Raw genomic sequence first — 55930 nt, forward strand, 5'->3', positions numbered from 1 at the left:
TGTAGCCTGGCTCGTTTCAGTACGTCATAAATCGTTGGGCGGCTGACGTGGAAGTGTTCTGCCAGCTGAACTACCTTCCACAACCGGGTTTGATATAGCCGCCAGATTTCCTGACGATCCAATAATGTTAAGCGAGTGCGTTTGTGTATGTTCATCTACAGTATTCTCCTGAATACTGTAAACAACGCTAGGAATTCTTACAATTCAGTGATTGCAGATCGGTGAGATTTTCCAATTCCTTCAGATCGGTTAATTGTTCACACCAGGAAAGATTCAGTGATTGCAGATCGGCCAAGTTTTCCAACACTGATAGATTTTGCAGCCAGTAGCAGTTGGACAAATCCAGCAACTTTAGCCAATGCAATTGTCCGAGCGAAGTTGGCAAATCGACAATGCGCAAACTGCTCAAATCGAGTTGTTTTGCGCTTGTCACCCGCGCCTGCTCGATCAGCCGTTCGGCTTCCTGGTACGATTTCTCATTGATGATGTTGATCTTGTTCATGTTTTATCAGTAGCTTTGATTGATCCGGCTAGCCAGTTGATTTCAGTTCTTGCTGGCACTAAAACCGAGAAAACGTAACCCAAAAACTATCCCAGTTGCGCCCGGTGATACTGTAAATGCTCACCCACAAACGTGCTGATAAAGTAATAACTGTGATCGTACCCTTGATGATAGCGCAGTGTCAGTTGCTGGCCGGCGGCGTCGCAGGCTTGTTCCAATGCCTCGGGGAAGAGTTGTGTGGTTAGGAATTGGTCGTTGAATCCTTGATCGACGAGCAGATTGGGGATGCGGTGTCCGGCTTGGAGCAGTGCGGTGGTGTCGTAGGGTTGCCAGTCTTGCGGGTTTTCGCCGAGGTAGTGGCTGAATGCTTTTTGTCCCCACGGGCAGCGTATCGGTGCACAGATCGGCGCGAATGCAGAGACCGAGTGGAATAGATCGGGGTAACGCAGTGCCAGAGTCAAAGCACCGTGTCCGCCCATCGAATGACCGAAGATGCCGATGCGGTTTGGGTCTGCGGGAAATTGTTCGATGATGATGTTGCGTAGTTCCTGCGTGATGTAGCTTTCCATGCGGTAATGCTTCGACCACGGCGTTTGTGTTGCGTCGAGATAAAACCCCGCACCGGCGCCGAAGTCCCACGCGTCGGTTTCGCCGGGGATGCCAGTTTGGCGCGGGCTGGTGTCCATCGTGACCAGCATTAAGCCGAGCTCGGCGGCATAGCGCTGCGCCCCGGCTTTGATCATGAAAGTTTCTTCGGTGCAGGTCAGTCCGGCGAGGAAAAACAGCACGGGAACGGCGTGGTCTTTGGCTTGCGGCGGTTGATAAACCGAGAAGCGCATCGGCAGGCCGATCACCGTGGATGGATGCTGATAATAGCCTTGGATGCCGCCAAAACAGTGGTGCAGGCTGCGGGTTTCGAGTGCCGTCACGATCAGTAAATCACCACGGAGCGGATCGATTCACCGGCTTTCATCAGGCGGAAGCCCTCGTTGATGTTGTCCAGTGTCAGCGTGTGCGTGATGAGCGAGTCGATGTCGATTTTGCCTTCCATGTACCAGTCGACGATTTTCGGCACATCGGTGCGGCCGCGTGCGCCGCCGAACGCGGAGCCTTCCCATTTGCGCCCGGTGACGAGCTGGAACGGCCGGGTGCTGATTTCCGCACCGGCTTCGGCGACACCGATGATGATGCTGCGTCCCCAGCCTTTGTGCGTGCATTCGAGCGCCTGGCGCATCACTTTGGTGCTGCCGATGCACTCAAAACTGTAATCCGCGCCGCCGTCGGTCAGTTGCACTACCGCGTCGACGATGTTCGGTACATCGTTCGGGTTGATGAAATGCGTCATGCCGAATTTGCGCGCCATCGCTTCGCGTTCGGGGTTGATGTCGATGCCGATGATTTTATCGGCACCGACCATGCGCGCGCCTTGAATGACGTTCAAACCGATGCCGCCCAAACCGAACACGGCGACATTCGCGCCTGCTTCGACTTTGGCGGTATAAATCACCGCGCCGATGCCAGTGGTGACACCGCAGCCGATGTAACACACTTTATCGAATGGCGCATCTTCGCGGATTTTCGCCAGTGCGATTTCGGGAACGACGGTGTAATTGGAGAAAGTCGATGTGCCCATGTAATGGAACAGCGGCTTGCCGTCGATGGAAAAACGCGAGGTACTGTCGGGCATCAAGCCCTTGCCTTGGGTGCTGCGGATGGCCTGGCACAGATTGGTTTTTTTCGACAGGCAGAATTTACATTCGCGGCATTCCGGTGTGTACAGCGGAATGACGTGGTCGCCTTTGCGCAGCGATTTGACGTTAGGGCCGACATCGACTACCACGCCCGCGCCTTCATGACCGAGAATGGCCGGAAATAAACCTTCCGGATCGGCGCCGGACAAGGTGTAATAATCGGTGTGGCAAATGCCGGTGGCTTTGATTTCGACCAGTACTTCGCCGGATTTGGGGCCGGTCAGGTCGATTTCTTCAATCGTCAACGGTTGACCGGCTTTCCAGGCGACAGCGGCTTTTGTTTTCATGGGAATTATCCTTGTTGTGTATTGATAGTACGCAGATGCGCCAGCAGACCCTGGCTGGCTTCCTCGACCATATCCAGCACCAGCTCAAATCCTTGTTGTCCGCCGAAATACGGGTCGGGCACTTCGGTGTCCGCCTCGGCGCTGGGCGCATATTGCATGAATAATTGGATCTTGTTGACATGCTGCCGCGGGCTGCGTTGCAGCAGTAACGTGAGATTTTCCTTGTCCATCGCCAGAATATAGTCGAATTCCTCGAAATCGCTGGACTCCACCGCGCGGGCGCGTAGTTCGTGCATTTTGTATCCACGCTGTAATGCCGTGCTTTGCGCGCGATGATCCGGCGGGTCGCCGATGTGGTAGGCGTGAGTTCCGGCGGAATCCACGTGAATCAGATGATCAACCCCGGCAGCTTTGACATGGTGCCGGAATACCGCATCCGCCGTTGGCGAGCGGCAAATATTGCCCATACAGACAAATAATACTTTTATTTTTTTATCCTTGTTCATAACCCATCAATTCAAATCAGATTGCAAAAGCAGCAAGTCCAAACGGAATCGTTTGAAAAATGCAGCGCAGAGATTAACACGACACCGCGCAAAACGAAATTCGGCTGCGTTGCGAAGCGCGGAAATACGCTCACAGTCTGCTGTAGTTGATTTTACCCGGAATCGTTTGAAAAATGCAGCGCAGAGATTAACACGACACCGCGCAAAACGAAATTCGGCTGCGTTGCGAAGCGCGGAAATACGCTCACAGTCTGCTGTAGTTGATTTTACCGGGTGAAGTGGGGTTGCGAAACCGGACGCGGAATGAAATGCTCCGGCACTGCCGTGCGGAGGCGTTATTTCAGATGATGAAATTAACTGCCCGTTTGCTGTTTTGGGGTTCTTGAGGTTTTTACGCTGATGGTACTGAACAGTTTGTTCTTATTGAATAACTGGTAGAAAGTGGGTTCGTTGGCTTTTTCCAGCAATCTGGAGATCTCTTGATGCGTCAGATTGCGGTTGATTTGCAGCAGCAGGGCGGTAAGGCCCGAAACGTGCGCTGTCGCGAGGGAGTTACCGGACACAAAATCGTACGTTCCCTTGGGCAGCGTCGTCAGTATTTCTTGCCCTGGTGCGGAGATGGTGAGGGCATCACTATCATGGGACGATGGCGTGATGGTGTTATGCGTGCTGCGAACTGCGATAACGCCCGGTTGCTGTGCTGGGAACCCGGACTTGCTATCGTTTCTATCTGCTTGCGAAGCGATGATGATCATGCCTTTTTGCACGGCTTTCTCGATTAATCTGGCCAACAGCGGATCATGTGGTCCGGTTAAGCTGAGATTGAGCACATCGACTTTCATTTGTATGGCGGTATTGAGCGCGAGCGCCAAGGTAAAGCTATTGCAAGCCGCCTCGAAACTACCGGTTTTTATTTCCCAGCAGGCTTTCAATCCGATCACGTGGCTATCCGGCGCGATACCGACGATGCCCTGTCCATTGTTCGGTTTGGCCGCAATGACACCCGCTATGGCGGTGCCATGCAGATCGTTGAGCGATTCCGGAGATTTCCGGGTGACAAAATCTTTAGTTTGCTGAATTTGGCCTTGCAAATCGGGATGCGTCGCGTCGATTCCGGTATCGATAATGGCGATGGTTATATTTTTGCCGGTTGCGTGATTGTGTATTTCGGCCAGATTCATCGACTGGATATTGAATTGTAGGCGGTAATAAGGATCGCTGTAACTATTCGCCATGACCTTAAAAGTGCTCATCGTTTGAACATTATCAACACGGTCATCTTCGCTTAAGGCCTTGATGATTGCGTCCACGGATTGGTCTTCGTCAATCAGATAGACGACACAATGCTCACCGATTTCCCGGATTGGCCACTGCGACAGGATTGTCAGTTTGTAATCCGCTTCAATACTGGAGGCGACTCTTTTTCCCCAAGTTGAACTGCTGTATTCGCCTCGGCGGCGATAGGATTGGTTTGCTACGCCAACCGGGATGCGGTCGATGTGTTTGTCGGTGTAGGTGACTAAGATAATCCGGTCGGCTTGCGTGCTATCGAAAAGCTGAGGATCAACAAAAAATTCCTGTTCGGCACTGGCGGGTAAAACAACCAGCATCGCCATGAGTAACGAAAAGAAAAATGCATGGATGCGCACGCGCTTAGTTTGCATTAGCGTATATCCTGACCGGCTGGTTGCAATCCTTGAACCAGTTCGGCAAAAATGACCTGGGTATTGTTACGTAAATAGGCGATGGCATCGTCGACTTCTTGCGGGCGCGTGTGCCGGTTACCGATTTGAATTTCATAAATGCCATTTTCCGAAGGCCCTTGAACGATACGGCCCGAGACGCTGTGCAAGATGGCTCCGATTTGTTTGGAATCCGGTTGATCTGCAAAGACGATGCGTACCCGATTGTGTGCCGGTGTATTTTCCGGTGCGGTGGCGAGTGTTCTGTATTCCGCTGTCACAGCAGTTTGCTCTGCCGGTAAATGCAACATGAACGGCATGGCCAGCAATAATAAACTCGCTGCCAAGGCGGTATGTTTTACAAAGCCGAGGGGCTGGCTGGAAGGAAATTTGGATGCTTCGCTGGGCTGGTTATGCTGAGTAAAAGGGCGGATGATAGATTGACGCTCAATGCGCTTTCTCAGTTGTGCGAAAGCAGCCTGCGAAACTTGCCGCAGAAGATCTGTTTGTTGCATTTCTTCAAATAGTTGCTGTTGCTGTTGCAGCTCAATTCTGCAGGCTATGCACGTCCTTACGTGATTTCTCACTCGATCTTTCTCAACAGCGTCCAAGGAGTGATTAACATACCAGGGGAGGAGATTCCATACTTTCTGGTGCTCGTTTTTACCCATGACATTGATCATTGTAGAGGACATCGTTTAACTCCTGCCTTTAAGCTCTGGAAGTAATTTCGCTAAAATTTTTCGTGCATGAAACATTCTGGTTTTTACTGTATTCTCAGGGCATTGCATGATTTCTGCAATTTCATTGTAATGCAGCCCTTGATAATAGGTCATCTCTACCACAGCGCGCTGTTCCGGGGATAAATTATCAAAGCCTGCTTCCAGCCAGTTACTGATCTCCAGCTGCGAAACCCACTGCGCTGCGGGATTGGGAAAGTAATCCAGTTCATCGTTGAATTCAACGGACCGGTCTTCTCTGATCAAGCTTTGTTCGATACTTTTTAATGCTTTGAAATACGCAATGCCGAGAATCCAGGTGGACGGGCGGCATGTTTGATCGTAGGTCGATGCTTTTTCCCACACCACATACATCACGTCATTAATAATTTCTTCAATGTAATCATGCCGCCGGGTAATGTGGAAAATGAACTGGTACAAGCGGTCAAAATAACGTTGATACAGCTGTTCAAAAGCTTTTCCATTACCGCCCGCAGTTTCGGCGATCAGATTCCGTTCCTTAACTTGCTGTTCGTTCGAGTTAAAAGATTTTCTTACTTTAGACTCGGGCAATTCACTCATGGTGTTTCATAATCGCTATGACTACTGATTAAGTCTCGGTAAATTTGCCCTGTTTATTCCGTGTGGCGGCTTAAAAGTTCATTGCGGCAGAAATAAAAATCAAAATCCGACGGTGATAGAGAATAAAACACGGTTATCAACCACATGCGGCCGGAATTGCCAGCCTGCAATATGTTCTTTTTCAGCGCCTAAATCCAATCCGGAATAGTAGCGGACATCGACACCGATATTCGGAGAAAAATGCCAAGTCACGCCGGAAGTCCAATACAGATAATCATAGTGCAGCACTTTCTTCTGTTGGCTGTAGCCGAATGTGCCTGACATTTCGATGGAGCTGGTGATCGGGTAGCGTCCAGTAATTTCATAATTGAATGACATATGGTTTTGCTGGTAGCCGTTCTCGGAGAAACTAAAGTTGGCTGATAGCAAATCGCGGAAATGTGTATGCAAGTAAAATTCATTGTAATCAACATTCTGACCGAAGATTTTGCCCGTGAAAATATAACGGGTCCACTCCGCATTAAAGCGCCAATCGTCCGATAGCTGATAGGCCCAACCGGCATAGGGTTTGAATTCAGCATCGGAACGCGCGGCGAATCCCTGATCGGCAAAATTGACCGTTGAAGCAAAAGTGCCGAGATAAAGCCCCGATTTAAACCCGTAGTCGATATTGAGCTGCGCGGCGGGTTTTCCATCGCTTTTGGAGTAACCGCGCCAAATATAATCGGTAGTGCCGGTTACGCTGGCGCTTAGCTGAGCATAAGCGCTGATCGGGTAACCCAGAATGAACAGCAATCCTAGCAGTCGATGGTTTTTTATTTTCATGGATTATGGACGCGAATGATTAAACCATCGATTGTTTTAAAGTGATTCAGTGCCGGGTAACGAGAAAGGGAGTTTAGTGGATAAATTAAAATTCAAAATGGATTTCCAGTAGGAAATTTTAACATCATGGCGTAGTAATCTTTGCGATCTATAAATTCATGCGCAGTTCAAGCAATTGATTGTTAATGAATTAATTGCATATTATTGTGTGTCTATAAGCACACTTAAACCCATGGAGCAAAAAATCTTTATCAACGTTGAACCTTTTTCTGCTCTGCCGGAATAAACGCACAGAAGAAAAATTATTTTAAGTAGGTCACCTCGTTAGGAGATTTAAAGATTGAAAATACTTTACGGAACACCGGCGCTTATAAGGTTTGATTTGATCACTGCATCAAATGCCTATGAGCAAGGAATGGGAGGTACAGGTTAACTTTTATGAAAATATCTGCTTTGTGAAGTGTGCGTTATTTCAATTGAGCTCGATTCTGCTCTCAGGTTATACAGTATAAAAAAATATTTTAAAAATTGACTCAGATAATTCCTACAGTTTGCCGTTATATATAAAAAATTGAGACGTAAGATTCCTGTGTTTTTTTCAGAAGAATCCGTAATCCCAAAATATTAAGCTGGGATGAGTCAAATTTTTCAGCTATCAATGAATTAATTTATATTGGAAAAGTGGAAGGAGTACTGACATGTCATTAAAAAATTCAATTAAGGGGTTTAAAGCTTATTTAGGCGATAAAGAATCGCTGCTGGATACGAACTACAGAAGAATTGCGGATATGATCGAATTGCATTGGGGATACAAAGAATTTTATCAGCTCATCCAGAAATTGCTGGTTGTTGAAAAAGACCAGAACAGACAAGGATTTCCATTGGAAGTGTTACAGGAAATCTATGCCTTGCAGGAGTTGCACCAAAAAGAATTTCCTGCGCTCAAGATTTTAATCGATGATGGTTCCGCTTCACGGGCCAGAAACAAGAGCTCGTTGCTGGTATAGGCATCTGCAAAAATGAGAATAACAAAGACGGGGCTGTTGTAAATACTCAATCTATTGCGCTGCGCTTAACGCCAGTAGGTTGCAAAAGTGCGGCGCCCCGTCTCAGGCTGTTACCGGTGAATATTCACTTCGGTTCCCTCCGTTCCCGCGCTGACCCTGTCAAACAACTCCAGTAGCTCGCTGTTACGCATGCGGATACACCCGATTGATCCTGGTTTACCCATTTCCACGCTATCCGGTGTGCCGTGAATGTAAATATAGCGGCGCATGGTATCGACCGTACCGAAACGGTTAAAACCGGGCTCACAGCCGCACAACCATAAAATACGCGTCAGAATCCAATCCCTTCTGGGGAATTGCGCGGCAAACTCCGGCGAATAGATTTCCCCGGTCGGGCGGCGCTTGATAAAGACCGTGTTGACCGGCTGACCAGCACCGATCTTGGCGCGGATGATGTGTTTCCCGAGCGGTGTGCAAAAACTGCCATTTTCCTGACCGGTGCCGTTTTTGGCCGACGAAATCCGGTACTGTCGGATAACTTTCCCGTCGTCATCCAATAGATCCAGTTGCTGAGTTGCAATCGTAATGTCAATTTTCATGGTTGCTCCGCTCGGTTGCTTTGCGTCTTTGCGCAAAAAACTGTTTCAATAACATGCTGGCTTCCGCTGCCATCATGCCGGCTTCCACCTGTAAATGATGGTTTAGTCGCGTTTCCGCCGGAAGATCGATGACGCTGCCGCACGCGCCGGTTTTCGGATCGGTTGCTGCATACACCAGACGTTGAATGCGCGCGTGAAAAATCGCGCCGATGCACATTACGCACGGCTCCAATGTCACGTACAAGGTGCAATCCAGCAAACGGTAATTGCCCAGATGCACCCCGGCTGCGCGCATCGCCATGATCTCGGCATGCGCGGTGGGGTCGGCGGCGGAAATCGGGCGGTTATAGCCGCGCCCGATGATGACGCCATCGCGCACCACCACTGCGCCGACCGGCACTTCGCCGCAATCCTGCGCCTGTTGCGCCAGCTCCAATGCGGTTTGCATGAAATCAGCATCGGTGGCGGCTTTCCAATCAGCCTCGGCTTCGTGCGCGATGACTGGCATTGTATGATCCTTTCTCTTCACAGTTTTTATGCTACATTGCATCCCGTTTTGATCGAATATGCTGTTTTCCCGGTTGCATCACCATCAATTTTACTTTTAACCACTATCTATGATCGCCCAAGCACAAGCGCAACTTCATACTATCCGTGATCTTTTACGTTTTGCCGTCAGTCAGTTTAACAAAGCTGGCCTGCATTTTGGCCACGGTTCCGCCACGGCTTACGACGAAGCGGCGTATCTTATTCTGAAAACCCTCTATTTGCCACTGGATCAGCTGGAACCGTTTCTGGATGCGCGCGTCACGGATAGCGAATGCAAACAGGTGCTGGAAATCATCGAGCGCCGCGTTAAAGACCGCATTCCTGCGGCTTACCTGACGCACGAAGCGTGGCTTGGCGATTTCAGTTTTTATGTCGACGAACGCGTCATCATCCCGCGCTCGTTCATCGCCGAATTGCTGCAAACCCAACTGGCGCCGTGGATCGCTGAGCCCGAGCACGTCACTGCGGCGCTCGATCTCTGTACCGGCTCCGGCTGTCTGGCCATCCTGATGGCGCATGCTTTTGAGAACGCGCACATCGACGCCGCCGACATCTCCCCGCGAGCGCTCGCCGTGGCGCAGAAGAATGTGCAGGATTACGGACTGGAGCACAGAATCGGCCTGGTCGAATCCGATCTGTTCTCAGCGTTGCAAGGGAAACGCTACGACTTGATCATCAGCAATCCGCCGTACGTCAACGCTGAATCGATGCAATGCTTACCGCAGGAATACCGCCATGAACCGGAAAACGCGCTGGCCAGCGGCGAAGACGGCCTGGACGCAACCCGGCAAATCCTGCAACAAGCCGTGCGGCATTTAACCGATGACGGCATTCTGATCGTTGAAATCGGCCATAACCGTGCCGAATTGGAACAAGCCTATCCGAATTTACGGTTTACCTGGCTGGAAACCAGCGGCGGGGATGAATTTGTGTTTTTGTTGCAGCGAGAAGAGTTGCCAAATGAGTAACTAATGATCGATGCCACCTGTGGTGCGCCATATTGCTTCATTTTGGAATATAACTGAAATTATGTTGAAGGATAACTGATGGAATGGTATCAATTTATATCTGCCGCTGGGCTTGGTGCTATTGGTATTAAACTAATCGATATACTTTGGTTGCAACGAGTTTTACAGCAGGCTGAAAAGAAAAAATGGATTCGAGAACAACGCCTGCGTGTTTATTCCAATGTGGCAAAAGAAGTTCTTTCTTTAGGTAAAGCATCAAATACTAGAGAAGATCCTTTCGCCGGTTATGCATTGGCAGCAGAAGCTATGTTATTGACAGATGATTTAGAATTATCAAGACAAATAGAATTATTTTTTACAAAAGTTTCCAATTTGTATGCAGAAGGCTTGAAGCAACCTGACGATCCAACCTGCAAACCTGAACATGAGTTGGAAGGTGCCTATAATTTAGTTAGAAAGGAATCCCGTGAACTAGTTGAAGCATTGAGGAAATCAATTAATAATACATAAGCATAAGATTGGAATGAGATTGCAAACTTCAACAAACTTTTTGTTGTTGATTCGGCAAACTCGGGATAATAAACATCAATCCATTGATTAAGCGCGTGCCAACAAATGCACCTCATCCAGCAATTCACCAAGGCTAGCTTCAGCGATCTTTAAATCATAAGTGGTTTGCAGGTTGAGCCAGTATTGTGGCGATTGATCCAGGGCGCGCCCGATCAGTAAAGCCAGTTCTGCCGTGACCGGGCGGGTTCCTTTGACGATATGCGAGATGCGCATCGCTGAGACGCCAATGGCACGAGCAAATTCAGCCTGGGAAATATTCAGTTCCGTTAAGGTTTCGCTCAGATATTCGCCCGGATGAATGGCGGGTAATCCTTGTTTGATCATGATCATTTTCCTTAATGGTAATCTACAATTTCAACATCAAATGCATCGCCATTTTCAAAGCGGAAACATACGCGCCATTGATCGTTGATGCGAATACTCCATTGTCCGGTGCGATCGTGTGCCAATGTTTCAAGCCTATTAGACGGCGGCAAGCGTAAATCTTCGATTCGTGTCGCCGCATTCAGTTGCATTAAACGCATTGCTGCACGCTTAAAAATTTCCGGTGGAATCCGGCGCGATTTTCCAGTGGAATAAAATTGCTCGGTTTCTGTGGAGGCAAAGCTTCGAATCATACGCAAAACAATAAACAGATAGTTTATGTCTGTCAAGCGTGTAGATCGAAGCTACCCAATCAAACTCAACAACCGCCGCGTTTCTTTCTCGTCCAATTCCAGCCATTGCCCGCGTTTGATCCGTGGCGGCAGGTTGACTGGGCCGAAGCGGACGCGCATCAGGCGGCTGACCGTTAATCCAATGGCTTCAAACATGCGCCGTACTTCGCGGTTCTTGCCTTCTTTCAGGATGACGCGGTACCAATGATTCGACCCTTCGCCGCCTTGGTCGGCTAGGTAGGTGAATGCCGCTTCGCCATCGTCCAATGTCACGCCGGTGGTGAGTTGTTGCATTTGTTCTTCGGTCAATTCGCCGAGTATGCGCACGGCGTATTCGCGTTCCATCTCGAAACGCGGGTGCATGAGCCGGTTGGCCAATGTGCCATCGTTGGTGAAAATTAGCAGTCCGCTGGTGTTGAAATCCAACCGGCCGATGGCAGTCCATTTGGACGAGCGCAGATGCGGCAGCTTGTCGAAAACCGAAGGGCGGCCTTCCGGGTCGTGACGGCTGACGATTTCGCCTTCGGGTTTGTGATACAGCAGCACTTTGGGCAAATCCGCTTCGGCATGAACGCGAATCACGCGCCGGCCGATACGGATCACGTCACCCGGCCCGGCGCGGTCGCCGAGTGTGGCGGTTTTGTCGTTCACGCTGACTGCGCCGGTCGCAATCAGCTCTTCCATTTCCCGCCGTGAACCCAATCCCTTTTGCGCCAGCAGCTTTTGCAGCTTGAAGGTGGCCGATGGCGGTTCGTCACGAGCTGTGACCGGCTTCTGGCGCGGCGCGTGTTCAGCGGGCGGTCTTTTTTTCGTTGCCGGTCTGAGCGGTCTCTTAACTTTCATGGATAGTTGGCCTGCGATGTGTGCTGACAGTGAAATGAGTAATAATGCGCGCAAGGGCGGATTTTAAACTATTCCGGCGGCAATCATGCTTGTTCTTTGAATTCATGGGGAAGCATCGCCACATCCGGCGATAATTTGCCTATCAAAGGCTGTGAGATTGTTTGCCGCAAGTGTATGGCACCCCTGCGGCTTTCTATCGATATCCTGCTGTTCTCTATGCCCGCTGCTTTGCAGTGCGATAACAGATACTCTTAAAAGGGAAATTTTATTCCCGGCGGTAATCCCATTCCACTGGTCAGCGCTGCCATTTTTTCCTGCGTTGTGGTTTCGACTTTGCGAACGGCGTCGTTGAAAGCCGCGGCGACCAGATCTTCCAGCATTTCTTTGTCGTCACCGATCAAGCTACTGTCAATGTGGACGCGTTTGACATCATGACGACAGGTCATCGTGACTTTTACCATGCCAGCGCCGGATTGGCCTTCGACTTCAATGCTGGCGAGATTTTCCTGCATTTGGCGCATGTTTTCCTGCATCATTTGCGCTTGCTTCATCATGTTTCCGATATTGCCTCTCATTTCTTTTGTCTCCTTTATTTTTCAATGGGTTTAATGGAAGGAACGATCAGTTTTGCGTCAAACTGCTCAATCAATTCTTGTACGATCGGATCCCTTTCAATGGCTGCAATGGCATTGGTCTGCTTCTCTTCTTCTTCGCGTTGTTGCAGTGCCACCGGTGTTAATCCGGTGATGCTGCCGACGGAAAAATTCAAGGTAATGGGCTTGCCAAAATAGCTATTCAGCGCTGCTTGGATTTTATCCTGATATTTTTTTTCCAGCAGGTGCTTATGCACATCCGGTACGCATAATTCTATTTTCTCCCCGGTGATGATTTTGGCTTCGCTGTGATGCGCCAGCATTTTTGCCATGCCGGTCAGCTTCAATTGCTGGCTTAGCTGCGGCCAATCCAGCAGGGGAGCGGTGGTGTTTTCTGGCGGGATAGTTTGTTCAGGCGCCGCTTGCGGTTTTTTCTCCGCTATTACGGACGGCTTGCTGCTCACAGGTGCGGCCTGCGGGCTCTGGCGATTTGTTGCCAGATCATCCGGCATGAACGTTAGCATGCGTAACAGTGTCATGGTAAAACCGGCATATTCATCGGGAGCCAGACTCAGATCGCGGCGCCCGTGCAATGCGATCTGATAGAACAATTGCACATCATCGGGCGCTAAGGATTTTGCCAATGCAACGATACGCGCGTATTCCGGAGTATCTTCGCTGATCGCCTGCGGCACGGTTTGCGCCAGTGCGATGCGATGCAATAACGCGGCCAGATCCTGCAAAGCGGAATCGAAGGGAAGGCACTGCGCTTCCATTTCATCGGCCAGCGACAAGAGCTTCACGCCATCTCGCCGCGCTAAAGCTTCGAGCAGATCGAACAAGTAGCCTTGATCGATGATGCCGAGCATATCCCGCACACCGGCTTCCTCGATTTTGCCCTCGCCGAATGCGATGGCCTGATCCAACAGGCTGAGCGCATCGCGCATGCTGCCTTGCGCGGCGCGCGCGACCAGCTGCAACGAAGGGGTGTCGCAGGGAATGTTTTCCTGCGCCAAGATATGCTTGAGGTGCCCGGCAATTTGCGTTTGCGGAATTTGTTTCAGATTGAACTGCAAACAACGAGACAAGACCGTGATGGGGATTTTCTGCGGATCGGTGGTCGCCAGCACGAATTTGACATGCGCCGGAGGTTCTTCCAATGTTTTTAACATGGCATTGAACGCCGATTTGGACAGCATGTGTACTTCGTCGATGATGTAAATCTTATAACGCGCGCCGGTGGGCGCATACAGCGCATTTTCCAGCAGTTCGCGCATGTTATCGACTTGCGTGTTGGACGCCGCATCCAATTCGATCAAATCGATAAAGCTTCCCGCGTCGATTTGCAAACATGCCGCGCAGGTGCCGCAAGGTGTGGCGGTCACGCCGGTTTCACAGTTGAGCGACTTGGCTAGAATACGGGCGATGGTAGTTTTGCCGACACCGCGCGTGCCGGTCAGTAAATACGCATGGTGTAAACGGTTTTGCTCAAGCGCATTGGTCAATGCTCTGACCACATGCTCTTGTCCAGTCAATTCGGAAAAATTTCTCGGGCGCCACTTACGCGCAAGGACTTGTGTTTGGGACACGTTTTTGATTGGAAAAGCGAATTAGATCCTGTTAAACCAGTAAAAATCCGGAAAGGCAGATCCCAGTTCGTGTTGGGTGGCGAGCCCGACCCCCGGCACTCGCAATAAATAGCTGTGGCTGCTTCCTTCCGGACCTGACCAGATTGACTACCTTGCAATGCGGGGAGGCCCGCCATAAAACTCAATGTGGCGGAAGTATACCAGTTGATGATGGATTACTCCAATTTCAATCACAGCCGAAGTGAGCATTTGCCGTTAAAAGGAAATAAATTCAAACTCAAATTTGATCTGGCCGTTATGTTATTTTTCCCCGGAAATAGCAAAATGTTCCATCATCGCGATCTACTCGACGACTTGAATAAACCGTTACCGCTGAAGGACAAAATGATCAGCGCGCATCGCTCTGTTCAGAATAAATTTCCGTTTATTTCACGGATTGCAATCGCGCTGTACGATTCCGATACGCGAGTGCTGAAAACGTATCTGAATAGCAGCGACGGAGAAAACCCCTTGCTACACTATCAAACGTCATTGGATAACGCGCCGTCGTTAAAGGAAATCCTTGCTCAAGGTCTGCCGCGGGTGGTCAATAACCTGGTGACTTTTGAGAACGGCACGCACGAGCATACGCAGCGTATTGGCCGCTCCGGCTATGCCGCAAGCTATACCATGCCGATTTTTCATGGTGGCGAGTTTGTCGGATTTTTGTTTTTTAATTCGCATGAGGCGGAAGTATTCACCGAGAATGTATTGAGCATTCTCGATATCTACGGACATCTGATTGCGCTGATGATCGTCAATGAACTGGCCACGTTGAAGGTCATGAACGCCGCGCTGAAAACGACCAGCGGCATTACGCATTTCCGCGATCCCGAAACGGGCAGCCATTTGGATCGCATGTCGCGTTACAGCCGGATCATCGCCGAAGCGCTCGCCAGTCAATACGATCTGGACGATGCGTATATCGAACAAGTTTTCATGTTTTCACCGCTGCACGATATCGGCAAGATCGCCATACCTGACAGTATCCTGCTGAAACCAGGGCCGTTGAATGCGGAAGAACGGGTGATCATGAATACGCATTCACAAAAGGGCAGGGAAATGATCGACGATATCGTGATGAACTTTGGCTTCGGCAATATCAATCATATTGACGTGCTGCGCAATATCGCTGAATTTCACCATGAAGCGGTGAATGGCAGCGGCTATCCTGCCGGTAAACGCAATGATGAGATTCCGCTGGAAGCGCGTATTGTCGCAGTCGCCGACGTGTTCGACGCGTTGACTTCGCACCGCCCGTATAAGGAAGCCTGGAGCAACGAGAAAGCATTCGCCATGTTGCAACAGCTTGCCGGTGAAAAATTGGATATCGATTGCGTGAATGCGTTGATTGAAAACCGGCAGAGAGTGGAATCGATTCAACAACAATTTAAGGAAGATATCTACGGTTAGCGGCACTTGACCGTAGCACCGGAACCAACCGGATTTTTCCCGCAAAATCCAACCAATACGTATCGTTTAAATCCGCTAAAATCAGCAGTTTTATGAGAAGCTCATCAGTAGAGCGATGACTGCCGGTAATTTTTCTCCTATTCTGATCAAACCCAGTGACGCCAGCGCATGGATGAGTTGTATCCGGCGTGTCTGGCTGGATAAACATCAACCCGTTGCAGCGGAGCTCGATGGATTTAATCGGCTGCTCAGCGATCTTGGTCTGGAACATGAGGCCGCTATGCTGGCCAAGCTGGGAGATCAGTATGCTGTCAGCAAAGCGGTTTCCCTTGAGCATACGCAAGACTTGATGCAACAAGGTGTGCCGGTGATCTATCAGGGCCGTTTGCTGGATGAGCAGCAGGGGCTGGTGGGTTATCCCGATTTCCTGATCTGGCATGAAAGCGGGCACTATCAGCCCGCGGATGCGAAGCTTTCCTTGAGTGAAAATAAAAAATCGATTCAGATTCAGCTGGGAATCTATCGCCGTTTACTGGCCAACGATTTACCGGCGATGGTTTTTTTGGGCAATGGCCGTGTTGCGCAATTGGGCGATGAAATCGAGCCATTGGTCGATGAATTTATTACCAGCATGAGAGCACTACTGGATTTGCCGCAACCGCCCGCAGTCCGCTATAGCCATAGTAAATGCCGTATTTGTCCGCACGAAGCGGTTTGTCGCCCGGAATTTGAAGCCAGAGAGGATATTTCGCTGTTGTACGGCGTGCACGGCAAAGCTGCGGATCATTTGGCGCAAGCTGGAATTGCAACAATCTCGCAGCTTGCCAGGGAGTCGGCCGAATCCCTGCCGGATGTGCCGCATCTCAAGGGCAGTAAACGCAAGCACCGCGCTATTTTGCAGGCCCGCTCGATGTTGAACGGTGAGGTATTTCAACTGGATAAAGCCGTTTTACCGCAAGGTACTTGGGTGCATTTCGATATCGAAGACAATCCATTAACTCCGAATCGCGAGCGTCATGTTTATCTGTGGGGATTCCTGGTGCCACCGTATGACCGGGAAAGCTTTGAATACGTCTGGACCAATGATGAGGCCAGCGATTATTCAGGCTGGCTGAGTTTCTTACAGAAAATGGATGAATATCGTGCGCAGTATCCGGCTCTAGTGCTGGCGCATTATTCCAACCACGAAAGGGCGACGATCGGTAAGTACGCCGAGCGTTACGGTATGGGAAATCATGCCACGGTGAAATGGTTGCTGGGCGCGGACAGCCCGCTGTTCGACATGCAAAATCCGGTGCTGGATTGTCTGGTGTTGCCACTGCAAGGCTATGGATTGAAGGATATCTGCAAGCATCCGGGGTTGGTGAATTTCCAATGGGAAAATGAAGAATCCGGATCGCAGTGGTCGGTGGTGCAATTCAACCGTTTTCGTGCGGAAACAAGCTTAACGGAAAAACAAAAACTGCAAGCCGCAATACTGGGTTATAACCGTGACGACGTGATCGCCACGCGCAGGCTGGAAGTCTGGCTCCGGGAGTTATTTTCCTGAAATACCGTTCAGTCATTTCTTCGGTTCTGATGAAATCCCTCGCTTAGGTTAAAATACGCTTTTTTCCGATCCGCGTTGTGTATTGCAAGGCGAATCTTTGCTGTTAGACCAGAAAGTCTATAAAAGGAATTGATATGAAATACCAGACCGATGATTTACGTATTGTCGGCGTGCATGAGTTGACTCCGCCGGTTGAACTGCATCGTGAATATCCGATGACGGAGAATGCGACGCAAACCGTTTATGCCGCGCGGCAAGCCACTCATCGCATTCTGCACGGCGAGGATGACCGCTTACTGGTTGTGGTCGGCCCTTGCTCCATTCACGATGTCGACGCCGCGCTGGAGTATGCCGCGCGTTTGAAGCATTTGCGCGAAACGCTGAAGCAGCAGTTGCATATCGTGATGCGCGTGTATTTCGAAAAACCGCGCACGACCATCGGTTGGAAAGGGCTAATCAACGATCCCGATCTGGATAACAGTTTTCATATCAACAAAGGTCTGCGGACGGCGCGCCGGTTACTGCTGGATTTGAATACCATCGGCATGCCGTCGGCTACCGAATACCTGGACCTGATTAGTCCGCAGTATTTGTCGGATTTGATCAGCTGGGCGGCCATTGGCGCACGCACGACCGAAAGCCAGGGGCATCGTGAGCTCGCTTCCGGCGTATCCTGTCCGATCGGTTTCAAAAACGGCACGTATGGCAATTTGAATATCGCGATTGACGCGATTGCGGCCGCTTCCCGTCCGCATCATTTTTTATCGGTCACCAAAGAAGGGCATACCGCGATTTTTGCCACTAAAGGCAATGAAGACTGCCACATCATCTTGCGCGGCGGGCGTAAACCGAATTACGATGCGGCGAGCGTCATTGCGGCGGTGGAAGAATTGAAAAAAGCCAAACTGCCGCCGCATTTGATGATCGATTTCAGCCACGCCAATAGCCACAAGGATTACCGCCGTCAAAATGATGTGGCGGCCGATGTGGCGGAACAGATTGCGGGCGGTAGCCATGCCATTTGCGGCGTGATGATCGAAAGCCATCTGGTGGAAGGTAACCAGAAAGCTGACGGTAAAAAACGCGAGGAATTGGTTTACGGGCAGAGCATTACGGATGGCTGCATCAATTTTGAAGCGACCGAGCACGTGCTGCAACAGCTGGCAAACGCGGTTGAAAAGCGCAGAAAGAAATAGCGAAGCTTTCTGATTTCCCTCTGCAAGGAGCTGTAAAGCGGAGGGTCGGCAGAATATCGAAGCGTGGAGGTGAGAATGCCTAAAATTCTGGTAACCGGCGCGACCGGTCAAATCGGCACGGAATTGACGCTGGCTTTGCGTGAGCGTTACGGCGTGGAAAGCGTTGTTGCCGCCGGATACCGCCGTGAACCTTCCAGCGGTTTGACGCAAGCCGGACCGCATTGCAGTCTTGATGTGCGCGATGCGGCCGCACTGGATGAAGTGATTGCCGGGCAGGGTATCACGGTGATTTATCATCTCGCCGCGATGCTTTCCGCGGTGGCCGAAGACCAACCGCTGCAAGCCTGGGATATCAATATGAACGGCCTGCTCAATGTGCTGGAAAGCGCACGCCAGTACCGTTGCCGGGTGTTTTTTCCCAGTTCCATTGCCGCATTCGGTCCCGGCACACCACCGTACAATACGCCGCAGGATACCGTGCAGCATCCTTCGACGATCTATGGTATTACCAAAGTGACGGGTGAATTGCTGTGCGATTACTACCATCGCCGCTACGGCGTCGATGCGCGCGGTTTACGCTATCCCGGACTGATTTCCAATCAAGTGCTGCCCGGCGGCGGTACGACCGATTATGCCGTGGATATTTTTTACGCTGCGGTCAAGCAGGGGCATTACGACTGCTTTCTGCGCGCCGATACGCAACTGGATATGATGTACATGCCCGATGCCATTGCAGCCGCAATGCTACTGATGGAAACCGATCCCGGTAAATTGACGCATCGCAACGGTTTTAACGTGACTGCGATGAGTTTTACTCCAGCACAGTTGGCAGCGGAAATACAAAAGCACCTGCCTGGTTTTACCATCGGCTATACGGTCGATCCGCTGCGGCAAGCGATCGCCGATTCCTGGCCACGGCATATGGATGACAGTGCCGCGCGGGCCGAATGGGTCTGGCAGCCGAGCTTTGATTTGCCCGGCATGGTGGCCGATATGCTGGCGCACATCAAGGCCAAATTATGTAACGGTTAATGGGAGATCTCTATGTCGCTATCGAAAGTGGAACCGCTATTCCTGGCAAAGTTAAACCAACTGCAACAGCAGGGAGTCCGCAAGGACGATGAGAAAATCATTACCGGCATTCTTGCTTCGGAAGACGGTTTTGGGCTGCGCTACCAGCTGCATGGTTATGGCGGACGCGCATTTTTGCGCATGAACTCGAATTCTTATTTGGGATTGGCGCAGCATCCCGCCGTGATCGAAGCGGAAGCGCGGGCGGTGGAACAGTATGGCGCCGGTCCTGGCGCGGTGCGTTTTATCAGTGGCACGTATGCGTCGCATGTCGAACTGGAGCGCAGGCTGGCGGCGTTTCATGGCCGTGAAGCGGCGATGTTGTTCAGCGCCGCCTATGCCACGATGGTTGGCGTGCTGCCGCAATTGATTTCTGGACAGACGCTGGTGGTCAGTGATGCCCTGAACCATAATTGCATCATCAACGCGATCCGTCTCGCGCAACCTGCCGGAAAAGCGATTTATGCACACGGTGATATGCATGACCTGGAAAAAATCCTAAGCACTAACCGTGACCGCTATCAACGGGTTTGTGTGGTCACTGACGGTGTTTTCAGCATGCGCGGCGATCATGCGCCGTTGGATGAATTCGATGCCTGTTGTGACAAGCACCAAAGCGATTATCCCGAAGGCATTGTCACGGTAGTGGATGACTCTCACGGCATCGGCGCTTTCGGCAGCACCGGGCGCGGTACTGAAGAAATTACGCGAGGACGGGCGGATGTGTTGGTCGCCACGCTCGGTAAAGCGTTCGGCGTCAATGGCGGTTACGTTGCTGCCAGCGCTACGGCCATCGCTTACTTGCGGGAAACCGCGCCGTCGTATATCTATTCCAATCCGATCACGCCCGCCGAAGCGGCCGCGGCACTGGCGGCATTAGATATTCTGGAAAGTGCGGAAGGCTTGGGCCTGCTGGATCGATTGCGCAGCTTAAGCACTAAACTCCGATCCGGATTGCAACAACTGGGCTTTGAAACTTTGCCCGGAGAGCACCCCATCGTGCCGGTATTTATCCGCGACACCGCCAAAACCGCCGCATTGGTTGCGCATTTATTCGATCACAACATTCTTGCCACCGGTTTGAATTATCCGGTCGTGCCGCAAGGTGACCAGGAAATCCGCTTGCAGGTTTCCGCCGGACATACTGAGCGGGATTTGGATTATTTGCTCAATGCGTTGGCGGATTTTCGTCAGTAGCGGCTGATTTAGGGGTTTTGGTTTCAGGCCGCTTGAGTGCGCGGACGGAAAAAGGAACAAACGCTTCAGCGATTTGGAAATAAAAACACGACAGAACTCGAACTGAATTATTTCACAGCATCTTCAGTTTGATTCTTGATTTCTTTAGCGATTTCTTCCATTTTTCCCTGAGCTTCTTCAGAAGCATCCTTCACCGCGCTCGTGATATCTTCGACGGCATCGTGCGCTTTTTCGTTAGGACGCCGGTCTAGCGCGTCGTTGACTTTGTCCATGACCTTTTCTGTGGTTTCCGTTGGTTTTTGTCCGCAGGCGGATAAAGTTGATAGCGCTATCGCAATCATAAAAAGGTGGCGTAATTTCATGTTTTTTCCCCGTATTGATTAGAACTGAGATTCTAACTCACCGGGCTGGTTTTTATTCAGCCAAGTGAGTTTTTCACGTTATTTCACGTTGAGATAATCCATGGGTTTAATCCTCTGGCGTACTGGGGCAATATCCAATCTGACTGGTCAGGTTATGCCACCGGATTAGATGCTTCCACGCTTGTTATTTGGCTTATCGTTCACGCCATCCCAGGCTGAAAAAGTAGTTTAAATCTTCCTTGAATATGGTCTTTCTCTACCTCCGGCACTAAAAAACTATGTGCGGTACCGTACATAGTTTTTTAGAAAAAACACTATAATGAAATTAAACTTTAATCGTAAATGCTGTTCATAAAATAGTGTAGCGTGTGTAAATATACGATCGCGACTGTTACAGATGGAGGTTTGATGCATATCAAAACGAAGTCGCATTCAAGGGATTAGCTACATCTACGACGCTGTCCGCCTAGCATTAATGCAAATAATCTTTGGTGAAATTCTTTACGGGTGAAGAGAAAAGTAAAGCTTTCTTTTTTCCTCTGAATTGTTTCATATCACCGAATTAATTTAACCGGAATACTGTTTCTTAAAAACGCCATGGCTATTGCGGTCATATCGTTTAGTTCTTACAGATTGGAGGTATTAATTATGACTGATATACACAACCCACAACAGAACAAACTGCTCAAAGCATTACCCATAGAAGATTACGAGCGCATCCTTGTGCACTTGGAACTCACCGAAATGTCCCCTGGTGAAATCCTTTTCCACTCAGGAGAGAAGCTAGAGTATGTTTATTTTCCAACGGATTGCTTCATGTCGCTACTCTACGACACAGAAGATGGAGCAACCACGGAAATCGCATCCATCGGTAATGATGGTGTGGTCGGCGTTGGTATTTTTATGACTGGCGCAGCAATGCCTTTTCGAGCAATGGTACAAAGTACCGGCTACGCCTATCGGATATCACAAAATTTGTTTATGGAAGAATTCAGACGCCAAGGTTCGCTCTATCATAAGCTGCTGAGTTATACGCAGGTTCTCATTACGCAAACAGCACAAATGGCTGTTTGCAATCGATTCCACAAGGTCGATCAGCAGCTCTGCCGTTTTCTGCTGTTAAGCTTCGATTGGCTTCCGACCAATGAATTGGCGATCACTCAGGAACTGATCTCCAACATGCTAGGTGTGCGCCGCGAGGGTATTACAGAAGCTGCCGGAAAATTGCAGCAAGAAGGACTGATCCATTGCAGGAGGGGCCACATTGCTGTATTGGATCGAGAAGGGCTGGAAGCGCGTTCTTGCGAATGTTACCAAGTCGTTAAGACGGAATTTGAGCGCTTGCTTGCTGCCTAGTTTATTCAGTCGCTGTTTGAATTCAAGAGTACTCAATACGTATTCAACAATGATATGGAGGTTTAATCCGATGGATAAGAAAACACTGAAGACTTTTAATGACATGAAACTGCATCCAATGATGCGCATGGCAGGTGCGCTGGTATGTTCCGCGATTTTTCTATCAGGCTGCGAAAGCATTCCGGCGCCGACTGAGCAGTTAGCGACTTCTAAAGCCGCTGTCGATAATGCACTCAGCGCTGGCGGCAATGAACTCGCACCATTACAGCTCAAGTCAGCAGTCGACAAGATGGAAGCTGCTGAGCGTGCCATGGGCGATAAAAATTATGTCCTTGCCCGTCAATTTGCCGAAGAAGCGCAAATTGACGCCAAATTAGCGGAAGCAATGGCCCGGACCAATAAAGCACAAAAAGCGGCGGAAGCGTTGCAAGAATCCAGTCGCGTGTTACGCCAAGAGATTGACCGCCAAATCCAATAATCTTTAAGGGGCCTATCATGCAAAATAATTGGTATTTTTCTATGCTTCTGGTTGTTCCTGCCATTATTTTTGGCTGTAGCTCAATGCCGCAAAATGAGTCGCTTACTGAGGCCCATAGCGATTACAACAAAGCACTGACAGATCCGCAGGTCACTGGTATGGCTGCGCTTGAATTAAATGAAGCGAGTAAATTTCTGGACAAAGCGGATACCGCTTTGAATAAAAGAGAAAGTGATGCCACAGTGAATCACTTGGCTTATATGGCCAGCCAGCAAGTTGCAATTGCGCAGGAAACTGCCAAAGCAAAAACGGCTGAAGCAGCGGTAAAGAATGCGAGTACAGCGCGTGACCGGATTCTGCTTGATGCCAGAACGGCTGAAGCTGAAGAAGCGAAAAGACAAGCCGAAGAGGCGAAAAGGCAAGCTGAAGAAGCCCAAAGACAGCTAGAAGAATTAAAAGCCAAGAAAACGGATCGCGGTTTGGTGATTACCTTGCAGGATGTATTATTCCGCACCAACATGGCGCAGCTCGAACTCAATGGTTTACGCACCGTGCATAAGTTGGCTGATTTTCTCAAACAATATCCTGAACGCAACGTATTGATCGAAGGACATACCGACAGCACGGGCAGTGATAGCTATAATCAGGCACTTTCCGAGCGTCGTGCCCATGCTGTACGGATGGCTTTACTGGAGAGCGGAATCAGCAGCAGTCGTATCGCTGCGCGAGGGTATGGTAAATCTTTTCCGGTAGCCAGCAATGATACAGCCGAGCATCGCCAGTTAAACCGGCGCGTAGAAATTATCTTATCCGATGAAAGTGGGGCCGTTTCTTCGCGCTGACAGCGCTTCTAAATTAAAGCGCGCATCGCACGAATCAATGCATAAAAAGTGCCGCAGCATCTGAGTCAGATTGATCTGCCTGAAATAAAACTCAAACCTGATTACCTTGTTATAAAGAAAATGTCATGAGTGAAATACTGGATGTTGCAATTATCGGAGCGGGAAGCGCCGGTCTTGCCGCGTTGCGCGAAGTCAGAAAACGCACGCAGCGCTTCGTGATCATTAACGACGGTCCGTGGGGCACTGTTTGCGCCCGGGTAGGTTGCATGCCGTCCAAGACTTTGATTGAAGCGGCGAATGCCTTTTATCGCCGCAATACTTTTGCGGAATTTGGCATTCAGGGCGCTGACGCTCTTGTCTGCGATATACCTTCCGTGTTGCGGCGCGTCAGGCGGCTGCGCGATAGTTTTGTCGCGAGCACCGTAAAAACCACCCAGGAATTGGACAAACGTGCTATTTCCGGACGAGCGCGATTGCTTGCGCCGGGCAGGCTGGAAGTCAATGGGCGGGAATTGCATGCACACAATATTATCATTGCCACCGGATCGAGTCCGGTTGTACCCAAACCTTGGAGCGCACTGGGAGAGCGGCTGCTGACCACGGATACTTTATTTGAACAGACAGCGTTACCCGCTCGAATGGCGGTATTGGGTCTGGGGCCGGTCGGTATTGAAATGGCACAAGCGCTTTCCCGGCTCGGCATTGAGGTAACCGGATTAGGCAGTAATCCGGCGATTGCCGGATTGACAGATCCGCAGGTCACTGAGGTAGCGATAGAGCTGCTGGGATACGAATTTCCGCTTCATTTGGGCAAGAAAGCTGAATTAACGGCTGACGGTGACGGATTGGAAGTGTGTGTAGGAACTGAAGTGATAGCGGTCGATCGCGTTCTTGCCGCACTCGGGCGGCGTCCCAATATCAGCAACCTGGGTCTGGAAACATTAGGCGTTTCGCTCGATGAGCATGGCATGCCGCCTATCAACCCGGATACCCTGCAAGTCGCCAGTCTGCGTATATTCATGGCGGGTGATGCCAATGATCAAGTGCCACTATTGCATGAAGCCGCGGATGATGGCTATATCGCTGGGTTTAATGCCACCCGTTCCGTGCCAGTTTGCTTTAAACGCCGTACGCCGCTGGCGATTGTGTTCGCTGATCCGAACATTGCAATGGCGGGTAATCGGTATCAAGACCTTGATCACGCGAAAACATTAATTGGCGAAGCGCGTTTTGACCGCCAGGGACGTGCACGTACCGGTCAATGCAACAAGGGTATTCTGCGTATTTACGCTGACATGGAAAGTGGCCGGCTGCTGGGCGCGGAGATGTGCGTACCAGCCGGGGAACACATGGCACATTTACTGGCATTGGCAATCGATCGTTCGCTGACCGTACAAGATTTATTGCGTATGCCTTTTTATCATCCGGTTCTGGAGGAAGGGTTACGCACAGCGTTGCGGACATTGGCGGCACAACTGCCTGCGGGTCATGAATCCGACCTGGCCGTATGCGGTGAGTTTAATATGGAAGCGCTGGATTGACCGGGGTACTTATAGACAGTGTTCTTGTGACATTATTTCAAACTAAGCGATCAACAAAAAACGGCGGTTTGTTACCCGCCGTTTTTTTCTATTAAGAGAGTTCACTTATCATGCAGCCTGTTTCAAATGAGCGACAGCCTGTTCTGCGGCTTTCCTCGCGGAATCAGCAGCGCCCAGATTACCTTCTTTAATCGCTTCATCCAGGCTTCTAATACCGGCATCCAGATGCGGACTAGTAGCTGTTGCTTGAGTTTTCTCAGCTTTTGCGGCATTCGCATGGGTTTTAGCCTCTTCCGCATGCTGGGAAATAGCCTTTCCCTCTGTCGCCTTAGCTGCAACCTCAGCACGCTGAATTGCTTCGTTTAAATGATTTCCTGCGGCGAATGCGCTAAGCGAGAAGAAAAATATAATTAAGAAGCTTGTATATAAAGTGATCGTTTTCATGTGCATTTTTTAACTCCAGTAAAAATTATTGAAAAGTACTCAGATATGCTGCGGTTTATCGAATTGCGTTTTTGATATCTTCCTTGGCGTCACCTAAGCCAGCCTGCGCTTTGCCTAAGTTTTTTTCGATACTTCCTTTTATTTCCATTTCCTTGTCGTCCAGTATCTTACCGGCGACTTCCTTGGCTTTACCTTTGGTTTCTTCCAAACGGCCTTTTATCTGATCTTTATTCATCATAGTCTCCTATCGTTTATTGAAGTGATGATCGGACATGAATATGTCTCATCACTTGTTGGTAAGAATATAAGCAAAAACAGGATAGATCTGTACGGTAGCCAACTTAAACCGAGAAAAACTATGTTTTGTAAGTAGCAGAAGTGAAATGTAATTCCGGTTTGTGCATGTCAATAGTGATCAGAAACCTGATGGCTCAAGCTGCTCGATATCGTTCAGCTCATGACGGATACGGGAAGATGTTTCGTAAACTACCCGGCGTACGCGATTAATTCCTCCCAATGGTTGGTGCTCAGGCAGCGCATGCCAGGGTGTAAAAGTCAGATCCTCGCAAAACTTTTGTTGTTCTGGAGTATTGAATGGCTGTGATGGGATTGTGATTTTCGCCACCGTAATAAAGGGTGAATCTTTTTCGCTCCAATCAACGGTAGGGTCTTCGATGGGCATTTCTACAGCATTTGTGCGCAGTTGCACCATGAAATCAAAGCATGCGGCGCCACTGTCGAGATGTTTTTGCATATTTTCGCGCAGAAAGTTAGGGGATGCGGTATCGGTGAACGTTGCATGCGTAGATTTATCGCAAGGACGGGCGGTGAATTTCATAGCGCTATCGCCGAATTGATAGGGTGTCGCGCTCCAATATTGTGTGTCCAATGGATTGAGAACCTTCTTATTACGGATGGCAACGACAGTCGCCAGCTCGTGTAGACGGAAATTCAGCGGATTGGGGCCGGGGAAAAAGAACTTGATGGGACTGTCCTGCGACAGCGCTTGCTGAAACTCGACATAGTCTGCCGCATTTTTCACAAAAAATACCGGATGATTCACCATCACGAAATCCTGCGTGCCGGACTGGCTACGTTCAACGCCCATGAGTTTGATGGCCATGCCACGGCCATCGCCGGTCGAATCATCTTGTACTTTCCCGGAACCATTGGAGTAACGGATCCAAGCGGGATATTCGCGCGCTTCCGCAAAAATTCCGGTACTCATGTTATCCGGTAATTGCAGAACACGAAATTGCGCTTTTACACAACCATGCGCTTTGAAATGGGCATCTCTGTGTGCGGAACCGTTCTTGGCTCCGGTCCGGATATTTTCCTCGACCATCTGCGCGATGCGTTGGATCGCGACAGTCTCGGTTGCGGGTATTTCCTCTTTACCGGAGACATGGCTCGGGAAGAAAACCATTAGGACCAACCCAAAAAGAATTTTTCTGTTCAACATTTCATGGCCTCCCGGTAAATTAGAAAAGCCATTTTTACGCAATATCCGCATAAAAATGGCTATTTTGATGTGGTTTTCTATGCTATTTGAGATGCATGCTATTTCTTACAGATTTGACTCCAGCGACACCTTTGGCGACTTCGATTGCTTTGTTGATACTGGCGGAGGAACTGACGAATCCACTTAATTGAACTACGCCTTTGAAAGTTTCAACATTGATTTCAGCAGACTTCAACGTCGGTTCATTCAGTATGGCCGCTTTTACTTTCGTGGTAATGACCGTGTCATCCAAGTACTCTCCCGTTCCTTCCTGCTTCTGAATCGACCCGCACCCCATGACAGTCAACAGTACTAAGATCAAGAAAGATGCGGAGAATAATTTAACGAAATGCTTCATGGTTGAATCTCCTGTCAATTGTCTACTTCGGTACTGATGCGCAGATGTGGAAAAATCACGGATTCTTCCACACAAATGATCAGCCGAGACAAGTTAATCAAAGATCTTACACGGCTATTTAGTCATCGCCTGCTAGGATGGTTATGACACTGCTACGTTAAGAAACGAGAGCCACTCTTGTCTCAACCTGGAACACTTTAGCCGCAAATTCAATCGCAATCTGTTCGGTAGCATACATAGAGGCAGAGTAATCAATGCTGAGGCAATCCAATAATCGATTCAGCCACCGGAGTCAGAAAGTCTGCTGTGTAGAGAGGCAATAGCCAATGTACGATATCGCACAGACCGTTCCCTATCCATTCTCTAGAATCTGAATGTGCCAAGGTTGGCAATAAGGTGTTGCACGCAATCTGTAATCTTATTCCCCTCGGATTTCTGACACATGTATCAATGTAAATCTCACCGTATTGATTCATATAACAACTCAAGGAGAACTTATGAAAACTGCAAACAAACACGAGCAAAATATCTCAGCAGAAAAAATCCTGGCAGTGATTGGTTTATTCATTGTTCTTGGTTTGACCGGCTGCCAGCAAGAAGGGGCAGCAGAAAAAGCAGGGAAAAAGCTGGATCATTCAATTGAAAGCACCGGAAAAAAGATTGAACAGATGACAGAGCAAGCAGGTAAGGAAATTAGCGATGCAAAGAAGGAAGCGGGAAAATCGATCAGTGAAACAACTGAAGCAAGCGGGCAATACATTGATGATTCAGTGATTACTGCAAGTGTGAAGGCGGCAATTCTAAATGATCCTTTGCTGAAAGTGTCTCAGATTAAAGTCACAACGGTTAATGGTGTCGTGCAACTGAGCGGCGCGCTTGATTCCCAAGAAAGTATCGACAAAGCAGGAGAAGTCGCTAAGAATCAAAAGAATGTGAAATCGGTACAGAATGATCTGATTCTCATCGCAACTTCATCCAGTGAAGAATAATGATTTCTTGCGATTTGTCACCGCATCCGGGGCCCTAGTGCTTAATGCGCTTGTGGCCATGCCGCACTCCTGGCGATGATTACATTGCCGGTTATGCAGCCAGCAATATGCTAAAGCATAAATTGATGCTGAATGTTCCATCACTTACCGCACAGAATGGCGTCATTATTTTTCTGGAGGGTGCCCTGAATATTCCTGATCGATCCAATGTCATGCAAATGCTGGCGGAAATTCCCGGAGTGAGCGCTGTCAAGATAGCCGAAACCGCTGCCAGACCAATGACTCAAGCGCCTGTAGCGGACGTTCCTGCGCAACCTGCCAAACAACCCGCAGAGCGCTGGTGGCGGTAGTCGATGCGCGTTCAACTTTACTACCGGCAGGTCTTTTGCCGAGTGGTCATTTATTCAATCCACTATTGGCAGATCCGCGCTGGGCAGATTTCTCGGCTGCTTACCGTCATTTCATGAATTATAATTTTGATGGAAGAAGCATTGCTGCGGTGAGCTTCGGTGAAACGATACCGGTTTATCGCGTAATGTGGGACGGCTAGTCGCGAAATGGAAAGTAGGGCTACAGCGCATTGTTTTTAGAGACTTTAATGTGAATGCGCCATCGTCGGATCTGGTTAATTCGTATTTCATCGGATCGATTTATGCCAGCATGCGAGCACAGCAATTTTCAGCGTTTGCCCGTATTTACCATCAAAGCTCGCATCTGGGCGATGAATTTCTACTGCGCAAAGCGGGATTCGCATTTAACCGCGTCAATCTCAGTTATGAAGGAATAGACTTGAGGTTATAGTACGAGATTGCGTTTATCGCGGTAAGTCTGTTTGAATAGCTGCGTCAATAGCTTGGGTTCTAGCGAAATGCCGGTAATTATTATAAGGAGAAACAAATGCTTGAAACTATCGCGGTGGTTTTAATTATTCTCTGGATACTCGGTTTTGTTTCCGCATATACGCTCGGTGGATTTATTCACATCCTGCTGGTCATTGCGCTCGTGGCTATTGTCATTCGCATTATCCAAGACCGAAGGCCGTTTTAATTTTAGTATTAAGCGGAAGCGGCGAGCATTATCCCGAAGGAATTGTCACGGCATTGGCGCTTCCGGCAGTACCGGGCGCGGTACTGAAGAAATTACGGGAGGACGGGCGGATGTGTTGGTCGCTACGCTCGGTAAGGCGTTCGGCGTCAACGGCGGTTACGTTACTGCCAGCGCTACGGTTATTGCTTACCTGCGGGAAACCGCGCCGTCATATATCCATCTCAATCCGATCACGCCCGCCGAAGCGGCCGCTGCACTGGCGGCGCATTTGTTCGATCACAACATTCTCGCTACCGAGCGGGATTTGGATTATTTGCTCAATGCGCTGGCGGATTTTCGTCAGTAGCGGCGGACTCCAGGGGTTCAGGCCGCTTGAGTGCGCGGACGAAGAAAGGAACAAACGCTTCAGCGATTTGGAAATAAAAAACGCCAGAACTCGAACTGAATTATTTCACAGCATCTTCAGTTTTATTCTTGATTTCTTTAGCGATTTCTTCCATTTTTCCCTGAGCTTCTTCAGAAGCATCCTTCACCGCACTCGTGATGTCTTCGACTGCATCGCGCGCTTTTTCGTTAGGACGACGGTCTAGCGCGTCGTTGACTTTGTCCATGACCTTTTCTGTGGTTTCCGTTGGTTTTTGTCCGCAGGCGGATAAAGTTGATAGCGCTATCGCAATCATAAAAAGGTAGTGTAATTTCATGTTTTTTCCCCGTGTTGATTAGAACTGAGATTCTAACTCACCGGGCTGGTTTTTATTCAGCCAAGTGAGTTCTTCACGTTATTTTACGTTGGGACAATCCATGTAAACGGGGTGCGATGTAATCACAATCGCCACACGGTTTTCCTGATCGGGTGTGTTGTCGGCACCGGGAACTTCACCAATTGCTTTAGTGATTAATTGACTGGGCCGTGCACCGCTTGCCACCAAGCGTTGTATCACCGCCTGGGCTCTTCTTTCCGATAAATCCTGATTGTAGGCCGGTTTTCCGACAGTATCCGTTGATGCAGTGACGGTTGCAGTCGCATCGGGATGGGCTTCCAGCCAATTACCCACTTTGCCGATGGTTTCGTCTTTGGTTTTAAAGGGTACGGCGCTGCCTGTTTTGAAATAAGCAACGGTATCGTGAATCGATTCTTTTTTATGATGGTTATGGCCATGTACTTCTGTCAGCCACAGACACATTTCCTTCTCCGCTTCCAGACGATGGCGTGCGGCTGATTTGGCCGCATCCAACGCTTTTTGCTTTTCGTTGATATTCCAATAGTGATTTTTCTCAAGATGGCCCAGAATCTCATTGGCGGTTTCCAGATCTTCTTCGGATTGTTCTTGATGCCACATGGCTTGGCCGTAGTGGCCCGATCTGGCGGCTTTAATCTCGGCCTTTAAATCTTCCGTATCGGTTTTTGGCGTGGCGCAGGCAGTCAGGAGCAGTATCAGAATTGCTAGCGGTAAGTAATGATATTTTTTCATGATGATATCCTTATGATCGAATGGGTCGCAGCTGGCTTATTCGCCATCATCCAATGGGCCGTAACTGGTCCAGTAGCCGGGGTAATGCAAGCCAAAATAACGGCTGTCTTCACTGAAACGATTCCAAACATAAGCTGGCGAGGCAAATTCACTGGATGGAACCGGTGAGGTGATGACTTCCACGCCGCCTACCAGTGTCCGGCTCACACCATGCACAATGCCGCGGATAACACCCCACGTCAGACCTAGAAAAATATTTTGATCGCTGGTGATATTGATCACGTTTTTGGGAATCTCGATAAAGCCGAAGGCGATGTTTGCCACACCTTGGCTTAGTTTGTCGATGAAATAGCTTTCTGCTTTGGCTGTCGATGTCATCATCAGCGCGCAGGTTAGAATGCAGGCAGCCAGAATTTTATTTTTGCTCATGAGTAGCTCCTTATTTTTTGAATTGAAACTACGCGAGACCCTACACAGGTACCCAAAAGTGCAGACCCCACACCGATCTTTACTTTGATGACTGATTTATCTGGGAATTTTCTTGTTGCCCCAGATTTTTCATCATAAAGCTGCTGGTTGGATAAATAAATAAGCTTTTGCTTATTTCTATCTAAGCGATTTGCTTATAAAAATACGATGATGATTGAGAATCAGCGCAAAAATCGGGAGAAGGCGCGTGATTCTGAGTGCCACGGGCCGATGACTCCTTCAGAGGGAAAGTCCGTCCGCTATACCCCTTGTGGCGGACGATAAAGCAGAAACAGGGGCGGTTGGGCGGCAAAATACCGTCAAAAAATGAATTACCAGGAATCTTTGTTCAAAAAAACTGGCAGGATTGCCGGAGGTCGAAAAGCTGCTGGTTGTTCAGCGTTTCCCTAAGAAAGGTGTCTTCCGGAAATGTCCTCGGATAACAACTACTCCGAGTGATCTCACGTTTTTCTGGATCAGATGTAGTTTTTCGCACCGAGAAAATAAAAAAGACCTGAATTTATTCAAGTCTTTGTTTTATTTGGCGTCCCCAACGAGATTCGAACTCGTGTTACCGCCGTGAAAGGGCGATGTCCTAGGCCTCTAGACGATGGGGACAAAGTGATGTGTTGCTTATGGCACCGCTTAATCCAAGAGAAACTGGTGGAGATAAGCGGGATCGAACCGCTGACCTCTTGCATGCCATGCAAGCGCTCTCCCAGCTGAGCTATACCCCCTGATCAAAGGAAGGGGGATTATACTGATGCGATGATTTATTGTAAAGAAAAGATCAACCGGGAAAACTACCGAGATGACTGTTCATGCGTGCCAGTGTTTCTTCGCGTCCGAGCAACGCCAGTACCGCATCAATCGACGGGGTGTGAACCTCGCCGGTGACCATGACCCGTAACGGCATGGCGATTTTCGGCAATTTGACATCGTGTTCCTTGGCGGCGGTTTTTATTTCCTGATGGATGACTTCTCGTGTCCATTCGATGTGGCGGAATCTTTCCAGCAAGCCGGTCATGATCGGTTTTGTTTCCGCAGTAAAATGCTGCGCTTTCAACTCGTCATCCGGTTCCAGCGGACGGTAAAAGTACACTGCGGCATCCGCCAATTCTTCGATGGTATTCACTCGCTCTTTGAGCAAATCGACAACCTGTGTCAGATCGGGGCCGCCATCCGTCAGACAATTGTCTTTGGCCAGGAAAGGTGTCACCAGCTCAGCTAGGCGGGTATTATCCGCTGTTTTGAGATATTGCTGATTGATCCAATGCAGTTTTTCCGGATTGAATTTGGCTGGAGAACGGCTGATCGCGGATAAATCGAACCATTCCACCAGTTGATCGCGGCTGAAAATTTCCTCGTCGCCGTGCGACCACCCCAGTCTCGCCAGGTAATTCAATAACGCTTCCGGCAAATATCCATCCTCGTGATATTGCATGACCGAGACCGCGCCATGCCGTTTCGACAAGCGCTCGCCGTTGGCGCCCAGAATCATCGGCACATGCGCGTATTCCGGTAATGTGGCGCCCAATGCCTTAAGAATATTGATCTGGCGCGGGGTATTGTTGACGTGATCGTCGCCGCGAATGACGTGGGTGATATTCATATCCAGATCGTCGATCACCACGCTGAAATTATACGTCGGGACGCCATCACCGCGCAGCAGCACCAGATCGTCGAGTTCGCTGTTGGCGACGGTGATTTTTCCCTTGATCTGATCGTTGAAGGTCACGTAACCGTCCAGCGGGTTTTTGAATCGCAGCACCGGTTTTATACCGGCTGGCGGTGTTTGCTTGCTATCGCGCCAACGGCCGTCGTAGCGGGGTTTCAAACCGGCCGCCAATTGCTGCTCACGCATTTCCTCTAGCTCTTCCTTGGTGGCATAGCAGTAATACGCTTGATTATTTTGCAATAATTGCTCGGCAATCTCGTGATAACGAGCTAAGCGCTGCATCTGATAAAACGGCCCTTCGTCGTAATCCAATCCCAGCCACGCCATGCCGTCCAGAATCGCCTGGATCGATTGCTGCGTTGAACGTTCCAGATCGGTGTCTTCAATGCGTAAAATAAATTTTCCACCGTGCTTGCGAGCATAAGCCCAGGAAAACAGCGCGGTGCGTGCGCCGCCGATGTGGAGATAGCCGGTTGGGCTGGGGGCAAATCGTGTGCGTACCATCATGATTGTTGTGTCAACTATTACGCCGAATATTGGAAAGCGGATAGTTTACGCGATTCCGCCGAGTATGTTGATAGCCGTATGAAAGCCAAAGCCGATTATAATGAGCGCACTTTTTAATTCAGATGCTTTTCTTGTGGCGCAGACAAGCGCGTTTGCTCAATGACTGACTTGATCCATGATCTGATTTTTGCCACTGCCGGACGGACACCGGACGCTGAAGCGTTGTCTTATGACAATCAGCGCATCAGTTATGCCATGCTGGCAGGGGCAGTCAAGGCAACGGCGGAGGGTTTGCGTGCATGCGGCTTGAGCCGTGGCGAGCGTGTGGCGGTTTATCTCGAGAAACGTTCCGAGACCGTAATCGCGCTCTTTGCCGCAGCGGCGGCGGGCGGTGTGATGGTTCCGGTGAATCCGGTATTGAAGCCGGAACAGGTGACGTACATACTGATCGATTGTAATGTCAGGATATTGGTTACCTCACTGGAGCGGTTAAAGTTGCTGCAAGCGGTTCTGCCGCTTTGCCACGATTTGCATACGGTGATTCTCGTTGATGGCGGAGATCATTTGCCTGCGCTTGCTGGTTTGACAGTTGCTGGTTGGCAAGCCATTTCTGCGGTGCAAAAAGAATATTCCGCAGCAGGCGTGATCGACAGCGACATGGCGGCGATTATTTACACTTCGGGCAGCACCGGTAAACCCAAGGGTGTGGTGCTGTCACATCGCAATTTGCTGGCCGGTGCGAAAAGTGTCGCGCAGTATTTGCAGAACCGTCCGGATGACCGGATTCTGACCGTGCTGCCGCTGAGCTTCGATTATGGATTGAATCAACTGACGTCCGCTTTTTATGCGGGTGCAACCAATATCCTGATGAACTATCTGCTGCCGCGCGATATCATCCGCATTGTCAGCGACGAACGAATCACCGGCCTTGCGGCTGTGCCGCCACTGTGGATTCAGCTGGCGCAATTGGACTGGGGGAAAACACCATCGTTGCGCTACATTACCAATTCAGGCGGCGCCATGCCGCGTGCGACGCTGAATCAATTGCGCAGTGTTTTACCGGCAGTGCAGGTTTTCCTGATGTACGGTTTTACCGAAGCTTTCCGCTCGACCTATCTGGCGCCGGAAGAAATCGAACGGCGCCCGGATTCGATCGGCAAGGCGGTGCCGAATGCGGAAGTTTTGGTTCTGCGCGACGATGGCTCGCCGTGCGCGCCGGGTGAACCGGGCGAATTGGTACAGCGGGGCGCTTTGGTGGCGATGGGATATTGGAACGATGCGGAAAGAACGGCGTTGTGCTTCAAACCGCTGAAGGCGCGCCAGGCCGGATTGCCGCTTGTGGAGATCGCTGCCTGGTCCGGTGATACCGTGCGTGTCGACGAAGAGGGATATCTGTATTTCATCGAACGCCGCGACGAAATGATCAAAACCTCCGGTTACCGGGTCAGCCCTACCGAAGTGGAAGAAGTTATTTATGCGTCGGAATGTGTTGCGGAAGCGATTGCGATCGGTGTGCCGCATCCCGTACTGGGGCAAGCGATTGCGGTGATCGTGACGGCCCGCCGCGGCATGCGGCCGGAAGCTGATCTTTTGCTGCGTCTATGCAAGCAGCGTTTGCCTGCGTATATGCTGCCTAGTCACATCGAACTGCGTGAGGGTAATTTGCCGCGCAATCCGAACGGCAAAATAGACCGTAAATTGCTTTCTCAGGAATTGCAGCATTTGTTTAAGGAAACCGCTTAATGAGCAATTTACCTCCGGAACATGCGCCGCTGGTGCAGTTTGCCGTGCAGGACGATTGTCTGCAAGTGGGCGGTATGGCGTTGACGCGTTTAGCGCAACGCGTCGGTGCGACGCCGTTTTATGCGTATGATCGGCAAAAAATCAGCGAACGTATTGCATTATTACGGCGGCATTTGCCGGCAGGGGTTTTGCTGCACTACGCGATGAAAGCCAATCCGATGCCGGCGCTGGTGCAACATGTGGCCGGTTTGGTCGACGGTATGGATGTCGCTTCGGCGGGTGAAATGCGCGTGGCGCTGGATACGGTTCTGCCGCCGGACAGCATCAGTTTTGCCGGGCCGGGAAAGAAAGAGCATGAATTGCGCAGCGCCATCGCGGCGGGTGTTATTCTGAATCTCGAATCGGCGCGGGAGATGGAAGCGGTTGCAAAACTGGGAACGAGTTTAGGGATTACACCTAAAGTGGCCATCCGGGTTAATCCGGATTTCGCGCTCAAATCTTCCGGCATGAAAATGGGCGGCGGGCCGCAGCCATTCGGTATCGATGCCGAGTGCGTGCCCGATGTGCTGCGGCGATTAGCCATGCTGGACCTGGATTTTATGGGTTTTCACATTTTTAGCGGCTCGCAAAATCTCAATGCAGCCGCGCTGCAGGAAGCGCATGCAAAATCCGTGCAACTGGGTATCCGGCTGGCTGAATATCTGCCATCTGCGCCGCGCTGGCTGAATATCGGTGGCGGGTTGGGAGTGCCGTATTTTCCCGGAGAGCGGGCACTGGACCTTGCCGCTGTGGGTGAAAATTTGCAGCGCCTGATGCCAGAGGTGCAGCGGCAATTGCCCGATGCCAGAATTGCGATCGAATTAGGCCGCTATATCGTCGCGGAAGCGGGGATTTATGTGTGCCGTGTTCTGGAACGTAAAATCTCGCGCGGACAAGTTTTTCTCATCACTGATGGCGGGCTGCATCATCATCTGGCCGCTTCCGGCAATTTCGGCCAGGTCATCCGCAAGAACTATCCGGTCATCATCGCCAATAAAGTCCGTGGCGCGGAAAGAGAAGTGGTATCCGTTACGGGGCCATTGTGCACACCTTTGGATATACTGGCCGATCAGTTGTCCATGGCCAAAGCATCCGCAGGCGACTTGGTTGTGGTGTTGCAGTCGGGCGCCTACGGTTTAAGTGCCAGTCCGGTCGCATTCTTAGGTCACCCCGCACCCATCGAAGTGCTGGTTTAATCGATTAAATTTCATCATCCTGCGCGCAATTGTTGTTTATTGTGCACAAGTAGTTATCTTTGTTGTAATTCTCCCATTAATTGTTAAAGATCAGTTGAATATTCGCTTTAAATATACTTAAATGACCGCTGTAGTTAATTTATATTACTTATTGAAAGAAAAGCTTTGTTTCGTGCGGCTAAAATTAGAAATGCACCGTAGATTCTGCGCTTTTTCAATGATGATGTAGCGCCAGCACAGTTTACTATTTTGACACTTTTGCTTGATATCAACGAATGTCCGGAGGAGTGCTAAAAATGAATGTAACGAGCTGCTTATTTAATTGGGTGATTCTATGAATGATTTGTATCAAAATTTTCAGAAGTTCTTTGAAATTGTAGTTGCTGATACAGCTGAGCTGCTTGAGCATGTTTATAGAATCCGCTATCAAGTGTTGTGCGTGGAACAGCGTTTGCCCGGATTCGACCCTGCACATTGTCCGGGTGAAAAGGAAAAAGATAGCTATGACAGTCATTCCTGCCATGTGCTTTTGCGCTATCGCCCATCGGGAGAATTTATCGGCACTGTGCGGTTAATTCTGCCGGATTCAACGCGGCCTGAAAAGCTATTGCCGGTTGAGTTGTATAGTCAAACAGATCCTGCACTGTGCGATATCAAAGCATTGCCGCGCCAGCAGACGGCTGAAATTTCCCGCTTTCTGGTGATCAGTCAGTTTGACCGGCGTAAAGACGAACGGCGCAGGGAAGAGCGCCGCAAGGAAACCACTGGGACTGACAGCGATAAAAGAAACACGCAGGATCGCCGTTCCACCGATCGCCGTTCCGCGCTCAGCATTGGACTGGTGCTGATGGCGGGCGTTTTACGCATGTCTGTCAAATACAATATTAAGCACTGGCTATCGGTTGCCGATCCCGCGCTGAATAAGCTGATGGGTTTTTACGGCTTGAATTTTAATCCGATCGGACCACCGGTAGACTATCATGGCATGCGTCGTCCCTATTACGTGAAAGTAGAAGACGCACTCAATAAAATGTATCAAGAGCATCACGATGCCTGGGAAGTCGTAACCGACTGCGGTACTTATAATCCCATTCATATTAACTAATGGAATAACCCTGAATCAGGAATCTGTTTCTTGAATTTATTTCATTTCTCTTTACAAGCTCAATTCTCAAGGCACTGTTTCTTAAAAACTAGAGCCTGCTTGTGTTTTGCTCTGACTTTATGCCTTTGGGTTGTGGCAGTAGAAGTAAGAGCAAATGATCATTATGAAATTGTCACCAATCCGGGCGTGAACGAAAAAACCCTCTCGGTCAATTCGTTACGCTCAATTTTCAGTATGCGTTTGAAAACCTGGTCTGACGGAACCAAGATCAGGGTTTTTGTGCTATCCGATGAAGATCAATTGCATCAAATCGTTTCCAAGGAGAAGTTAAACGTATTTCCCTATCAACTCAGATCCACCTGGGATCGATTAGTATTCTCGGGCACAGGCCAAGCGCCGATTAAAGTCAACTCAAGTGAAGAAATGCTTGCCAGGATTGCTACTACACCCGGCGCAATAGGTTATTTATGGAGAGCCAATATTAATGAAAATGTTAACGTGCTCGAGATTAAGTAGCTATTTCAGCAGCTCCGTCCGGTGGCTGGGTAAGGGCGTTGCCGTGCTGTGGGTAATCGGCGCTGCTTCCGTTCAGGCGCAACAGCTTGATCAACCACAAAAGCAATCTGAATCCGCTCAAGCGCCTGTCAAATGGGTGCAAGCGAAAGATTTACCCGCCGAAGCGACAGAAGCGGGCAATACCAAAGAAAAACCCGGAGTGGTCAGCACTGTGCTCAATTGGTGGCATTCAACCGATCGCCCCGGAGATCTGCAGATTCATGGCTTTGTCAGCCAGGCTTATATAACAACTTCGGATAATGATGTTTTTGGCAATAGTGATAAAGGCGGCAGCTTTGGTTTGACCGAAGCCGGGCTCAACGCTTCCTTGCGGCCATTGCCGAGGCTGCAACTCTCGGCGCAGGTGTTGTCGCGCCGTGCCGGTGAGGGAAATTCGGGCATGCCGCGTCTTGATTATGCCATCTTCGATTACCGCTTGTATTCCCAGGAGGTAAACCAATTCGGTATCCGCGTGGGCCGGTTGAAGAATCCTTTCGGGTTCTATAATGAAACCCGGGATGTGGCGTTTACGCGTCCCAGTATTATGCTGCCGCAATCGATTTATTTTGATCGTACCCGCAATTTGGGACTTTCCAGTGATTCCGTGCAGCTCTATGGCGATACCGCAGTATCCGATTGGGGTACGTTGTCTACCCAGTTTGGCGTGACACTGCCAGTCGTGAATAACAGGGATACTGAGAGTTCATTACTGGGATTGGTACGGCCGGGGGAATTGAATCGCGAAATTTCTTATATTGGCCGTGGAATATTTGAGACTAATGATAAACGCCTACGCTTGGGTATCAGCGGGATATGGCTGAATACATCGTATGATCCAAAAAAATTACACTCCCCGTTAGAATTAGGGCCCGGTTCCTTAGAGTTCACGCCGGTAATTTTTTCTGCTCAATATAACTCGGAACGTTGGACACTGACTTCGGAATATGCGATACGGCCTTTTAGCTATGATAGAAATTTTAAAAGTACAAAGTTAAATGGTCAGCATTTCGTTGGCGAGAGCTATTACTTTCAAGGTGAATATCGCTTTACTCCGAAATGGGAAGGTTTTTTGCGGTATGATGCTCTCTTTATTGATCGATCAGATCGCGATGGAAGCGATTGGATTGCAAAAGATCCCGCCGGACGAAGTGGTTTAGGACATAGTCGTTTTGCCAAGGATATTGCCGTGGGCATACGTTGGAATGTTACACCGGCATTCATGCTGCGTGCCGAATATCATCATGTTAACGGAACAGGCTGGTTATCCGGATTGGACAATCCAATCGATCTAAAAACGGGCCGGCCCATAGACACACATCAATATTGGGATCTTTTCGCGATTCAGGCTTCTTATCGTTTCTAAGTAGAAATTCTGATGGAAAATAGTTCCGGAATTAAATTGGAGAAAGCGCCTGTCGTTTCAAATCCCAAAGGGCGCCGGTTCCGCAGTCTGAGATGGAAAATCTCACTGAGCAGCATGATTCTGCTGGCGGTGGTGATGCTATTTTGTTTCGTCAGTTACCTGGGCTTAATGGCCAATTTCGATAATCAGCGGGAAGTCGAATACCATCGCTACTCCAGGGAAGTCAATAGTTTAATCAAGAACACCTCGCAGAATTTATACCAGCTGGCTGAAATGATTCCGTTTCTGGACGGTATGAAGAAAGCTTTGCTGACTAACGATGGCGAAAGCATCAGCAAAGTTTTTGATCTGCACTGGGCACTATTACAATTCCATAATGGCGTTGAATTCGTTCATTTTTATAATCCGCAGAATCAATTGAACGCCAGCTGGGATAGTCTGGATACTCATATGGATGGCAATATTCTGCTGTCGACCTGGGTCAGTCATGTGAACCAATCGGAAAGACCCATTAATCCGTTACTTTGCCGGGAAAGCTGCATACAGTACATTGTTGCGCCGTTGCTCGTAGAAGGTAAAAAAGTGGGTGTCGTGGTGATGGGGATATCGCTGGCGGATGTATTTCTGGCGTTTAAACGCATCGCCGGCGCTGATATCGGTCTGCTGATCAAGGAACAGAATAGTTTGCTGCAGAATGATTTCGATTTTTTGCGCTGGAATATTCATATCTCGGCACTGACCAACAAAGAAAAAAATCTTGAGGTTCTGAAAAAGGTCGCCCGGATATACCCGGAAATGTCAGCGTTACATAATGGCGCTCAGATCCGTTGGAACGATCAGTATCTGCAAATAAAATTATTTCCGCTCGACTCGTATGAACCCGATAAAGCGCATCTGATCGTAATGACCGATGTGACCGCTGCGGTGAAGAATATTCATGATTCCATCTGGAAGATTGCACTGATCGGTTTACTGGGGCTGATTTTTGCGGAAATATTGTTGTTTCTGATTTTTACCCGGTTGCTGGCGAAGCTGAAAGATGTCGTGTTTGTTCTGCCACTTCTAGCTAACGGGCAGTTTGAAAGATTCCGCTTATCGGTGGCTTCCACGGACCGGGTGCAGCGTTTCAGGGATGAGGTCGACACACTGTCGGAAGCTGCCGTTTCCTTGTCGCTACAATTGGAAAAGCTGGAACAGGAAGTATCCACGCGGACAAAAATGCTTATCGAGCAAAAAAATGAGCTCGGCAGAGAAAGAGATTTTGTCGAGAACCTGCTGGATACGGCGCAAGCTATCGTGCTGACGCAGAGTTCCGAAGGCCGGATCATGTCGCTCAATGCGTATGGCGAAATGCTGATGCGTTACACCGAAAGTGAACTGCAGGGCAAATCTTTCCTGAACATCCTGATTCCGGAGTATGAGTCACAAGATTTGCTGACGCGCTTTAAAGAAATTCACAGCGGGCAAAGAATGCAGTTGCGGCATGAAGCGATAACCCATTGCAAGGATGGAACGACACGGCATGTGGCCTGGCTGCACTCGCATCTCGGCCGGCAATCCGAGGATGATCCGTCGATTTTGTCGGTCGGGTTGGATGTCACCGAGTATAAACGGGTTGAAGGGCACTTAGCCTGGCTGGCGGATCACGATCCACTGACCAATTTATTCAACCGGCGGCGTTTCAGCGAAGAACTGGAGCAAGTGCTGAGCCGGGCGGAGCGTTACCGCCACCCGGGCGCGTTGTTGTTTTTCGATCTGGATCGTTTCAAATATATCAACGATACCAGCGGTCATCAGGCGGGTGATACGCTGCTGAAAATGGTCGCCAGCATGCTGGCTCAGACCATCCGTGCAGACGATATTACCGGCCGTTTGGGCGGTGATGAATTCGCGATTATTTTGCCGGAAATCAATGCCAACGGTGCGATCGAAGTAGCGAAAAAGGTTCTGGATCAACTGGGCCATGCGCAATTGACCATCAACAACCGCACACACAAGATTTCAGCCAGTATCGGCATTGCCCTGTTTCCAGAGCATGGCGCCAATATTCATGACTTGCTGGCTGCCGCGGATCTGGCGATGTATCAGGCCAAGGCGATGGGGCGGAATGCCTGGTATCTATTCTCCGATAAGGATCGCAGTCGTGAGCGCATCCATACCTTGGTGTATTGGAAAGAAAAAATCGAGTATTCGCATTTGCATGATAATTTCATGCTGTATTTGCAGCCGATCATGCAGGTGAAAACTAAAGAGATCTCGCACTATGAAGTGTTGCTGCGGATGCAGGATAAAGACGGTTCGGTGCTGTCACCCGGCGAATTTATTCCGGCGGCGGAACATACCGGATTGATTCACGCCATCGATCATATGGTGCTGCGCAAAGCCATCGCACAAGTGGCCAAAATTTACCAAGCCGGATTCAAGGTCAGCTTCTCAATCAACTTATCCGCGCATGCCTTTAATGATCCGGAATTATTACCGATCCTCAAGGAAGAATTGACTTCGCAGGACATGGATCCGGCCTGTGTCATGTTTGAGATCACCGAGACTGCGGCGTTGGAAGATTTACCCGGTGCGCGCGGATTGATGATAGAGATCAAGGAGCTAGGTTGCGGCTTTGTGTTGGATGATTTCGGGGTTGGTTTTTCATCTTTTTACTATTTACGCGAATTGCCGGTCGATGTCGTCAAGATTGACGGCTCGTTTATCCGCAATTTATCCGAAAGCAGCGACGATTTGATCCTGGTTAATGCGCTATGCAGTGTAGCTCGCGGTTTCGGTAAGAAAATCACGGCGGAATTTGTCGAAAGCGCGGAGATACTCTCGCTCATCGAAAAGATGGATATTGATTATGCGCAAGGATACTACATCGGAAAACCGGCGCCGGCCACGGAATTTTTTACAGAACATGAAAGTGATTCGTTTTAATGCGGTTTGTTTCCTTGATACGACTGGCTGATGCTGCTGAGCTCCGTTAATCGTGCCGCTACCCGGTAATTGATACTTCCTTCGGGATATCCGCCATTGGCATCCGCTTCCCCCGCCGGTAAACCGGTCAGCAGCGTAATGGCTTGATCGATATTTTCCATCGCATAGACGTGAAATTGACCTGCCGTTGCGGCATCGACGACATTCTGGCGTAGCATCAGATGCTGGACATTGGCTGCGGGAATCAATACGCCTTGCGTGCCGGTCAATCCGCGTGCGTTGCAGATGTCAAAAAAACCTTCGATTTTTTCGTTTACTGCGCCAATGGCTTGGACTTGACCCAACTGATTGATCGAGCCGGTCACGGCCAGCGACTGATTGATCGGCGCATCCGCCAGATTGGAAAGCAACGCGCATAATTCCGCCAGCGATGCGCTATCGCCATCGATCATGCCGTACGACTGCTCAAACGCCAGGCTGGCGGACAGCGCCAACGGTTGATTCTTGGCGTAACGCGCGGCCAGAAATGAAGAAAGAATGAACACGCCTTTAGAGTGAGTGGCTCCGGAGAGCTTGACCTCACGCTCAATATTGATCAAATCCCCTTTGCCCAAGTGGCTGGTGGCGGTAATCCGGATGGGTTGCGCAAAGGCGAAACCGCTGAGTCCGATAACCGCAAGACCGTTGACTTGTCCGGTTACCGCACCTTGCGTGCTGATCATCAGGATATCGCGCTGAATCGCCTCGTATAGCCGGTCTCTGATGCGATCTTGACGGCGGATCTGCGCATCGATCGCCTGCTGTACATCGCTGGCCAGCACGGTGTCATGATTTACTGCGCGTGCCCAGTAATCGGATTCGCGCAGTAAATCCGCGATGCTGCGCATGTGCATGGACAGTTTCTCCGCATCACCCGCTTGGCGTGCGCTGTATTCAATCACCTGGGCAACTGCGAAGCGGTCGTAAGGCAGCAATCCTTCCTTGCGCGCCACAGTGGCGATCAATTTCGCATAGAGGAAATGACTCTCGGCGGTCCGTCCGATGGTTTCCTCGAAATCCGCGGCGACTTTGAATAGCTCACTGAACTCCGGATCGTATTGTTGCAGTAGGTAATAAAATAACCGGTCGCCGAATAAGACCACTTTGACATCCAGCGGAATCGGCTCCGGTTCGAGCGATACGGTGCTGACCAGGCTGTAAATCTGTCCCAGTGATTCGATATCAATCTTGCGGGCTTGCAGTGCGCGTTTCAAACCCTCCCAGGCAAACGGCTGCATCAGTACTTTGCGGATATCCAGCAGCAAGTAGCCGCCATTGGCCTGATGCAACGCACCGGGTTTGATTAAGGTGAAATGAGTGACCAGCGCGCCAAACTGAGCAATATGTTCCACCCGTCCTATCAAGTTGCTGTAGGTCGGATTATCTTCATAGACGATGGGCGCTCCCGGTTTCTGATGATTCGAGCTCAGCACATTCACCTGATAATTGTTGAATGTTTGATGAGTGACGACGGTCATGCCGGAAATATTGACGGATTCATCCGGTTTGCGGAAATCATCGACATGCATCACCATGTCTTGCTGTACGGCATCGAAGAAATCGAGCACGGCGGGTAAACCGGCATAGATTTCGCGCAATTCGTTGAGCATATGCGCAATGCTGGATAGCATGATATCGTGATTCAACTGCTTGATACGTTCACTGCGCTCGCGGCGGCGTTGCGGCAAGCGGGCCAAAATTTTTTCCAGATGCGCTTGCAATTCTGCAACATCGGTCTCGATCTGATCTTTTCTTTCCTGGGGCAACTTATCGTATTCATCCGGCGGAATGGCTTCGCGATTACGGCTTGGTGCCAGCGCAAATCCTTCTGGCGTGCGCAGCAGGATAATCTCTTTTTTCTCGGCTTCCGCTTCTAATTCCGCGATATCACGTTCTTGCCGTTCATTGTATTCTTGCTGTATCGCATTGATTCTGCCCCGATACTCCTCGCTTTCAAACTGCACGGGAATGGCGCTGCGCAAATAATCCACCAGCCGTGCCATGTGCGCACGCAATGCTTCCCCTTTGCCAGATGGTAATTTAAGCGCTTTCGGTTTGTGTGGTTGAGTGAAGTTATTGAGATAGCACCAATCTGGTGGTTCTGCTTCTTCGCTGGCTTTGCTTTCGAGAAATTGCTGCACTAAGGTGTGCCGGCCCATCCCGGGCGAGCCCAAGACAAAAAGATTGTAACCTTCCCGGCGAATGTCCGAACCGAAACGTACCGCATCCATGGCGCGCGCTTGGCCGATGATCTCTGTTAAGTCCGGTACGTCCGCCGTGGTCTTAAACGTGAATTGACCGGGATCGCAGGCATGACGTAACCGTTGCGGTTGCAGAGGAATAGTAGCGGTCATTATTTTTCTTCAGTAGGTTAGCGGATAATGGGTTGCCTGGTTGACACTTTTATGAGTAAAGTAGCAACCGGATCTTCCATGCGATAACCGTATTGTAATGGATGAAAGCGCTTAGCCAATACGGATCGTTAATTATTCACTTTTTCACAAGATATCAAATTTGTCATTGCATTGTGTGCATGGTACGGACGCGGTAATCGAACCGGAGAAGTGGCAAACTTCATCCGGTTGTTCCGGGAATGACCGTGCCTTGAGAGAACGGCGGTTTTTGTGGCAGAAACCCTAGTGACCCCGAAAAGCCATGTTGAATACTGAGCCGGTACTTATCCTGTTGTTTAATTTTTTGCTTGCAAAGAGAGGAGAGAAAGAATGATAACGCTAAGAAAAAGTATGGTATTTCAAGTTTTTCTAATTGTTCTGACCATCGGTCATGCCCACCCCGTATGGGCGGATAAAGTATCCGGTGTTTTTACCGCACAGCAAGCTTGTCCGGCGTATGTGTCAAAGAACAAATCGACCAATCCGGATAATAAGCAGATTCTTGCGGGCAGCCAGTACGACATTATCGAAGTGATTAAACCCGGCCAGCCGAGCTGGTACCGGGTGGTTCTGCCCAATGCAGACCCCAAAGAACGCTGGGTAAGTGCCGAATGCGGTCAAGCTCAGATTACCGGCGGCGGAACGGGGGGGGGTGGAAATTCCGGTGGTAGCTGCAACACAGCCGGCCAGGCGGATAGTTATGTGCTGGCGCTGACGTGGCAGCCCGCTTTCTGTGAAACCAAGCCGGACAAAGCGGAATGTAAGATTACCAATCCCAAGGTTTATCAAGCCAGGCATTTTTCATTGCATGGTTTATGGCCGAATAAAAAAAGCTGCGGGATACAGTACGGTTTTTGCGGCGATGTCAAAGGACAGAAGAGCAATTTCTGCGATTACCCGGCGGTTCAATTGGACGCCGATTCTACGGCTTCATTAGCTGAAGTGATGCCCAGTGTGACATCAGGTTCCTGTCTTGAACGGCACGAATGGTTCAAGCATGGCACTTGCCAGGCGAACTGGTCAATGGGAGGCTATTTTGATCTGGCAGCCGATTTGACGCGCCAATTCAACGATGCCGGGGTGGCTTACTTCATGAATCGCCGGATCGGTCAGCAGGTCCGCACGGAAGATTTCCTTGGTCGCGTGGTTGCGGTGCTTGGCCCCGCAGTTAAAGACCGCATCAAATTGACTTGCAATCAAGGCATGCTGGTCGAAGTGCAACTGAATTTGTCAGCTGACTTGAAACCGGGCGCCGATCTGGAGAAATTGATGGAGAATGCGCCGCTGCAAGGTAAATCCAATTGCGGCGATACTTTCCTGGTTGATGCTATCGGGCAATAGTCAGCGCGTCAATGAAACGTTAAGCTAGTTGATTACGTTCCCGGTCACTCCACTACCTCCGGGAACGTAATCCGCAAACTATTGCGTGTTTACACAATTACAAAGCCTGAAACACCACATCGCTCACTGAAAGCGCCGTCGACTGCTGCAGCACGCCGACAAATGTGATGCTGGCAATGTCGCTGACAAAGTGCACCACGATATCATCGCCTTGTGCATCGATGCTGGTGATATACGGTGATAGTTGCGCATAGTCCGCAACCCCCAATCCGGTATCGAATGCCACTTTATCCACGCCCGGAACGAAATCCTGAAAAGTATAGAAACCGACACTGGATAGCCCGAAGATATCGGAACCTTCGCCACCGGCCATGCTGTCGCTGCCTAATCGTCCGATCAGCGTGTCGTTGCCGCTGTTTCCGATCAACGTATTATTGGCGCTATTTCCCACTAGCTTATCGTTACCGGAGCCGCCGATGGCATTTTCGATCACTGAATTTAATCCCAGTGACAAATTATCAACCGCAGCAGGGCCTGCCGGGATGAGGCCGACCGAGCTGAGCGTGCCAGGTGCGGCGGCATTGAGATTGAGTGTGACGGCTGTCGTCAAACCGGATGCATCGAGCGTGTCGGTGCCGCCGTCATCGTAGATGGTTTGCACAATATGGCCGCTGTCTGTCGTGAACGTGTAGGTGTCATCGCTGGTATTGACCGGTTTGGCATTATAAAGATAAGCCAACGCTGCATAATCATAGGGTGCGAGATTGATCCGCTCGAGACCTTGGCTTTGTTGGGTGTACGACATGATGCTGAATAGTTCCGAATCCTCCACGCCAGTCAAGAACGGTCCGTCATTGGGATTCGATGATCCCGGGTCTGCCGCGTTGTAATCTCCGGGATGCTTCAATCCAAGGGTGTGTCCGATTTCATGGATCAAAGTTGAATAGGCATTGGTCCCCTTTACCACGTGGGTTGTTTGCGAAACTGCGGCTACATTGTTGATGTATAGATCTCCTGCGGTATCGCCGGTAAATTTTTCCGGATAATAGGCATAACCGGCCGTAGCAGCCTGGGAATTATTGCCGAAACGAAGCTGACCGTACGATGACACGGAATCATGCACCTCGGTGAATGTGATGTTGAATTGCGACGACAGCGTAGCCAGGATTTCCCGCACGGCGGTTTGCTGATCGCTGGTCATTACGCTGAAGCCGTTGCCATCCTGAGCCGGATCCGCATATACCGGTAACGCCGACATGAAGCTATACGTCAACGCCACGGTTCCGCTGGGTCCCGCATCCCAGCGGATGTCACTGCCCGCCAGCACAGCGTCAATACGATAATCGTCCGTAATACTCGGCATACTTTTCTCCTTGCAAAATGTACAGATAGGCAATTAATTCTTGGTTTGCGGATTATAAAGCGATGAAAAACAGAGCAATCGCAATAACATCGTAACTTTCTTGTTCTAATTTCCGGATTTGGTCTGGCAGTAATTTTCTGCGATGAAGAAATACCAAATCTGACTGCTTTACCAAGGCACCACTTGCCCATCGAACGCATAAAACTTCCCGGAATCCTGCAATGTGAGATTGCCGATCACGCGGCGCATGCCGGTGACGCTTTGTTCGGCGGTGATCAACGCACCGGGGCCGCCCATGTCGGTTTTGACCCAACCCGGATGCAACACGACGGCGATGATTTTTTTGGGATTCAAGTCGATTGACAGGCTTTTCATCACGATGTTGACACCTGCTTTGCTGGAGCGGTAGATATAACTTCCACCGCCGCGGTTGTCGGCGATGCTGCCCATTTTGCTGGTGATGGTGGCGATGGTTTTGAGTTCGCTGCGCGCGATCCGCTGGATAAAGGCTTCGGTTATTTTCAGCGGCGCCATGGTGTTGACTGCGAAAGCCTGTTGCCAGGCGGCATAGTCAGTTTCGCCCAGAGCATCACCGCGCGCGGGGGGATAGACGCCGGCATTATTGATGAGCAGATCAATCGGCTGCTCGGATAATGTTTGTGCCAATTGATCAATCTGCGCGTGATCGATGACATCCAGCGCATGCACGGTGATTTGATCTGGGTATTGCGCGGCGAGGCGATTGAGCGCCTCGGCGGCTGCCGGTTTGCGGCAGCAAGCAACAACCCGCCAACCATCTGCGGCATATTGCCGCACAAACTCCAGTCCGATGCCCCGGTTCGCGCCGGTAATCAACATTGTTCTCATTTTTCTCTCGCGTATTTATTGCAGGAAGCCGATTGCTGAAATGTGCCGGTTGAATGTGACAGAGTTAATGTAAATCATGATCTTATCAATCTCCAGTTTTATTAAGCGGGTTCCAATTCATGATAGCACTTTCCCGGACGGTTAATGGAACGTGATCAATGACATGAAAAACATTGTGCTATGTAGGTGATTATTAAGACTACATATTCACTTGACGAAGATAATATGTCTGACTACTATAAAGAAAGCAGCATGGATTATTGCTGTTTTTTGTCTTTCTTTAACTATTTTAAGGGCTTATTATGTTACAGTTTAAAAAGACGTTATTAGGTGGTATTGCACCATTACTGTTATCTATTGCACTGGCAAGTCCGGTAATTGCTTCCGATGGGCATCATGCACATGGAAAAGATCATAATTTTGCCGCCTTTAACAAAGATAATATTTTGCTCACGCCAAGAGGTTATCGTGAATGGGTTTTTGTCGGCGCACCGGTTACACCTAACGATATGAATGACGGCAAAGCCGTATTCCCAGAATTTCACAATGTGTACATCGATCCAACCAGTTGGAAACATTGGAAGAAAACCGGTGAATTCCGTGATGGAACGATTATTGTGAAAGAATTGGTGAGTGTAGGATCTAAATCAGCACCGAGCGGAAATGGCTATTTCGCGGGAGAATTCAATGGAATCGCTGCGATGGTAAAAGATTCCAAACGTTTCCCGAACAGACCGGGTAACTGGGCATTCTTCGGTTTCGAATCTTATGAAGCCAAGGAAGGCGCAATACAGGCTGATGAGGCTTGCGCAGCTTGCCATAAAGATAATGCCGCGCAAGACATGGTATTCACTCAATACTACCCCGTATTACGCGCTGCTAAGCCTAAAAAATAATTAAGTTGATGGCGAATTAGCCATCATTGGTTTTTGAACGAAGCAATTTGATTCGTGATGAACATGGATCAAATTGCTTTTTTATTTGAGTATCGATATGGGTTGTGTTTTCAGAAGTTATTTTTCCATTCTCGCAATACCGAGAAAACGCTGAGTGGATCCGGGAGCGTTATTGCAGCGTGTTGCTGCGCGCTTTCGATGAGTGCTTGCTGATCGCAGCGCAGGAAAGGATTTACGGCTTTTTCAAGAAACAATGGCGAGGGAAGCGTCGGGATATTTTGCCGCCGCCGTTGTTGCGCGGTGATTTCCAGTTCGATGAGTTTCCGGTTTTCCGGATCAACCGCTCTGGCAAAGCGGATGTTGCTCAACGTATATTCATGGGTGCAATAAATATTGGTATCTTCGGGTAACCGAGCCAGCTTCTGCAAGGACTGGTACATTTGCTGCGCGTTCCCTTCAAATATCCGCCCGCAGCCGCAAGAAAAGAGCGTATCGCCACAAAATACCAAGGCAAATGGATCGGTTCCATAATAAGCAATATGGCCGCGGGTATGCCCGGGAATATCCATGACGGTAAGACGCAGCGGCAGTTGCGGCACATCGATCTGATCGTTTTCCCGGACCGGGTGCGTAACTTCCGCGATGGCTTCATTGCATGGTCCGTATACCGGCACAGCGGATAATCGCCGCAGCTCGGCAATACCTCCGGTATGATCGCTATGATGATGGGTGATAAGAATCGCGCATAATTGCAGTTTTTCCGTTTGCAAATAATCTATAACGGGAAACGCTATACCCGGATCGATTACCACGGCATAATCCCGGTTGTGAATGACCCAGATATAATTGTCTCTAAATGCAGGTACCGGCTGAATGTTCAACATGAAATTTCCCTATCTTACGAATGGTGAAGCTGATGTTTTTGATCGGATGAGTTCAATCGTATAAATTTAAGCAGAATTATTGATCATGACTGTTCAAAATGTTCAACAGTGGTTCGAATCCTCGCTTGGTCAATATCTGATCGAACATGAGCAGTGCTACTTTGATCAGGTTGTGGCGAATATTTTTGGCTACAATGCCGTGCAAATCGGCTGGCCGCAATTTAATTTTCTGCGCTTGAATAGAATGCCTTTTCATTTCTCCGTGGGACTTGAGACTGGAGCATCCTTGCGTGCCGCGCCGGGTTTTCTGCCGATTCAGAGCAACAGTGTCGATCTTGTCATTCTGCCACATACGCTTGAGTTTAATGCCAATCCGCATCAAATTTTACGTGAAGTACATCGAATTTTGATACCGGAAGGTCATGTCGTGATATCCGGCTTTAATCCGTTCAGCTTGTGGGGAGTGTGCCATTACTTGCGGTCGACCCGGCGGGAATTTCCCTGGAATGGTCAGTTTATTGCGTTGTCACGGCTTAAAGATTGGTTGAAGTTACTGGATTTTGAAATGGCTGGCGGCCGGTTATGCTGCTATACACCGCCTTTTAAGCAAGAAAAGTGGCGAAAACGGCTCAGTTTTATGGAGGCGGCAGGGGATCGCTGGTGGCCGATTTCCGGGGGAGTGTATTTTTTGCATGCGATTAAGCATATGCACGGTATGCGGATTATCAAGCCGGATTGGAAGAATTGTCTCAATGCCCGGAAAAAAATGGTGCCGGTCGCGCAAAGAGTAAATGAAGCTTCGCTTGAAGAGAAGTCAGCGGAAAAGCTCAATCAGACTGATGAGTCGCGCAGATAATGAGTACAGCAGATGCTAAAGTGGTTGAGATCTATACGGATGGTGCTTGCAAAGGAAACCCGGGCGTTGGGGGGTGGGGTGCTTTGCTGCGCTATGCCGGTCATGAGCGTGAGATTTTCGGCGGAGAACAATTAACCACGAACAATCGCATGGAATTACTCGCGGCCATACGCGCTTTGGAATCACTCAAGCGTCCTTGCAAAGTGCATCTCCATACCGATTCGCAATACGTTCAGCGGGGCATCAGCGAATGGCTCGATTCGTGGAAAGCCCGGAATTGGCGAACCGCGAACAAAAAGCCCGTAAAGAATGAAGATTTATGGAGACAGCTGGATGAGTTAGCGCAGCAACATGAGATTGAATGGTGTTGGGTGCGTGGGCATTCCGGGCATGTGGAGAATGAGCGCGCCGATCAACTGGCAAATCGTGGCGTGGAAATGATAACTTCCGGATAAGTAGAGTAAATTCTAGGATCTGATATGCGTCAAATTGTACTGGATACCGAAACGACCGGCTTGGAGCATAAGCTCGGTCATCGTCTTGTTGAAATAGCGGCGGTGGAATTATGGAACAGGCAACTCACGGGTAACCACTTTCACTATTATCTTAATCCGGATCGAGCAAGTGATGAAGGAGCGTTGCAAGTGCATGGGTTAACAACGGAATTTCTTCAGGATAAACCGAGATTCCATGACATTTCCAAGGAATTCCTGAATTTTATCAACGACGCCGAACTGATTATCCATAACGCACCGTTCGACGTAGGATTTCTCAATCATGAATTGAGTTTGATCAATTTAAAAACACTGGATAAGTATTGTGCAGCGATAACGGATACTTTAAAACTCGCGAAGGAGTTTCATCCGGGTAAACGTAATAACCTCGATGCGCTATGCGAGCGCTACAGTATCGATAATTCAAAGCGCACGCTGCACGGGGCATTATTGGATGCGGAGCTATTGGCCGAAGTTTATCTGGCCATGACGCGCGGCCAGGAAAGTTTACTGATCGACTTGGAATATACCGAGACCGTTCAACACGCCGTTGGGAATCTGGATAGTTTGAATTTGAAAATTATCGAGGCAACAACTGAGGAATTGGCGCAGCATGCGATGGTATTAGAAAAAATCGCGCACGAGAGCAACAATAAATGTCTATGGAGAAAGCTCGAGAGCGCAAATGCCAGTGATACGGAATCAATCGGGACGAGGTATTAAATTTGATAGCTAACCTGCGGGGTTTTGTCAAAACGTTCTATTAGAGAACAGTAGAGTTTTGCCGGTGATGCCGGACAAAACTCTAGTGAAATAAGTAGAGCCAGAGAGGGTGAGAATTGCAGTGAATGACGAGGCGAACCTGCAACTAGAATCCAAGACTGGCGAGTAGATCATCAACCTGATCTTGATTGCATACCACATCATTGCGTTTTTCGGGATTCGTGACCGGACCGTTCAGAAGTCCTTCATCAGCAACAATAATATTTTTCTTGGCTGGAACGTTTGCAAGTAGTAGATCTATCAGATCTTTCTCCAAACTTTGCACCATGTTTGTAACTTTTTTGATCACTTGACCAGTAAGATCCTGAAAATCTTGTGCCATCATGATTTCCATCAGCTGCGTATTGGTGGCGCTGGCTTGTTCCGGGATTTTATCAAGATATTGCAGCGTATCAATTAGCAATAATTTAAATTTTTCCGTATCTGGGTTGGTTTGATGAGTTTCGAACGCTTGTTTCCATTGCTCAGATAAATGCATGGCATCAGCGGAAATCTTCTCTTGAATTGGCATGGCAATTTCAGTTGCATTCAGTGTGCGTTCCGCCGCTTGCTCGGTTTTGGTCGCTATATAGGATAATTTATCTTGCGCTTCGGGGACTTCGGATGCAATTTCCTGAAGACGTTTGTCGTACCCCAGTTCACGCAAACTATCGTGTAAGTTTCGGGTTAATTGTCCAATCTGATCAATAACTTTTTTATTAGTAGTCACTGATTCGCTGGCTTCCGTATTTTGAGCCATTTCAACTGGCGGCGTATCAGCTAATTTGATGGATTTCTTGGGTTTGGTGCTGATTGTTTCTTGAGAAGTATCTTCTGTTTTAGCTTTCATAAGACTTTTTGTATTCATTTTGAACTCATCGGTTTGTTATGAAAAGAAATGCTATGCTTTTACAGCTATTTTGGCTTCCATGTTCTGGAATATCTTATTCAATTTTTCTTCCAGTACAGCAGCAGTGAAAGGTTTCACAATATAACCACTTGCTCCCGCTTGGGCTGCAGCAACGATATTTTCTTTTTTCGCTTCAGCGGTGACCATGAGTACAGGGATATTTTTTAATGCTTCATTGGCACGTACATTCTGAAGCATGGTTAACCCATCCATATTGGGCATGTTCCAATCGGATACAATAAAATCAAAATTGCCATCTTGTAGCTTGCGTAAAGCTACTGCTCCATCTTCAGCCTCATCGACATTGACAAATCCTAGTTCTTTTAAAAGATTGCGAACGATTCTACGCATGGTAGAAAAATCATCCACTACTAAGAATTTTAAATTTTTGTCAGGCATTCTCTTCTCCGTAAATAACAATATTTTATGTACTACCAGAATTGCTTTGATTTTTAACCAGCTCATCAGCTCTTGCTGCATGATTTTCTCTTCGCCGTTGTTTTTACGACCGTCAAGCATGAAAGTTTAGAATAAATCTGAAAATTCCTATGAGCGGTGCAAAATGTAACGCTAAGCTCGCATTGAAACTGCTGAGCCGTACAAGGTTGATAGTATTACGGGAGATTGATGGAAGATATTGAGTGAGAGGAAGTAAGCTTCGCTGGGATAATCGGATTACACGGAATCTAGCGGCAGTAGTCGTTTTCTTTGAACCATTTGACCGCATCCCTAAGCGCTTCAACAGCGGGGCGGTGTTGATAGCCCAATTCCCGGTTAGCTTTTGTGCTGGAGAAAAACATTAATTTCTTGGCCATGTGAATGCTGTCGAGTGTTGCACGCGGTTCCGTGCGTGTGAAGAGCGCCATTTTTTCCATACACCAAGCCATCGGGAGCATGACATTGATGGGTATGTTGACGCGCTTTCTGTGTGTTCCGTTGATTTCGTCGATGAGTTGCAGAATTTGCAGCAGCAACATGTTATCACCGCCCAGAATATAGCGTTCTCCAGCCTTTCCGCGCTGAAATGCTAGTAAATGGCCTTGCGCGATGTCGTCGACATGCGCAATATTCAGACCGGTATTGACGTACGCCGGCATGCGTCCCATCAAGGTATCCAGCACGATCCGTCCGGTCGGTGTGGGGCGCACGTCTCCAGGGCCGATCGGCGTGGAAGGATTAACGATGATTAATGGTAAGTGGTATTCATCAACGAGTTGTTGTACCAATTTTTCAGCTTGGTATTTGGAACGCTTATAGTGACCTTTAATGCCCGCAAAATTGGCGGGCGTTTCCTCAGTGGCGGGTGAGCCATCGGCGTTTAATCCGAGTGTTGCCACACTGCTGGTATAAACAATCCGTTGAATGCCTTCGTCATGGGCGGCTAAAATCAGCGCACGCGTACCAGTCACGTTAATTTCATGCATGGTTGCGGGATCCGGAACCCACAGCCGATAGTCGGCGGCAACATGAAACAGATTGTCGCAACCCCGGACGGCGCGTTTGAGCGATGCATGATCGCGCAAATCACCTTCGGCAATTTCAACAGCGAAATTTTTCAGATTTCTCCGGTCACTATCGGGTCTTGCCAAAACACGCACCTCATGCCCGGCCGCAAGCAGGCACCGCATCACCGCGGAACCAAGAAATCCTGTTGCACCTGTTACTAATGATTTCATGATTCTTTGAATGCGAACCTGTATTCGGGCCCGGCTGGGATTGAAGAGTATCCAGAACCTGGAATGGCAGCCATCATTTACCGGATTTCCGGCAGTGCTTCATTGTGCAGACCGGCCAGCGGCAGGTTCCGGGATGTCAGCCTGAACAATAATTCCAGGATCCAGTCATGACTGGCAAATAAACTGGTCGTTACGATGGTGGCTTTGACACTGCGGCGGCTGATTTTAACTTGGGCTCCTTCCGAAAAATCCCGGTGCTGATTGATTTTATTTAATGTCAGGATGGCCATACCGATGGCCCATAAGCAGAATTTGCGGATTCCCTTTTCTTTGGGAGGGATCATGCTGGTATAGGTCAGTGCATTTTGTAAATGACCTTTGGCAACTGCCAATAGCTCCGCTAATCCGGCTTGAAATTTCTCATCAGATATTCCAGGCCGCAAGTCGCGCAGATCGAATCCGTTTTTAAGAAAAATATCTTGTGGCAGCCAGCAAGCGCCTCGCTTCCGATCGTCCCAAATATCCTTGAGAATGTTCGTCATTTGCAATCCCTGGCCGAACGATACCGAAAGCTTCATCAAAGCGGGTTTATGGCGATTGATTTCTTCCGAATAATCACAGAATAGTTCGGTTAACATTTCACCGACAACGCCGGCCACGTAATAGCAATATTCATTCATTGCTGGCAGATCTTTCAACCCATCTAGCGATTCCGTTTCCTGATAATCCGCCATCCCCTTGGCCATGATTCGCACGCAACGCTCCAACGCTCTGCGTTGCACGG

59 protein-coding genes, 2 tRNA genes, 1 other RNA gene and 1 pseudogene (1 of these 63 cut by a window edge) are annotated in these 55930 nt (G+C 49.3%); 27 read left to right on the forward strand and 36 right to left on the reverse strand.

The annotated features are described in order from the left end of the window. From BLU57_RS16835 to BLU57_RS07615, 9 genes are all read right to left on the reverse strand, one after another. The coding region (locus BLU57_RS16835; protein WP_176776394.1) for a helix-turn-helix domain-containing protein at nt 1–155 on the reverse strand (155 nt) is incomplete at its 3' end. A gap of 32 nt (nt 156–187) precedes the next feature. Beyond that, nucleotides 188–502, reverse strand: a complete 315-nt coding sequence (locus tag BLU57_RS07580; protein ID WP_090318680.1) for a hypothetical protein — start codon at nt 500–502, stop codon at nt 188–190. Nucleotides 503–588: 86 nt separating this feature from the next. After that, the gene (fghA, locus tag BLU57_RS07585) at nt 589–1431 is read right to left on the reverse strand and encodes an S-formylglutathione hydrolase (protein ID WP_090318683.1); all 843 of its coding nucleotides are present in this window, start codon (nt 1429–1431) and stop codon (nt 589–591) included. A gap of 2 nt (nt 1432–1433) precedes the next feature. Continuing rightward, nucleotides 1434–2540: an S-(hydroxymethyl)glutathione dehydrogenase/class III alcohol dehydrogenase gene (locus tag BLU57_RS07590; protein WP_090318686.1), complete on the reverse strand. Its 1107-nt coding sequence runs from the start codon at nt 2538–2540 to the stop codon at nt 1434–1436. A 5-nt stretch (nt 2541–2545) separates the two neighbouring features. Then, nucleotides 2546–3046, reverse strand: a complete 501-nt coding sequence (locus BLU57_RS07595; RefSeq protein ID WP_090318689.1) for a low molecular weight protein-tyrosine-phosphatase — start codon at nt 3044–3046, stop codon at nt 2546–2548. Between the two features lie 353 nt (nt 3047–3399). After that, on the reverse strand, nt 3400–4710 hold the full coding sequence (locus tag BLU57_RS07600) for a S8 family peptidase (protein WP_090318692.1): 1311 nt from the start codon (nt 4708–4710) through the stop codon (nt 3400–3402). Beyond that, nucleotides 4710–5423, reverse strand: a complete 714-nt coding sequence (locus tag BLU57_RS07605; protein ID WP_090318695.1) for a zf-HC2 domain-containing protein — start codon at nt 5421–5423, stop codon at nt 4710–4712. Before BLU57_RS07605 ends, BLU57_RS07600 begins: the two co-directional genes overlap by 1 nt. 3 nt (nt 5424–5426) lie before the next feature. Continuing rightward, nucleotides 5427–6029: an RNA polymerase sigma factor gene (locus BLU57_RS07610; protein WP_090318697.1), complete on the reverse strand. Its 603-nt coding sequence runs from the start codon at nt 6027–6029 to the stop codon at nt 5427–5429. 99 nt (nt 6030–6128) lie between these two features. Beyond that, nucleotides 6129–6854, reverse strand: a complete 726-nt coding sequence (locus BLU57_RS07615) for a TorF family putative porin (protein WP_090318701.1) — start codon at nt 6852–6854, stop codon at nt 6129–6131. Nucleotides 6855–7552: 698 nt separating this feature from the next. Here BLU57_RS07615 and BLU57_RS07620 point away from each other — a divergent pair. After that, a complete protein-coding gene (locus BLU57_RS07620; RefSeq protein ID WP_090318704.1) occupies nt 7553–7861 on the forward strand; it encodes a hypothetical protein in 309 nt (102 codons plus the stop codon). A 110-nt stretch (nt 7862–7971) separates the two neighbouring features. Here the strand turns inward: BLU57_RS07620 and BLU57_RS07625 are convergent, their stop codons facing one another. Together BLU57_RS07625 and tadA are read right to left on the reverse strand one after the other, a co-directional pair. After that, nucleotides 7972–8460, reverse strand: a complete 489-nt coding sequence (locus tag BLU57_RS07625) for a L,D-transpeptidase (protein ID WP_090318707.1) — start codon at nt 8458–8460, stop codon at nt 7972–7974. Further along, on the reverse strand, nt 8450–8968 hold the full coding sequence (tadA, locus tag BLU57_RS07630; RefSeq protein ID WP_090318709.1) for a tRNA adenosine(34) deaminase TadA: 519 nt from the start codon (nt 8966–8968) through the stop codon (nt 8450–8452). The genes BLU57_RS07625 and tadA overlap by 11 nt, the downstream gene beginning before the upstream one ends. A 109-nt stretch (nt 8969–9077) precedes the next feature. On the opposite strand from tadA, the gene prmB reads away from it, so the two are divergent. Next, entirely contained in the window at nt 9078–9977 is a 900-nt protein-coding gene (gene prmB / locus BLU57_RS07635; protein ID WP_090318712.1) for a 50S ribosomal protein L3 N(5)-glutamine methyltransferase, read from the forward strand. A gap of 78 nt (nt 9978–10055) precedes the next feature. After that, a complete protein-coding gene (locus tag BLU57_RS07640) occupies nt 10056–10487 on the forward strand; it encodes a hypothetical protein (protein WP_090318714.1) in 432 nt (143 codons plus the stop codon). 87 nt (nt 10488–10574) lie between these two features. Here the strand turns inward: BLU57_RS07640 and BLU57_RS07645 are convergent, their stop codons facing one another. From BLU57_RS07645 to ffs, 6 genes are all read right to left on the reverse strand, one after another. Then, nucleotides 10575–10871 carry a HigA family addiction module antitoxin gene (locus BLU57_RS07645; RefSeq protein WP_090318717.1) on the reverse strand — a complete coding sequence of 99 codons (297 nt, stop codon included), beginning with the start codon at nt 10869–10871 and terminating at the stop codon, nt 10575–10577. Between the two features lie 11 nt (nt 10872–10882). Next, the gene (locus tag BLU57_RS07650) at nt 10883–11164 is read right to left on the reverse strand and encodes a type II toxin-antitoxin system RelE/ParE family toxin (protein ID WP_090318920.1); all 282 of its coding nucleotides are present in this window, start codon (nt 11162–11164) and stop codon (nt 10883–10885) included. A gap of 51 nt (nt 11165–11215) precedes the next feature. Beyond that, nucleotides 11216–12046: a 23S rRNA pseudouridine(2605) synthase RluB gene (gene rluB / locus BLU57_RS07655; RefSeq protein WP_090318922.1), complete on the reverse strand. Its 831-nt coding sequence runs from the start codon at nt 12044–12046 to the stop codon at nt 11216–11218. A 251-nt stretch (nt 12047–12297) separates the two neighbouring features. Beyond that, entirely contained in the window at nt 12298–12621 is a 324-nt protein-coding gene (locus BLU57_RS07660; protein WP_090318720.1) for a YbaB/EbfC family nucleoid-associated protein, read from the reverse strand. 14 nt (nt 12622–12635) lie between these two features. After that, nucleotides 12636–14228: a DNA polymerase III subunit gamma/tau gene (gene dnaX / locus BLU57_RS07665; RefSeq protein WP_090318723.1), complete on the reverse strand. Its 1593-nt coding sequence runs from the start codon at nt 14226–14228 to the stop codon at nt 12636–12638. A 75-nt stretch (nt 14229–14303) separates the two neighbouring features. After that, nucleotides 14304–14402: signal recognition particle sRNA small type (gene ffs / locus BLU57_RS07670), an RNA gene on the reverse strand. 150 nt (nt 14403–14552) lie between these two features. Here ffs and BLU57_RS07675 point away from each other — a divergent pair. The 5 genes from BLU57_RS07675 to BLU57_RS07695 all read left to right on the forward strand — a co-directional run bounded on the left by BLU57_RS07675 (nt 14553) and on the right by BLU57_RS07695 (nt 20693). Continuing rightward, nucleotides 14553–15680, forward strand: coding sequence for an HD domain-containing phosphohydrolase (locus tag BLU57_RS07675; RefSeq protein ID WP_090318925.1), 1128 nt, complete (start codon nt 14553–14555; stop codon nt 15678–15680). Nucleotides 15681–15795: 115 nt separating this feature from the next. Then, entirely contained in the window at nt 15796–17229 is a 1434-nt protein-coding gene (locus BLU57_RS07680) for a TM0106 family RecB-like putative nuclease (protein ID WP_090318726.1), read from the forward strand. 134 nt (nt 17230–17363) lie between these two features. Continuing rightward, on the forward strand, nt 17364–18425 hold the full coding sequence (gene aroG, locus BLU57_RS07685; protein ID WP_090318728.1) for a 3-deoxy-7-phosphoheptulonate synthase AroG: 1062 nt from the start codon (nt 17364–17366) through the stop codon (nt 18423–18425). Nucleotides 18426–18500: 75 nt separating this feature from the next. Then, nucleotides 18501–19457 carry an NAD-dependent epimerase/dehydratase family protein gene (locus tag BLU57_RS07690; RefSeq protein WP_090318731.1) on the forward strand — a complete coding sequence of 319 codons (957 nt, stop codon included), beginning with the start codon at nt 18501–18503 and terminating at the stop codon, nt 19455–19457. Between the two features lie 12 nt (nt 19458–19469). Then, complete coding sequence (locus BLU57_RS07695) at nt 19470–20693, forward strand: aminotransferase class I/II-fold pyridoxal phosphate-dependent enzyme (protein ID WP_090318734.1); 1224 nt, start codon at nt 19470–19472, stop codon at nt 20691–20693. Nucleotides 20694–20800: 107 nt separating this feature from the next. Here the strand turns inward: BLU57_RS07695 and BLU57_RS07700 are convergent, their stop codons facing one another. Then, nucleotides 20801–21055: a hypothetical protein gene (locus BLU57_RS07700; protein ID WP_090318737.1), complete on the reverse strand. Its 255-nt coding sequence runs from the start codon at nt 21053–21055 to the stop codon at nt 20801–20803. A 648-nt stretch (nt 21056–21703) separates the two neighbouring features. Between BLU57_RS07700 and BLU57_RS07705 the strand changes: the two genes are divergently transcribed. The 4 genes from BLU57_RS07705 to BLU57_RS07720 all read left to right on the forward strand — a co-directional run bounded on the left by BLU57_RS07705 (nt 21704) and on the right by BLU57_RS07720 (nt 25272). Continuing rightward, a complete protein-coding gene (locus BLU57_RS07705) occupies nt 21704–22411 on the forward strand; it encodes a Crp/Fnr family transcriptional regulator (RefSeq protein ID WP_090318740.1) in 708 nt (235 codons plus the stop codon). A 70-nt stretch (nt 22412–22481) separates the two neighbouring features. Next, complete coding sequence (locus BLU57_RS07710; protein WP_090318741.1) at nt 22482–22889, forward strand: DUF4398 domain-containing protein; 408 nt, start codon at nt 22482–22484, stop codon at nt 22887–22889. A gap of 17 nt (nt 22890–22906) precedes the next feature. After that, complete coding sequence (locus BLU57_RS07715) at nt 22907–23731, forward strand: OmpA family protein (protein ID WP_090318745.1); 825 nt, start codon at nt 22907–22909, stop codon at nt 23729–23731. 125 nt (nt 23732–23856) lie between these two features. Continuing rightward, the gene (locus BLU57_RS07720; RefSeq protein WP_090318748.1) at nt 23857–25272 is read left to right on the forward strand and encodes a dihydrolipoyl dehydrogenase; all 1416 of its coding nucleotides are present in this window, start codon (nt 23857–23859) and stop codon (nt 25270–25272) included. 108 nt (nt 25273–25380) lie between these two features. Here the strand turns inward: BLU57_RS07720 and smbP are convergent, their stop codons facing one another. The 4 genes from smbP to BLU57_RS07740 all read right to left on the reverse strand — a co-directional run bounded on the left by smbP (nt 25381) and on the right by BLU57_RS07740 (nt 27575). Further along, nucleotides 25381–25716, reverse strand: coding sequence for a small metal-binding protein SmbP (gene smbP / locus BLU57_RS07725; protein ID WP_256206209.1), 336 nt, complete (start codon nt 25714–25716; stop codon nt 25381–25383). Nucleotides 25717–25771: 55 nt separating this feature from the next. Continuing rightward, a complete protein-coding gene (locus tag BLU57_RS07730) occupies nt 25772–25954 on the reverse strand; it encodes a CsbD family protein (protein ID WP_256206210.1) in 183 nt (60 codons plus the stop codon). A 177-nt stretch (nt 25955–26131) separates the two neighbouring features. Beyond that, entirely contained in the window at nt 26132–27178 is a 1047-nt protein-coding gene (locus BLU57_RS07735; protein ID WP_218131647.1) for a catalase family protein, read from the reverse strand. Nucleotides 27179–27260: 82 nt separating this feature from the next. Then, complete coding sequence (locus BLU57_RS07740; protein WP_090318759.1) at nt 27261–27575, reverse strand: BON domain-containing protein; 315 nt, start codon at nt 27573–27575, stop codon at nt 27261–27263. Nucleotides 27576–28072: 497 nt separating this feature from the next. On the opposite strand from BLU57_RS07740, the gene BLU57_RS07745 reads away from it, so the two are divergent. From BLU57_RS07745 to BLU57_RS16535, 4 genes and pseudogenes are all read left to right on the forward strand, one after another. Continuing rightward, complete coding sequence (locus BLU57_RS07745; protein ID WP_090318762.1) at nt 28073–28564, forward strand: BON domain-containing protein; 492 nt, start codon at nt 28073–28075, stop codon at nt 28562–28564. A gap of 125 nt (nt 28565–28689) precedes the next feature. Further along, nucleotides 28690–29365, forward strand: a pseudogene (locus BLU57_RS16530) (DUF1207 domain-containing protein). A 96-nt stretch (nt 29366–29461) separates the two neighbouring features. Continuing rightward, nucleotides 29462–29611: a lmo0937 family membrane protein gene (locus tag BLU57_RS15820; protein ID WP_143026949.1), complete on the forward strand. Its 150-nt coding sequence runs from the start codon at nt 29462–29464 to the stop codon at nt 29609–29611. Next, on the forward strand, nt 29574–29957 hold the full coding sequence (locus BLU57_RS16535) for an aminotransferase class I/II-fold pyridoxal phosphate-dependent enzyme (RefSeq protein WP_256206211.1): 384 nt from the start codon (nt 29574–29576) through the stop codon (nt 29955–29957). Before BLU57_RS15820 ends, BLU57_RS16535 begins: the two co-directional genes overlap by 38 nt. A 100-nt stretch (nt 29958–30057) precedes the next feature. Here BLU57_RS16535 and BLU57_RS07760 read toward each other — a convergent pair whose 3' ends face one another. From BLU57_RS07760 to gltX, 6 genes are all read right to left on the reverse strand, one after another. Next, a complete protein-coding gene (locus BLU57_RS07760; RefSeq protein WP_090318765.1) occupies nt 30058–30312 on the reverse strand; it encodes a hypothetical protein in 255 nt (84 codons plus the stop codon). A 78-nt stretch (nt 30313–30390) separates the two neighbouring features. Then, nucleotides 30391–31083 carry an OmpA family protein gene (locus BLU57_RS07765; protein WP_090318768.1) on the reverse strand — a complete coding sequence of 231 codons (693 nt, stop codon included), beginning with the start codon at nt 31081–31083 and terminating at the stop codon, nt 30391–30393. A gap of 36 nt (nt 31084–31119) precedes the next feature. Next, nucleotides 31120–31512 carry an exosortase system-associated protein, TIGR04073 family gene (locus BLU57_RS07770; RefSeq protein WP_090318771.1) on the reverse strand — a complete coding sequence of 131 codons (393 nt, stop codon included), beginning with the start codon at nt 31510–31512 and terminating at the stop codon, nt 31120–31122. Between the two features lie 581 nt (nt 31513–32093). Continuing rightward, nucleotides 32094–32169: transfer RNA gene (locus BLU57_RS07775), tRNA-Glu, on the reverse strand. A 43-nt stretch (nt 32170–32212) separates the two neighbouring features. After that, nucleotides 32213–32288: transfer RNA gene (locus BLU57_RS07780), tRNA-Ala, on the reverse strand. Nucleotides 32289–32341: 53 nt separating this feature from the next. Further along, nucleotides 32342–33733: a glutamate--tRNA ligase gene (gene gltX, locus BLU57_RS07785; protein ID WP_090318932.1), complete on the reverse strand. Its 1392-nt coding sequence runs from the start codon at nt 33731–33733 to the stop codon at nt 32342–32344. A gap of 162 nt (nt 33734–33895) precedes the next feature. Here gltX and BLU57_RS07790 point away from each other — a divergent pair, with 162 nt between their 5' ends. The 6 genes from BLU57_RS07790 (at nt 33896) to BLU57_RS07815 (ending at nt 42665) form a co-directional block, all read left to right on the forward strand. Next, complete coding sequence (locus BLU57_RS07790; RefSeq protein WP_090318774.1) at nt 33896–35479, forward strand: acyl-CoA ligase (AMP-forming), exosortase A system-associated; 1584 nt, start codon at nt 33896–33898, stop codon at nt 35477–35479. Next, entirely contained in the window at nt 35479–36714 is a 1236-nt protein-coding gene (locus tag BLU57_RS07795) for a pyridoxal-dependent decarboxylase, exosortase A system-associated (protein ID WP_090318777.1), read from the forward strand. Before BLU57_RS07790 ends, BLU57_RS07795 begins: the two co-directional genes overlap by 1 nt. Nucleotides 36715–37048: 334 nt before the next feature. Next, complete coding sequence (locus tag BLU57_RS07800; protein WP_090318780.1) at nt 37049–37819, forward strand: PEP-CTERM/exosortase system-associated acyltransferase; 771 nt, start codon at nt 37049–37051, stop codon at nt 37817–37819. A 30-nt stretch (nt 37820–37849) separates the two neighbouring features. Continuing rightward, nucleotides 37850–38335: a substrate-binding domain-containing protein gene (locus BLU57_RS07805; protein WP_090318783.1), complete on the forward strand. Its 486-nt coding sequence runs from the start codon at nt 37850–37852 to the stop codon at nt 38333–38335. Further along, a complete protein-coding gene (locus BLU57_RS07810; protein WP_090318786.1) occupies nt 38304–39737 on the forward strand; it encodes a porin family protein in 1434 nt (477 codons plus the stop codon). The genes BLU57_RS07805 and BLU57_RS07810 overlap by 32 nt, the downstream gene beginning before the upstream one ends. 12 nt (nt 39738–39749) lie before the next feature. Beyond that, nucleotides 39750–42665, forward strand: coding sequence for a bifunctional diguanylate cyclase/phosphodiesterase (locus BLU57_RS07815; RefSeq protein ID WP_090318789.1), 2916 nt, complete (start codon nt 39750–39752; stop codon nt 42663–42665). Here the strand turns inward: BLU57_RS07815 and BLU57_RS07820 are convergent. Next, nucleotides 42662–45058 carry a Lon protease family protein gene (locus BLU57_RS07820; protein ID WP_090318792.1) on the reverse strand — a complete coding sequence of 799 codons (2397 nt, stop codon included), beginning with the start codon at nt 45056–45058 and terminating at the stop codon, nt 42662–42664. The genes BLU57_RS07815 and BLU57_RS07820 overlap by 4 nt on opposite strands. Nucleotides 45059–45427: 369 nt before the next feature. Here BLU57_RS07820 and BLU57_RS07825 point away from each other — a divergent pair, with 369 nt between their 5' ends. Beyond that, nucleotides 45428–46438 (forward strand): ribonuclease T2 family protein, encoded by a 1011-nt coding sequence (locus BLU57_RS07825; protein WP_090318795.1) that lies wholly within the window; start codon nt 45428–45430, stop codon nt 46436–46438. 97 nt (nt 46439–46535) lie between these two features. On the opposite strand, the gene BLU57_RS07830 is transcribed toward BLU57_RS07825, so the two are convergent. Then, complete coding sequence (locus BLU57_RS07830) at nt 46536–47801, reverse strand: M10 family metallopeptidase C-terminal domain-containing protein (RefSeq protein WP_090318798.1); 1266 nt, start codon at nt 47799–47801, stop codon at nt 46536–46538. Between the two features lie 168 nt (nt 47802–47969). Further along, nucleotides 47970–48668, reverse strand: a complete 699-nt coding sequence (locus BLU57_RS07835) for an SDR family oxidoreductase (RefSeq protein ID WP_090318800.1) — start codon at nt 48666–48668, stop codon at nt 47970–47972. A gap of 302 nt (nt 48669–48970) precedes the next feature. On the opposite strand from BLU57_RS07835, the gene BLU57_RS07840 reads away from it, so the two are divergent. Next, on the forward strand, nt 48971–49564 hold the full coding sequence (locus BLU57_RS07840; protein WP_090318803.1) for a cytochrome P460 family protein: 594 nt from the start codon (nt 48971–48973) through the stop codon (nt 49562–49564). 110 nt (nt 49565–49674) lie between these two features. Here the strand turns inward: BLU57_RS07840 and gloB are convergent, their stop codons facing one another. Then, nucleotides 49675–50448 carry a hydroxyacylglutathione hydrolase gene (gene gloB / locus BLU57_RS07845; RefSeq protein ID WP_090318806.1) on the reverse strand — a complete coding sequence of 258 codons (774 nt, stop codon included), beginning with the start codon at nt 50446–50448 and terminating at the stop codon, nt 49675–49677. An 85-nt stretch (nt 50449–50533) separates the two neighbouring features. Here gloB and BLU57_RS07850 point away from each other — a divergent pair, with 85 nt between their 5' ends. Genes BLU57_RS07850 through dnaQ form a run of 3 tightly spaced genes read left to right on the forward strand, consistent with a single transcriptional unit; the run spans nt 50534 to nt 52521 of the window. Then, on the forward strand, nt 50534–51304 hold the full coding sequence (locus tag BLU57_RS07850; protein ID WP_371113155.1) for a class I SAM-dependent methyltransferase: 771 nt from the start codon (nt 50534–50536) through the stop codon (nt 51302–51304). Further along, nucleotides 51304–51759, forward strand: a complete 456-nt coding sequence (gene rnhA / locus BLU57_RS07855; protein WP_090318809.1) for a ribonuclease HI — start codon at nt 51304–51306, stop codon at nt 51757–51759. The genes BLU57_RS07850 and rnhA overlap by 1 nt, the downstream gene beginning before the upstream one ends. 24 nt (nt 51760–51783) lie before the next feature. Further along, the gene (gene dnaQ, locus BLU57_RS07860) at nt 51784–52521 is read left to right on the forward strand and encodes a DNA polymerase III subunit epsilon (protein ID WP_090318812.1); all 738 of its coding nucleotides are present in this window, start codon (nt 51784–51786) and stop codon (nt 52519–52521) included. Nucleotides 52522–52666: 145 nt separating this feature from the next. Here dnaQ and cheZ read toward each other — a convergent pair whose 3' ends face one another. The 4 genes from cheZ to BLU57_RS07880 all read right to left on the reverse strand — a co-directional run. Then, nucleotides 52667–53428, reverse strand: a complete 762-nt coding sequence (gene cheZ, locus BLU57_RS07865; RefSeq protein ID WP_090318815.1) for a protein phosphatase CheZ — start codon at nt 53426–53428, stop codon at nt 52667–52669. A gap of 33 nt (nt 53429–53461) precedes the next feature. After that, complete coding sequence (gene cheY, locus BLU57_RS07870; protein WP_090318938.1) at nt 53462–53869, reverse strand: chemotaxis response regulator CheY; 408 nt, start codon at nt 53867–53869, stop codon at nt 53462–53464. A gap of 287 nt (nt 53870–54156) precedes the next feature. Then, complete coding sequence (gene hpnA, locus BLU57_RS07875; RefSeq protein WP_090318817.1) at nt 54157–55146, reverse strand: hopanoid-associated sugar epimerase; 990 nt, start codon at nt 55144–55146, stop codon at nt 54157–54159. 77 nt (nt 55147–55223) lie between these two features. Next, nucleotides 55224–55930, reverse strand: partial view of a phytoene/squalene synthase family protein gene (locus tag BLU57_RS07880; protein WP_090318820.1) — the 3' portion only. The gene runs 352 nt beyond the window's last position; the window shows 707 of its 1059 coding nt (coding positions 353–1059); its start codon lies beyond the right edge, outside the window; the stop codon is at nt 55224–55226.

Origin of the sequence: Nitrosomonas oligotropha (genome assembly GCF_900106555.1) — a bacterium.
Lineage (GTDB): Bacteria > Pseudomonadota > Gammaproteobacteria > Burkholderiales > Nitrosomonadaceae > Nitrosomonas > Nitrosomonas oligotropha_A.

What these genes read in the sequence shown, in the direction of transcription:
- BLU57_RS07610 (WP_090318697.1), bottom strand. Translation starts at nt 6,029, where the DNA reads ATGAGTGAATTGCCCGAGTCTAAAGTAAGAAAATCTTTTAACTCGAAC.
- BLU57_RS07580 (WP_090318680.1), bottom strand. Translation starts at nt 502, where the DNA reads ATGAACAAGATCAACATCATCAATGAGAAATCGTACCAGGAAGCCGAA.
- BLU57_RS07590 (WP_090318686.1), bottom strand. Translation starts at nt 2,540, where the DNA reads ATGAAAACAAAAGCCGCTGTCGCCTGGAAAGCCGGTCAACCGTTGACG.
- dnaQ (WP_090318812.1), top strand. Translation starts at nt 51,784, where the DNA reads ATGCGTCAAATTGTACTGGATACCGAAACGACCGGCTTGGAGCATAAG.
- BLU57_RS07790 (WP_090318774.1), top strand. Translation starts at nt 33,896, where the DNA reads ATGACTGACTTGATCCATGATCTGATTTTTGCCACTGCCGGACGGACA.
- prmB (WP_090318712.1), top strand. Translation starts at nt 9,078, where the DNA reads ATGATCGCCCAAGCACAAGCGCAACTTCATACTATCCGTGATCTTTTA.
- BLU57_RS07595 (WP_090318689.1), bottom strand. Translation starts at nt 3,046, where the DNA reads ATGAACAAGGATAAAAAAATAAAAGTATTATTTGTCTGTATGGGCAAT.
- BLU57_RS07840 (WP_090318803.1), top strand. Translation starts at nt 48,971, where the DNA reads ATGTTACAGTTTAAAAAGACGTTATTAGGTGGTATTGCACCATTACTG.
- rnhA (WP_090318809.1), top strand. Translation starts at nt 51,304, where the DNA reads ATGAGTACAGCAGATGCTAAAGTGGTTGAGATCTATACGGATGGTGCT.
- tadA (WP_090318709.1), bottom strand. Translation starts at nt 8,968, where the DNA reads ATGCCAGTCATCGCGCACGAAGCCGAGGCTGATTGGAAAGCCGCCACC.
- BLU57_RS07660 (WP_090318720.1), bottom strand. Translation starts at nt 12,621, where the DNA reads ATGAGAGGCAATATCGGAAACATGATGAAGCAAGCGCAAATGATGCAG.
- BLU57_RS07690 (WP_090318731.1), top strand. Translation starts at nt 18,501, where the DNA reads ATGCCTAAAATTCTGGTAACCGGCGCGACCGGTCAAATCGGCACGGAA.
- BLU57_RS07615 (WP_090318701.1), bottom strand. Translation starts at nt 6,854, where the DNA reads ATGAAAATAAAAAACCATCGACTGCTAGGATTGCTGTTCATTCTGGGT.
- BLU57_RS07705 (WP_090318740.1), top strand. Translation starts at nt 21,704, where the DNA reads ATGACTGATATACACAACCCACAACAGAACAAACTGCTCAAAGCATTA.
- BLU57_RS07645 (WP_090318717.1), bottom strand. Translation starts at nt 10,871, where the DNA reads ATGATCAAACAAGGATTACCCGCCATTCATCCGGGCGAATATCTGAGC.
- BLU57_RS15820 (WP_143026949.1), top strand. Translation starts at nt 29,462, where the DNA reads ATGCTTGAAACTATCGCGGTGGTTTTAATTATTCTCTGGATACTCGGT.
- BLU57_RS07715 (WP_090318745.1), top strand. Translation starts at nt 22,907, where the DNA reads ATGCAAAATAATTGGTATTTTTCTATGCTTCTGGTTGTTCCTGCCATT.
- BLU57_RS07730 (WP_256206210.1), bottom strand. Translation starts at nt 25,954, where the DNA reads ATGATGAATAAAGATCAGATAAAAGGCCGTTTGGAAGAAACCAAAGGT.
- BLU57_RS07815 (WP_090318789.1), top strand. Translation starts at nt 39,750, where the DNA reads ATGGAAAATAGTTCCGGAATTAAATTGGAGAAAGCGCCTGTCGTTTCA.
- BLU57_RS07700 (WP_090318737.1), bottom strand. Translation starts at nt 21,055, where the DNA reads ATGAAATTACGCCACCTTTTTATGATTGCGATAGCGCTATCAACTTTA.
- BLU57_RS07810 (WP_090318786.1), top strand. Translation starts at nt 38,304, where the DNA reads ATGAAAATGTTAACGTGCTCGAGATTAAGTAGCTATTTCAGCAGCTCC.
- BLU57_RS07820 (WP_090318792.1), bottom strand. Translation starts at nt 45,058, where the DNA reads ATGACCGCTACTATTCCTCTGCAACCGCAACGGTTACGTCATGCCTGC.
- hpnA (WP_090318817.1), bottom strand. Translation starts at nt 55,146, where the DNA reads ATGAAATCATTAGTAACAGGTGCAACAGGATTTCTTGGTTCCGCGGTG.
- BLU57_RS07835 (WP_090318800.1), bottom strand. Translation starts at nt 48,668, where the DNA reads ATGAGAACAATGTTGATTACCGGCGCGAACCGGGGCATCGGACTGGAG.
- aroG (WP_090318728.1), top strand. Translation starts at nt 17,364, where the DNA reads ATGAAATACCAGACCGATGATTTACGTATTGTCGGCGTGCATGAGTTG.
- BLU57_RS07620 (WP_090318704.1), top strand. Translation starts at nt 7,553, where the DNA reads ATGTCATTAAAAAATTCAATTAAGGGGTTTAAAGCTTATTTAGGCGAT.
- gltX (WP_090318932.1), bottom strand. Translation starts at nt 33,733, where the DNA reads ATGGTACGCACACGATTTGCCCCCAGCCCAACCGGCTATCTCCACATC.
- BLU57_RS07695 (WP_090318734.1), top strand. Translation starts at nt 19,470, where the DNA reads ATGTCGCTATCGAAAGTGGAACCGCTATTCCTGGCAAAGTTAAACCAA.
- BLU57_RS07745 (WP_090318762.1), top strand. Translation starts at nt 28,073, where the DNA reads ATGAAAACTGCAAACAAACACGAGCAAAATATCTCAGCAGAAAAAATC.
- BLU57_RS07795 (WP_090318777.1), top strand. Translation starts at nt 35,479, where the DNA reads ATGAGCAATTTACCTCCGGAACATGCGCCGCTGGTGCAGTTTGCCGTG.
- rluB (WP_090318922.1), bottom strand. Translation starts at nt 12,046, where the DNA reads ATGAAAGTTAAGAGACCGCTCAGACCGGCAACGAAAAAAAGACCGCCC.
- BLU57_RS07720 (WP_090318748.1), top strand. Translation starts at nt 23,857, where the DNA reads ATGAGTGAAATACTGGATGTTGCAATTATCGGAGCGGGAAGCGCCGGT.
- BLU57_RS07640 (WP_090318714.1), top strand. Translation starts at nt 10,056, where the DNA reads ATGGAATGGTATCAATTTATATCTGCCGCTGGGCTTGGTGCTATTGGT.
- BLU57_RS07675 (WP_090318925.1), top strand. Translation starts at nt 14,553, where the DNA reads ATGTTCCATCATCGCGATCTACTCGACGACTTGAATAAACCGTTACCG.
- BLU57_RS07600 (WP_090318692.1), bottom strand. Translation starts at nt 4,710, where the DNA reads ATGCAAACTAAGCGCGTGCGCATCCATGCATTTTTCTTTTCGTTACTC.
- BLU57_RS07625 (WP_090318707.1), bottom strand. Translation starts at nt 8,460, where the DNA reads ATGAAAATTGACATTACGATTGCAACTCAGCAACTGGATCTATTGGAT.
- BLU57_RS07605 (WP_090318695.1), bottom strand. Translation starts at nt 5,423, where the DNA reads ATGTCCTCTACAATGATCAATGTCATGGGTAAAAACGAGCACCAGAAA.
- gloB (WP_090318806.1), bottom strand. Translation starts at nt 50,448, where the DNA reads ATGTTGAACATTCAGCCGGTACCTGCATTTAGAGACAATTATATCTGG.
- smbP (WP_256206209.1), bottom strand. Translation starts at nt 25,716, where the DNA reads ATGAAAACGATCACTTTATATACAAGCTTCTTAATTATATTTTTCTTC.
- BLU57_RS07825 (WP_090318795.1), top strand. Translation starts at nt 45,428, where the DNA reads ATGATAACGCTAAGAAAAAGTATGGTATTTCAAGTTTTTCTAATTGTT.
- BLU57_RS07765 (WP_090318768.1), bottom strand. Translation starts at nt 31,083, where the DNA reads ATGAAAAAATATCATTACTTACCGCTAGCAATTCTGATACTGCTCCTG.
- BLU57_RS07740 (WP_090318759.1), bottom strand. Translation starts at nt 27,575, where the DNA reads ATGAAGCATTTCGTTAAATTATTCTCCGCATCTTTCTTGATCTTAGTA.
- cheY (WP_090318938.1), bottom strand. Translation starts at nt 53,869, where the DNA reads ATGCCTGACAAAAATTTAAAATTCTTAGTAGTGGATGATTTTTCTACC.
- BLU57_RS07710 (WP_090318741.1), top strand. Translation starts at nt 22,482, where the DNA reads ATGGATAAGAAAACACTGAAGACTTTTAATGACATGAAACTGCATCCA.
- BLU57_RS07770 (WP_090318771.1), bottom strand. Translation starts at nt 31,512, where the DNA reads ATGAGCAAAAATAAAATTCTGGCTGCCTGCATTCTAACCTGCGCGCTG.
- BLU57_RS07735 (WP_218131647.1), bottom strand. Translation starts at nt 27,178, where the DNA reads ATGTTGAACAGAAAAATTCTTTTTGGGTTGGTCCTAATGGTTTTCTTC.
- cheZ (WP_090318815.1), bottom strand. Translation starts at nt 53,428, where the DNA reads ATGAATACAAAAAGTCTTATGAAAGCTAAAACAGAAGATACTTCTCAA.
- BLU57_RS07850 (WP_371113155.1), top strand. Translation starts at nt 50,534, where the DNA reads ATGACTGTTCAAAATGTTCAACAGTGGTTCGAATCCTCGCTTGGTCAA.
- BLU57_RS07800 (WP_090318780.1), top strand. Translation starts at nt 37,049, where the DNA reads ATGAATGATTTGTATCAAAATTTTCAGAAGTTCTTTGAAATTGTAGTT.
- BLU57_RS07830 (WP_090318798.1), bottom strand. Translation starts at nt 47,801, where the DNA reads ATGCCGAGTATTACGGACGATTATCGTATTGACGCTGTGCTGGCGGGC.
- BLU57_RS07680 (WP_090318726.1), top strand. Translation starts at nt 15,796, where the DNA reads ATGACTGCCGGTAATTTTTCTCCTATTCTGATCAAACCCAGTGACGCC.
- BLU57_RS07760 (WP_090318765.1), bottom strand. Translation starts at nt 30,312, where the DNA reads ATGAAATTACACTACCTTTTTATGATTGCGATAGCGCTATCAACTTTA.
- BLU57_RS07650 (WP_090318920.1), bottom strand. Translation starts at nt 11,164, where the DNA reads ATGATTCGAAGCTTTGCCTCCACAGAAACCGAGCAATTTTATTCCACT.